The 57,671-nt window shown below is 50.5% G+C and carries 52 protein-coding genes (2 of these 52 cut by a window edge); 28 read left to right on the top strand and 24 right to left on the bottom strand.

Annotation, left to right across the window (positions count from 1 at the left end; translation table 11 throughout):
- Window positions 1-890, top strand: partial view of a PLP-dependent aminotransferase family protein gene (locus RFN81_RS07420; RefSeq protein ID WP_264498470.1) — the 3' portion only. Its footprint begins 556 nt before the window's first position; the window shows 890 of its 1,446 coding nt (coding positions 557-1,446); its start codon lies beyond the left edge, outside the window; the stop codon is at window positions 888-890.
- Here the strand turns inward: RFN81_RS07420 and RFN81_RS07415 are convergent, their stop codons facing one another.
- From RFN81_RS07415 to clpS, 3 genes are all read right to left on the bottom strand, one after another.
- Window positions 891-1,370 (bottom strand): carboxymuconolactone decarboxylase family protein, encoded by a 480-nt coding sequence (locus RFN81_RS07415; protein WP_264498469.1) that lies wholly within the window; start codon window positions 1,368-1,370, stop codon window positions 891-893.
- Between the two features lie 235 nt (window positions 1,371-1,605).
- Complete coding sequence (clpA, locus tag RFN81_RS07410) at window positions 1,606-3,879, bottom strand: ATP-dependent Clp protease ATP-binding subunit ClpA (protein WP_264498468.1); 2,274 nt, start codon at window positions 3,877-3,879, stop codon at window positions 1,606-1,608.
- A 28-nt stretch (window positions 3,880-3,907) separates the two neighbouring features.
- Window positions 3,908-4,228: an ATP-dependent Clp protease adapter ClpS gene (gene clpS, locus RFN81_RS07405; protein ID WP_264498467.1), complete on the bottom strand. Its 321-nt coding sequence runs from the start codon at window positions 4,226-4,228 to the stop codon at window positions 3,908-3,910.
- A gap of 520 nt (window positions 4,229-4,748) precedes the next feature.
- Between clpS and cspD the strand changes: the two genes are divergently transcribed.
- Window positions 4,749-4,970, top strand: a complete 222-nt coding sequence (cspD, locus tag RFN81_RS07400; protein ID WP_264498466.1) for a cold shock-like protein CspD — start codon at window positions 4,749-4,751, stop codon at window positions 4,968-4,970.
- A 165-nt stretch (window positions 4,971-5,135) separates the two neighbouring features.
- Here cspD and RFN81_RS07395 read toward each other — a convergent pair whose 3' ends face one another.
- Window positions 5,136-6,797 (bottom strand): ATP-dependent endonuclease, encoded by a 1,662-nt coding sequence (locus RFN81_RS07395; RefSeq protein WP_264498465.1) that lies wholly within the window; start codon window positions 6,795-6,797, stop codon window positions 5,136-5,138.
- Between the two features lie 430 nt (window positions 6,798-7,227).
- Between RFN81_RS07395 and hcp the strand changes: the two genes are divergently transcribed.
- The 3 genes from hcp to RFN81_RS07380 all read left to right on the top strand — a co-directional run bounded on the left by hcp (window position 7,228) and on the right by RFN81_RS07380 (window position 11,766).
- On the top strand, window positions 7,228-8,880 hold the full coding sequence (hcp, locus tag RFN81_RS07390) for a hydroxylamine reductase (RefSeq protein WP_264498464.1): 1,653 nt from the start codon (window positions 7,228-7,230) through the stop codon (window positions 8,878-8,880).
- 139 nt (window positions 8,881-9,019) lie between these two features.
- Window positions 9,020-10,027: an NADH oxidoreductase gene (gene hcr, locus RFN81_RS07385; RefSeq protein WP_264498463.1), complete on the top strand. Its 1,008-nt coding sequence runs from the start codon at window positions 9,020-9,022 to the stop codon at window positions 10,025-10,027.
- Window positions 10,028-10,329: 302 nt separating this feature from the next.
- Window positions 10,330-11,766, top strand: coding sequence for an SDR family oxidoreductase (locus RFN81_RS07380; RefSeq protein WP_264498462.1), 1,437 nt, complete (start codon window positions 10,330-10,332; stop codon window positions 11,764-11,766).
- Here the strand turns inward: RFN81_RS07380 and RFN81_RS07375 are convergent.
- Window positions 11,763-12,590, bottom strand: a complete 828-nt coding sequence (locus RFN81_RS07375) for an N-acetylmuramoyl-L-alanine amidase (protein ID WP_319800203.1) — start codon at window positions 12,588-12,590, stop codon at window positions 11,763-11,765. The genes RFN81_RS07380 and RFN81_RS07375 overlap by 4 nt on opposite strands.
- Before the next feature lie 327 nt (window positions 12,591-12,917).
- On the opposite strand from RFN81_RS07375, the gene artP reads away from it, so the two are divergent.
- The 5 genes from artP (at window position 12,918) to artJ (RFN81_RS07350) (ending at window position 16,592) form a co-directional block, all read left to right on the top strand.
- A complete protein-coding gene (gene artP / locus RFN81_RS07370) occupies window positions 12,918-13,646 on the top strand; it encodes an arginine ABC transporter ATP-binding protein ArtP (RefSeq protein WP_319800194.1) in 729 nt (242 codons plus the stop codon).
- A gap of 20 nt (window positions 13,647-13,666) precedes the next feature.
- Window positions 13,667-14,398, top strand: coding sequence for an arginine ABC transporter substrate-binding protein (artJ, locus tag RFN81_RS07365; RefSeq protein ID WP_264498460.1), 732 nt, complete (start codon window positions 13,667-13,669; stop codon window positions 14,396-14,398).
- A gap of 11 nt (window positions 14,399-14,409) precedes the next feature.
- Window positions 14,410-15,126: an arginine ABC transporter permease ArtQ gene (artQ, locus tag RFN81_RS07360; protein ID WP_264498459.1), complete on the top strand. Its 717-nt coding sequence runs from the start codon at window positions 14,410-14,412 to the stop codon at window positions 15,124-15,126.
- A complete protein-coding gene (gene artM, locus RFN81_RS07355; RefSeq protein ID WP_264498458.1) occupies window positions 15,126-15,794 on the top strand; it encodes an arginine ABC transporter permease ArtM in 669 nt (222 codons plus the stop codon). The genes artQ and artM overlap by 1 nt, the downstream gene beginning before the upstream one ends.
- Window positions 15,795-15,860: 66 nt before the next feature.
- Complete coding sequence (gene artJ / locus RFN81_RS07350) at window positions 15,861-16,592, top strand: arginine ABC transporter substrate-binding protein (RefSeq protein WP_264498457.1); 732 nt, start codon at window positions 15,861-15,863, stop codon at window positions 16,590-16,592.
- Between the two features lie 250 nt (window positions 16,593-16,842).
- On the opposite strand, the gene rlmC is transcribed toward artJ (RFN81_RS07350), so the two are convergent.
- The 7 genes from rlmC to RFN81_RS07315 form a co-directional block, all read right to left on the bottom strand.
- Complete coding sequence (gene rlmC, locus RFN81_RS07345) at window positions 16,843-17,973, bottom strand: 23S rRNA (uracil(747)-C(5))-methyltransferase RlmC (protein ID WP_264498456.1); 1,131 nt, start codon at window positions 17,971-17,973, stop codon at window positions 16,843-16,845.
- A 97-nt stretch (window positions 17,974-18,070) separates the two neighbouring features.
- Entirely contained in the window at window positions 18,071-18,532 is a 462-nt protein-coding gene (locus tag RFN81_RS07340) for a YbjO family protein (protein ID WP_264498455.1), read from the bottom strand.
- A 157-nt stretch (window positions 18,533-18,689) separates the two neighbouring features.
- Complete coding sequence (gene potI, locus RFN81_RS07335) at window positions 18,690-19,535, bottom strand: putrescine ABC transporter permease PotI (RefSeq protein ID WP_264498454.1); 846 nt, start codon at window positions 19,533-19,535, stop codon at window positions 18,690-18,692.
- The gene (potH, locus tag RFN81_RS07330) at window positions 19,532-20,497 is read right to left on the bottom strand and encodes a putrescine ABC transporter permease PotH (RefSeq protein WP_264498453.1); all 966 of its coding nucleotides are present in this window, start codon (window positions 20,495-20,497) and stop codon (window positions 19,532-19,534) included. The genes potI and potH overlap by 4 nt, the downstream gene beginning before the upstream one ends.
- Window positions 20,498-20,511: 14 nt before the next feature.
- Window positions 20,512-21,645: a putrescine ABC transporter ATP-binding subunit PotG gene (gene potG, locus RFN81_RS07325; protein WP_264498902.1), complete on the bottom strand. Its 1,134-nt coding sequence runs from the start codon at window positions 21,643-21,645 to the stop codon at window positions 20,512-20,514.
- 206 nt (window positions 21,646-21,851) lie between these two features.
- Window positions 21,852-22,961: a spermidine/putrescine ABC transporter substrate-binding protein PotF gene (gene potF, locus RFN81_RS07320; protein WP_264498452.1), complete on the bottom strand. Its 1,110-nt coding sequence runs from the start codon at window positions 22,959-22,961 to the stop codon at window positions 21,852-21,854.
- Window positions 22,962-23,453: 492 nt separating this feature from the next.
- The gene (locus RFN81_RS07315; RefSeq protein WP_264498901.1) at window positions 23,454-23,933 is read right to left on the bottom strand and encodes a YbjN domain-containing protein; all 480 of its coding nucleotides are present in this window, start codon (window positions 23,931-23,933) and stop codon (window positions 23,454-23,456) included.
- Window positions 23,934-24,557: 624 nt separating this feature from the next.
- On the opposite strand from RFN81_RS07315, the gene RFN81_RS07310 reads away from it, so the two are divergent.
- Complete coding sequence (locus RFN81_RS07310; RefSeq protein ID WP_264498451.1) at window positions 24,558-24,824, top strand: GrxA family glutaredoxin; 267 nt, start codon at window positions 24,558-24,560, stop codon at window positions 24,822-24,824.
- A gap of 58 nt (window positions 24,825-24,882) precedes the next feature.
- On the opposite strand, the gene RFN81_RS07305 is transcribed toward RFN81_RS07310, so the two are convergent.
- The gene (locus RFN81_RS07305; protein WP_264498450.1) at window positions 24,883-25,254 is read right to left on the bottom strand and encodes an inner membrane protein YbjM; all 372 of its coding nucleotides are present in this window, start codon (window positions 25,252-25,254) and stop codon (window positions 24,883-24,885) included.
- Window positions 25,255-25,621: 367 nt separating this feature from the next.
- Between RFN81_RS07305 and RFN81_RS07300 the strand changes: the two genes are divergently transcribed.
- The 3 genes from RFN81_RS07300 to deoR all read left to right on the top strand — a co-directional run bounded on the left by RFN81_RS07300 (window position 25,622) and on the right by deoR (window position 29,122).
- Entirely contained in the window at window positions 25,622-27,310 is a 1,689-nt protein-coding gene (locus RFN81_RS07300) for an aspartate:alanine antiporter (RefSeq protein WP_264498449.1), read from the top strand.
- Window positions 27,311-27,649: 339 nt separating this feature from the next.
- Window positions 27,650-28,333, top strand: a complete 684-nt coding sequence (gene deoC / locus RFN81_RS07295) for a deoxyribose-phosphate aldolase (protein ID WP_264498448.1) — start codon at window positions 27,650-27,652, stop codon at window positions 28,331-28,333.
- Window positions 28,334-28,348: 15 nt separating this feature from the next.
- Window positions 28,349-29,122: a DNA-binding transcriptional repressor DeoR gene (gene deoR / locus RFN81_RS07290; protein ID WP_264498447.1), complete on the top strand. Its 774-nt coding sequence runs from the start codon at window positions 28,349-28,351 to the stop codon at window positions 29,120-29,122.
- Here deoR and RFN81_RS07285 read toward each other — a convergent pair.
- Both RFN81_RS07285 and RFN81_RS07280 read right to left on the bottom strand, forming a co-directional pair.
- Window positions 29,119-30,327 carry a serine hydrolase gene (locus tag RFN81_RS07285; RefSeq protein WP_264498446.1) on the bottom strand — a complete coding sequence of 403 codons (1,209 nt, stop codon included), beginning with the start codon at window positions 30,325-30,327 and terminating at the stop codon, window positions 29,119-29,121. The genes deoR and RFN81_RS07285 overlap by 4 nt on opposite strands.
- Window positions 30,328-30,647: 320 nt before the next feature.
- Window positions 30,648-31,493 (bottom strand): MetQ/NlpA family ABC transporter substrate-binding protein, encoded by an 846-nt coding sequence (locus RFN81_RS07280; protein WP_264498445.1) that lies wholly within the window; start codon window positions 31,491-31,493, stop codon window positions 30,648-30,650.
- Window positions 31,494-31,639: 146 nt separating this feature from the next.
- Between RFN81_RS07280 and RFN81_RS07275 the strand changes: the two genes are divergently transcribed.
- Window positions 31,640-32,257, top strand: coding sequence for a glutathione S-transferase family protein (locus RFN81_RS07275; RefSeq protein WP_264498444.1), 618 nt, complete (start codon window positions 31,640-31,642; stop codon window positions 32,255-32,257).
- A gap of 31 nt (window positions 32,258-32,288) precedes the next feature.
- Here the strand turns inward: RFN81_RS07275 and RFN81_RS07270 are convergent, their stop codons facing one another.
- Window positions 32,289-33,455, bottom strand: a complete 1,167-nt coding sequence (locus RFN81_RS07270; RefSeq protein WP_319800193.1) for a PQQ-dependent sugar dehydrogenase — start codon at window positions 33,453-33,455, stop codon at window positions 32,289-32,291.
- A 220-nt stretch (window positions 33,456-33,675) separates the two neighbouring features.
- Between RFN81_RS07270 and rimO the strand changes: the two genes are divergently transcribed.
- Window positions 33,676-34,989 (top strand): 30S ribosomal protein S12 methylthiotransferase RimO, encoded by a 1,314-nt coding sequence (rimO, locus tag RFN81_RS07265; RefSeq protein ID WP_264498442.1) that lies wholly within the window; start codon window positions 33,676-33,678, stop codon window positions 34,987-34,989.
- A 179-nt stretch (window positions 34,990-35,168) separates the two neighbouring features.
- Window positions 35,169-35,948 carry an outer membrane permeability protein SanA gene (gene sanA, locus RFN81_RS07260; RefSeq protein ID WP_264498441.1) on the top strand — a complete coding sequence of 260 codons (780 nt, stop codon included), beginning with the start codon at window positions 35,169-35,171 and terminating at the stop codon, window positions 35,946-35,948.
- A gap of 7 nt (window positions 35,949-35,955) precedes the next feature.
- On the opposite strand, the gene yeiB is transcribed toward sanA, so the two are convergent.
- Window positions 35,956-37,131, bottom strand: a complete 1,176-nt coding sequence (yeiB, locus tag RFN81_RS07255; RefSeq protein WP_264498440.1) for a DUF418 domain-containing protein YeiB — start codon at window positions 37,129-37,131, stop codon at window positions 35,956-35,958.
- 38 nt (window positions 37,132-37,169) lie between these two features.
- Window positions 37,170-37,832, bottom strand: a complete 663-nt coding sequence (gene folE, locus RFN81_RS07250; RefSeq protein ID WP_264498439.1) for a GTP cyclohydrolase I FolE — start codon at window positions 37,830-37,832, stop codon at window positions 37,170-37,172.
- 222 nt (window positions 37,833-38,054) lie between these two features.
- Here folE and ptrR point away from each other — a divergent pair, with 222 nt between their 5' ends.
- From ptrR to RFN81_RS07235, 3 genes are all read left to right on the top strand, one after another.
- Window positions 38,055-38,921 carry a putrescine utilization regulator PtrR gene (ptrR, locus tag RFN81_RS07245; RefSeq protein WP_264498438.1) on the top strand — a complete coding sequence of 289 codons (867 nt, stop codon included), beginning with the start codon at window positions 38,055-38,057 and terminating at the stop codon, window positions 38,919-38,921.
- A gap of 171 nt (window positions 38,922-39,092) precedes the next feature.
- Window positions 39,093-39,935, top strand: coding sequence for an S-formylglutathione hydrolase (gene fghA / locus RFN81_RS07240; RefSeq protein WP_264498437.1), 843 nt, complete (start codon window positions 39,093-39,095; stop codon window positions 39,933-39,935).
- Between the two features lie 231 nt (window positions 39,936-40,166).
- Window positions 40,167-40,379: a KTSC domain-containing protein gene (locus tag RFN81_RS07235; protein WP_264498436.1), complete on the top strand. Its 213-nt coding sequence runs from the start codon at window positions 40,167-40,169 to the stop codon at window positions 40,377-40,379.
- A 450-nt stretch (window positions 40,380-40,829) separates the two neighbouring features.
- On the opposite strand, the gene RFN81_RS07230 is transcribed toward RFN81_RS07235, so the two are convergent.
- The 3 genes from RFN81_RS07230 to yieE form a co-directional block, all read right to left on the bottom strand.
- Window positions 40,830-41,819, bottom strand: a complete 990-nt coding sequence (locus RFN81_RS07230) for a 2-hydroxyacid dehydrogenase (protein ID WP_264498435.1) — start codon at window positions 41,817-41,819, stop codon at window positions 40,830-40,832.
- A gap of 577 nt (window positions 41,820-42,396) precedes the next feature.
- Window positions 42,397-43,872, bottom strand: a complete 1,476-nt coding sequence (locus RFN81_RS07225) for an amino acid permease (RefSeq protein WP_264498434.1) — start codon at window positions 43,870-43,872, stop codon at window positions 42,397-42,399.
- Window positions 43,873-44,007: 135 nt separating this feature from the next.
- Window positions 44,008-44,880 carry a DNA-binding transcriptional regulator YeiE gene (gene yieE / locus RFN81_RS07220; RefSeq protein WP_264498433.1) on the bottom strand — a complete coding sequence of 291 codons (873 nt, stop codon included), beginning with the start codon at window positions 44,878-44,880 and terminating at the stop codon, window positions 44,008-44,010.
- A 115-nt stretch (window positions 44,881-44,995) separates the two neighbouring features.
- Here yieE and RFN81_RS07215 point away from each other — a divergent pair, with 115 nt between their 5' ends.
- Together RFN81_RS07215 and nfo are read left to right on the top strand one after the other, a co-directional pair.
- Entirely contained in the window at window positions 44,996-46,072 is a 1,077-nt protein-coding gene (locus RFN81_RS07215; protein ID WP_264498432.1) for a YeiH family protein, read from the top strand.
- A 75-nt stretch (window positions 46,073-46,147) separates the two neighbouring features.
- A complete protein-coding gene (gene nfo / locus RFN81_RS07210) occupies window positions 46,148-46,993 on the top strand; it encodes a deoxyribonuclease IV (RefSeq protein ID WP_264498431.1) in 846 nt (281 codons plus the stop codon).
- 82 nt (window positions 46,994-47,075) lie between these two features.
- On the opposite strand, the gene fruA is transcribed toward nfo, so the two are convergent.
- Genes fruA through fruB form a run of 3 tightly spaced genes read right to left on the bottom strand, consistent with a single transcriptional unit; the run spans window position 47,076 to window position 50,851 of the window.
- The gene (gene fruA, locus RFN81_RS07205; RefSeq protein ID WP_264498430.1) at window positions 47,076-48,764 is read right to left on the bottom strand and encodes a PTS fructose transporter subunit IIBC; all 1,689 of its coding nucleotides are present in this window, start codon (window positions 48,762-48,764) and stop codon (window positions 47,076-47,078) included.
- Between the two features lie 18 nt (window positions 48,765-48,782).
- On the bottom strand, window positions 48,783-49,721 hold the full coding sequence (gene fruK, locus RFN81_RS07200) for a 1-phosphofructokinase (protein WP_264498429.1): 939 nt from the start codon (window positions 49,719-49,721) through the stop codon (window positions 48,783-48,785).
- Window positions 49,718-50,851 carry a fused PTS fructose transporter subunit IIA/HPr protein gene (fruB, locus tag RFN81_RS07195; protein WP_264498428.1) on the bottom strand — a complete coding sequence of 378 codons (1,134 nt, stop codon included), beginning with the start codon at window positions 50,849-50,851 and terminating at the stop codon, window positions 49,718-49,720. The genes fruK and fruB overlap by 4 nt, the downstream gene beginning before the upstream one ends.
- Before the next feature lie 334 nt (window positions 50,852-51,185).
- Between fruB and setB the strand changes: the two genes are divergently transcribed.
- The 6 genes from setB to RFN81_RS07165 form a co-directional block, all read left to right on the top strand.
- On the top strand, window positions 51,186-52,364 hold the full coding sequence (setB, locus tag RFN81_RS07190; RefSeq protein ID WP_264498427.1) for a sugar efflux transporter SetB: 1,179 nt from the start codon (window positions 51,186-51,188) through the stop codon (window positions 52,362-52,364).
- A gap of 346 nt (window positions 52,365-52,710) precedes the next feature.
- Window positions 52,711-53,283 (top strand): elongation factor P-like protein YeiP, encoded by a 573-nt coding sequence (gene yeiP, locus RFN81_RS07185; protein ID WP_264498426.1) that lies wholly within the window; start codon window positions 52,711-52,713, stop codon window positions 53,281-53,283.
- 80 nt (window positions 53,284-53,363) lie between these two features.
- Entirely contained in the window at window positions 53,364-54,350 is a 987-nt protein-coding gene (locus RFN81_RS07180; RefSeq protein ID WP_264498425.1) for a CobW family GTP-binding protein, read from the top strand.
- Window positions 54,351-54,383: 33 nt separating this feature from the next.
- Complete coding sequence (locus RFN81_RS07175) at window positions 54,384-55,085, top strand: phosphatase PAP2 family protein (protein WP_264498424.1); 702 nt, start codon at window positions 54,384-54,386, stop codon at window positions 55,083-55,085.
- Between the two features lie 321 nt (window positions 55,086-55,406).
- Entirely contained in the window at window positions 55,407-55,988 is a 582-nt protein-coding gene (mepS, locus tag RFN81_RS07170) for a bifunctional murein DD-endopeptidase/murein LD-carboxypeptidase (RefSeq protein WP_264498423.1), read from the top strand.
- Between the two features lie 388 nt (window positions 55,989-56,376).
- A protein-coding gene (locus RFN81_RS07165) for an extracellular solute-binding protein (protein ID WP_264498422.1) crosses the window boundary here: on the top strand, window positions 56,377-57,671 show its 5' portion. The gene runs 514 nt beyond the window's last position; the window shows 1,295 of its 1,809 coding nt (coding positions 1-1,295); the start codon lies at window positions 56,377-56,379; its stop codon lies off the right edge, out of view.

Here is a 57,671-nt window from a genome sequence, read left to right as displayed (position 1 = left end):
CAGGTTGGCGCACCAATTTACAACTCGCCGTTCTGGCCTTGCTGAAGTCCGGGCAGCGCGTCTGGGTTGAAGATCCCGGCTATCCCCCTACTCGCCAGTTGCTATCACAGTCTGGGTTATGTCCGGTTCCGGTCACCGTCGATCGTGAAGGGCTCAACGTGGAGCGCGGTATCGCGCTGGCGAATGATGCCAGTATGGCCGTTGTCACGCCCGCGCATCAAAGCCCCTTGTCGATGTCGTTGCCGCTTCCTCGGCGACAGGCATTATTGCAGTGGGCAACCGAGCAGAATGCCTGGATAGTAGAGGATGATTATGATGGGGAATATCGCTACGTCAGCCGCCCACTTCCCGCGCTGGCCAGTCTGGATCGTCATGGGCGAGTTCTGTATGCGGGCACCTTCAGCAAGGTGTTATTTCCGGGGATTCGGTTGGCTTATTTGGTTGTACCACAGGCGCAGATTGCCACCTTTGAACATATCAGCCGAATTTTCTTCGCTTCCGCATCGCCAACCATGACGCAGTCTATCGTTGCCAGCTTCATCGCTGAAGGCCATTTTGCCCGGCACATTCAGCGCACACGACGCCTTTATGCAGAACGTCGCTCCGCCACCATCGCTGCGCTACAAGGTATTTTGGGGAACCACATACACATCGACACGCAGCCGGGCGGCATGCATTTAGTGTTACGCCTGCCGGATAACATAAGCGATCGACGACTTGCCGACCGCTTGCTGGCTCAAGGGATTGCGGTTCAGCCGCTATCACGTTGGGCTGTCTCAGGAAACGGTGACAACGCACTACTCGCCAGTTTCACCAACTGCGCCACGGTGGCAGAACCAGAGCGGCTGGCTACATTGATTCTGACCGAGCTTGAACAGCACGGGCGTTAGTTAGCGCAGATTGGCTTTTTCCAGACCGTACAACTTATCTGCGGAGCCGGGAACGACCTGAAACGCGACGCCCAAACGATTCCAGCCATTAATCGCGATAATCATGAAAGATAAGTCAGCCAGATCTTCTTCTGACAGCTGTTCGCGAACGCGCGTAAACACCTCGTCCGGTACGCCGTGCGGCGGAAGATGGGTCAATACTTCTGTCCACTCAAGCGCGGCACGCTCGCGCGGGGAGAAAAGCGGTGATTCACGCCAGACAGCCACATGATGCTGACGTAGTTCGCGCTCCCCATGAATCTTGGCTTCTTTAACGTGCATATCAACGCAAAATGCACAGCCGTTAAGCTGAGAGGCACGCAGCGTAACCAGATGGCCTATTTCAGCCAGAAAGGGTCTCTTGTGCAGAATGTTATTGAACTCCATATATTTCTTGGCAGCCTCGGGAGACTTGCTGTAGTAATCAAGACGTTGGCTCATCGTTCACTCCAAAATGGGATAGGGTTAAGGCGAAGAGAGACAGCCATATATCGAGTAACGCGTAACAGGGCTGGCAGCTCGGTAGCCAAGATTGTGCAAAATCTTGGCCTATCCGAAAAGATCCAAGAATCGTGTTTTTAACTGGGCCATAATGCAAAATAGCGCACCAAGGTCAGTCTACGACCCAATAAAAAAGGGATGCCTTAGCATCCCTCCTAAATAACACACGTATTGATTAATTAACGCTTTCCGCTTTGCGTTTCTGGGCGCTTTGAAAGCCATATGTGAGTTGCTGCGTCTTCTTGTCCAAATCTACGGTGACCGCGCCGCCATCAACCAGCGAACCGAATAGCAGCTCGTTAGCGAGCGGTTTCTTGAGGCTCTCCTGCATCACACGCGCCATCGGACGCGCGCCCATCGCTTTGTCGTAGCCTTTTTCTGCCAGCCAATTACGCGCCTCTTCACTGACCTCCAGCGACACGCCTTTCGCATCCAACTGCGCCTGAAGTTCTACGATAAACTTATCGACGACTTGTTGAATGACATCGGTCGACAAGTGATTGAACCAGATGACGCCATCCAGACGGTTACGGAACTCGGGCGTAAATACCTTTTTGATCTCTTCCATCGCATCACTACTGTTGTCCTGATGGATAATCCCGATACTTTTACGCTGTGTTTCCTGTACGCCCGCATTGGTCGTCATAACGACAATGACATTACGGAAATCGGCTTTACGGCCGTTATTATCCGTCAACGTTCCGTTATCCATCACCTGCAATAACAGATTAAAGACGTCAGGATGTGCCTTTTCAATCTCATCAAGTAACAACACGGCATGAGGATGCTTAATGACGGCATCCGTTAACAGGCCACCTTGATCGTAGCCGACATAGCCCGGAGGGGCGCCAATTAAACGGCTAACCGTATGGCGTTCCATGTATTCGGACATATCAAAGCGTAATAGTTCAATATCCAGTGCTTTTGCTAACTGTAATGTCACTTCGGTCTTTCCCACACCTGTTGGACCGGCAAACAGGAAAGATCCCACAGGTTTACGCTCTTGCCCCAGCCCAGCACGGCTCATTTTGATAGACTCGGACAGCGCCTCAATGGCTTTATCCTGCCCAAATACCAGCATTTTCAGACGATTGCTGAGGTTCTTCAGCACATCACGATCGCTGGCAGAAACCGTTTTTTCTGGAATACGGGCAATACGGGCAACCACCGATTCGATATCGCTCACATTAACCGTTTTCTTGCGTTTACTTGCCGGCATCAGGCGGCTACGCGCGCCCGCTTCGTCGATCACATCAATCGCTTTGTCCGGCAGATGACGGTCGTTAATATACTTCACCGCCAATTCTACCGCCGCACGCACTGCTTTCGACGTATAGCGAACATCATGGTGAGCTTCGTATTTCGGCTTGAGCCCATTAATGATTTGTATGGTTTCTTCCAGACTCGGTTCCGTGATGTCGATCTTCTGGAAACGGCGCGCCAGCGCCCTATCCTTCTCAAAAATATTGCTGAATTCCTGATAGGTAGTCGAGCCAATGACGCGAATCTTGCCGCTGGAAAGCAACGGTTTAATCAGATTAGCCGCGTCGACCTGACCACCGGACGCCGCGCCAGCACCAATAATCGTATGAATTTCATCAATAAACAGGATACTGTTTTTATCCTGCTCAAGCTGTTTCAGTAACGCCTTAAAACGCTTCTCAAAGTCGCCACGATACTTCGTGCCCGCCAGCAACGCACCAATGTCCAACGAGTACAGCGTACATTCCGCCATCACCTCCGGTACATCGCCCTGCACAATACGCCAGGCCAGCCCTTCAGCAATCGCGGTTTTACCGACGCCAGACTCGCCGACCAGCAAGGGATTATTTTTACGGCGACGGCACAATACCTGAATGGTACGTTCCAGTTCTTTATCTCGCCCAATGAGAGGGTCGATACCGCCGACGCGCGCCAATTGATTCAGATTGGTGGTGAAGTTCTCCATTCGCTCTTCCCCTCCGGCCTGCTCTTCATTGGCGGTATTGTCGGGGTTTGCGGCCCGATCGGTTTCTTCTTTACGTGTCCCGTGCGAAATAAAGTTCACAATATCTAAACGACTAACGTCATGTTTGCGCAACAGATAGGCGGCTTGAGATTCCTGCTCGCTAAAAATCGCGACCAAGACATTAGCGCCGGATACCTCGCTGCGACCAGAAGACTGCACATGGAAGACAGCACGCTGTAGTACACGTTGGAAACTCAGCGTTGGCTGGGTTTCTCTCTCGCTGTCACTTTGCGGCAACGTTGGAGTGGTCTGCTCAATAAACGTTTCCAGTTCCTGACGCAGCGCGGTTAAATCGACAGCACATGCTTCCAATGCTTCGCGGGCGGCAGGATTACTAAGCAGAGCCAACAGCAGGTGCTCCACGGTCATAAACTCGTGTCGGTGCTCACGCGCTTTAGCGAAAGCCATATTGAGACTGAGTTCCAGTTCTTGATTGAGCATTGGCACCTCTCCTCATAATCGCCTGACTTCAGGCTCTTTCCAGCGTACAGAGCAGCGGATGCTCGTTTTCTCTGGCATAACGATTAACCTGTACAACCTTAGTTTCAGCCACTTCAGCGCTGAATACGCCACAAATCGCTTTACCCTGATAATGCACAGTTAACATAAGCTGTGTGGCACGTTCAATATCATAAGAAAAGAACTTTTGCAGTACGTCAATAACAAATTCCATCGGGGTGTAATCATCGTTATTCAACACGACGTTATACATCGATGGCGGCTGCAATTTTTCTTTCTGTTTATCAGCGGTCTGGTTCTCGGATTGTGACCACGTACTGTTGTTTCCCATTATCTATCCACATCATGTAACAAACATCGCGGCCATCGCAGCTACGACATAAGTCTGTTGATTGCTAAACACATCAAGCGGCAGGCAGTACATGCTCGCGACTTGAAATATGACAGATATCCCTGCATTAACAGTAACACGTCTGCTTTTTATTTTACCACCTGAGGAATGAAATGGTTCCTGATACACAAAATTCAAGCTCAATGACCAATAACGTATCGACGCAACACGTTCGTGCGTTCATCAATACCGTGGTTCATCAATAATGTTATCGGCATCAAATTTTAACAAACTCCTCCTCAAACCTTGCGGCGTGACGCTTGACGCTGGGATCGATTTCTCTAAAGTGTAACTGTGGATTGATGGAGTTTTAATCAGTTCATATTCATCGTAACCCAATAACTATGCCTTAATAACTATGCCTTAATAAATAACTATGCCTTAACAACTATGTCTTAATAACGACGCCTTAATAACCACATCTTAACGAAAAGAAGATTCTTGCGAAGGATGCTGATGCATGGAGACAGGTACTGTTAAATGGTTCAATAACGCCAAAGGGTTTGGTTTTATCTGTCCAGCGGGAGGGGGAGACGATATCTTCGCGCACTACTCGACCATTCAGATGGAGGGTTACCGCACGTTGAAAGCGGGACAAACTGTCAAGTTCGATGTTCATCAAGGGCCGAAAGGCAATCATGCTTGCCTGATTATACCCTACGATGCTGAAGCGACAGCCTAACCGCCTAACCTTTTATATCTTCGTGTAAAACACTAACCGCGCGAAATCAATACCATGCAAAAATACCGTTCAGTATATCGAGCGGTATTTTTTATGCCGCGCCATCACTTATAGCCTATCCCAGTAGGCATCATTGGCAAGTAAATGGCCCAATGGGACAGGGTCTTAATCCGCGCGCCCGCGAGCCAGCCACAGAACACGTGAAAACATGTTACGAATGAGCAGCGGAATGGCCTCTCGGCCCCTGACGGCGGCGTCCATCGCCACATCAATCGCCAGGTCGGGCTTGGAAGAACGCTGAATCGCCTTAATAATGATTTTGTGCATGGAAAGCGGTACCTTTTCCGGCAACTGCGCTGTGCGATGATAAACGTGGCTAAACCCTTCGCGATACATATAGTGCTCCATATCTGCCGCGGGCAAAACGGTCAAATGATCGCGTTCACTCTCTCCTTGTTCTGCCAATAGGCTTTTCGCCGTCGCGGCATATTTTTTCCCCGCGTCGTCACCATCGACCAGCACATGCCATTCAATCCCCATCCGATGCGCAAATCTCAGCAATGGTCGTAGCCCGGATTGGGCAAATTCAATCACTTTTACGCCTTCTGCCGCAAAGTGATGCCCGCATTGACGCGCGAATTCATTCAGCATCCACACCTCGGTTTCCCCTTCTACCAATAGCCAACAGCGGGCGAACAAAGCAGAAGGACGGTTCATCCGAATGTGAAATGCAATACGTCGGCTGTCTTCCGCACTCATGCCCTGGCGACCAATGCGGTATGTCGCCACCCGAGAAGATTCTCGCACCAGTCGGCATACCTGCTCGATAGGCACCAGCGATAAGAGTTCTCCCGAATTGGTTGTCGTCACCTTCTGGAGCGGTAACTGCGCCAGCAGCCCCCACGCCACAGATAGCATAATCGGGTGCAACCGGGTTTCCGGATCTTCCACCAATAAGAGCGGGCGAGCATGTGGATCTAAGGTTACCGCCCCTTTTGCCTGTAACAATGTAGAAAAAAGCGCTAATAGAATAATCCGGCGACTACGACTCTTGGGGTCGGCAATCAATCGGTTGATATTGTCCAGCGCGCGCCACGCTTTCCCATTATGCGCCCGTGCGCGGCGATGGTGTAGGTCGGAGCCTGCGGCATTTTGTTCAGAAAAATAGTGCTCCAGGAGTTGGCGCATCGCCACCAGCCCCTGACGCAACGCGTTATCCGTCAAGTTTTGCGGATTACGCGCTAACTCACGCACCAGTTGCTCGAATTGTCTGGCAAGCTTTTCATTGTTGTCACCTAACGTCGCCGCTAGCTCCCCGGAACGCATGTGGCGCATAAAACGCGCATCGCGTAAGCGTAACACGGGATGCAGGCGGATAATTTCTCGCGCCAATGCATCGATATCTTTTAATGGCAACGGGTGCCCATCCGCATCCAAAAAACTACGCCAGGTGAAGACGGACTGGCTGTCATCCACCTCGCCTTCCAGTCGATAAAAAATGCGATAACACGACGCCTCCCCTTTCACCCATACGGGGCTGAGTGAACGATAGCGGGGGGATAAATGGTGTCCCGGCGCAATCTCACAAAACGTAAAAATGACTTGAAGGTGATTTTCCCGACGCGCCTCATCGCCTGGGGTAAAATGAAAATCATGGCTAGTAAAGTGATACAACGGCAACATTGGCGACAAGAGCAGAGAAAGCGCATCCAACAGGCTGGATTTCCCCCAGGCATTCTCACCAAGCAGTACGTTATTCTCATCCAGTGTCAGCGATAGACGATTAATTCCCCGAAACCCCAGGATTTCAATATTTTCCAAATACATCTTTCTCTCCTGTAGCCGTGACCTGCGTGTTTCTTATGTCAGCATACCTGACATTCAGACAGACAATCCGTTACCCGCTTTGGCATGTGTTTCATTTTAATCAATTATTACTTCCTTGCCGTCACTATCTCGCAACCTGGTTAGCCTGCGTTTAGTCCATCCTCACATAACGTCGGCTAGCGCCATCGCATATGACCCATCATCAAGGCCAGCTCACCATACCGTTGTCCGCCTTTCCTCGCTGTAGCCACCGGACCTGAGATTTTCCCGTTTAACGCACCGTGATTGAGAGTGATTTTCATTGCGTACCAGCAAAATTGCGCTAAATCAAACTTACCTAATGTTGCCATAAAAAAGCCTTCTTACCTGCCTCGGACAACATTATGCTTTAAACAAGCATTTTAAATGCAACTTAAAAAAGGAAGGCATTATGTTTTGTGTGCAATGTGAACAAACGATTCGTACCCCGGTTGGAAACGGCTGCTCTTACGCACAGGGCATGTGCGGTAAAACCGCAGAAACATCCGATCTGCAAGACCTCCTGGTCGCTGTATTACAAGGGCTTTCTGCCTGGGCATTAAAGGCACGCGAGTTGGGGATCATCGATCACGATGTCGACAGTTTTGCGCCTCGCGCTTTCTTCTCGACCCTGACCAATGTGAATTTCGATTCCCAGCGCATTATCGGCTACGCGCAGGAAGCGGTCGCACTGCGAGACGCATTGGCAGTGCGTTGTCGCCAACAGGATCCCGCCGTGACCGTCGATCATCCAATGGCCGCGCTGCAACTGGCAGGCAATGATATTCCAACTTTACTGCAACAGGCGGCAGACTTCGCACTGGACAGCGATAAAGCCAGCGTAGGCGACGACGTGCATGGGTTACGTATGCTCAACCTCTATGGCCTGAAAGGCGCGGCGGCTTATATGGAGCACGCCCATGTGCTCGGCCAATATGACGAGGCTATCTACGCTGAATATCATGCTTTTATGGCATGGCTGGGCACCTACCCTACGGACGTTGAGACGTTGCTAAACAACGCCATGGGCATCGGTAAAATGAACTTTACCGTGATGGCAATTCTCGATCGCGGAGAAACCAGCGCTTACGGTAACCCACAACCCACCGCCGTAAACGTGCGACCGGTCGCAGGTAAAGCAATTCTGATTTCCGGCCACGACCTGAAAGATTTGCGTATGCTGTTGGAGCAAACCGACGGCACCGGCGTTAATGTCTATACCCACGGCGAGATGCTGCCGGCGCACGGTTATCCTGAACTGAAAAAATTCAAGCACCTGGTGGGCAACTACGGCAGCGGCTGGCAAAACCAGCAAACCGAGTTTGCTAAATTTCCCGGCCCAATTGTGATGACGTCTAACTGCATCATCGATCCTAACGTGGGTAACTACGGCGATCGTATCTGGACACGCAGCATCGTGGGCTGGCCGGGTGTGAACCATCTTGCCGGTGATGATTTCAGTCCGGTTATCGAACAGGCCCAGCGTCTCGCCGGCTTCCCGTACAGCGAAATTGAACACCTGATCACCGTCGGTTTTGGGCGGGAAACGCTGCTGAGCGCCGCCGATACCGTGATCGATCTGGTTGCACAGAAAAAATTGCGCCATGTTTTCCTGGTGGGCGGGTGCGACGGTAGCCGCGCGGAACGCAGCTATTTCACCGACTTCACACTCCATGTCCCGAAAGATTGCCTGATCATGACGTTGGCATGCGGGAAATACCGTTTCAACAAGTTGGACTTCGGGACGCTAGAAGGCCTGCCACGGCTGCTGGATGTCGGTCAATGCAATGACGCCTATTCTGCGATCATTCTAGCCGTGAAACTGGCGGAAAAATTGGGCTGCGGCGTAAACGATTTACCGTTGAGTCTGGTGTTATCCTGGTTTGAACAAAAAGCGATTGTCATTTTGCTCACTCTGCTCTCTCTCGGCGTGAAGAACATTTACACCGGTCCAACGGCGCCTGGGTTCCTAACGGATAATCTGCTGGCCATTCTGAATGAGAAATTTGGATTGCGGACGATTACCACCGTAGAACAAGACATGGGGACGATTCTGGCCGCTTAAGGCTTATCTGGTCGCCTGATGTCTGCCTGACCGTTTGATGCATTAAAACGGGCGAGGTCATCCATCACCCCTATGAAGAGGAATGACCTCTCAAAGGCGCTCTTGGACGCCGCCTGCCCGTGTCTTTTGGAGAGAAACAATGACGATGCCGACACCGCTTTGCCCTAACCGCATGCAGGTGCATTCGATTACTCAAGAAACGCCGGATGTCTGGACGATTTCACTGGTTAACCATGATTTTTACCCGTATCAGCCGGGCCAACACGCGTTAATCAGCATTGCTAATAGCGCAGAGACACTTCGAGCGTATACGATCTCTTCCTCACCGGGTCTTAGCCGCTTTATTACCTTTACGGTCAGAAGGCTGGACGATGGGGTCGGTTCACGCTGGCTGACGCAAACACTAAAAGTCGGCGATTATCTCTGGGTGTCCGACGCGCAGGGTGAATTCACCTGCACACACGTTGTCAGCGAGCGCTATCTAATGGCGGCGGCCGGCTGCGGCGTTACACCTATTATGTCGATGTGCCGCTGGTTACTGGCAAACCAACCGCAAACCGATATCCAGGTTATTTTCAACGTGCGCAATCCACAACAGGTTATTTTTGCCAATGAATGGCAAGATCTGGTAGAGCGCTATCCACAGCGGCTACACCTGACGTTGATAGCGGAATTTGACGCGGCGCCCGGTTTCTTATCTGGGAGAATCAGCGGCGATCTGCTCGCCAAGCGCGTACCCGATATTGCCGAGCGCACGGTCATGACCTGTGGCCCAGCGCCGTACATGGCCCAGATCGAAACCCTGAGTCAGCAGCTTGGCGTCGCCCCAAACCGTATCTTTAAAGAGCAGTTCCGACCAACCGGTAACACGGTGGATGACGATGCCGATCGGCTGACATTGACTATACGTCGCCCGCTGAAAAATCTGCGTGTTCCCGTAGGCATCAGCCTGCTGGCTGCGCTGGAGGACAATAAAATACCGGTGCTCGCCGCCTGTCGCGCCGGTGTCTGCGGCAGTTGTAAAACCCGCGTGCTATCCGGCGATTACACCACGACCAGTACCATGACGCTGACGCCGGAAGAGATCGAACAAGGCTACGTTCTGGCCTGTAGCTGCCAGCTGCATGGCGATACCGTTTTAGCCTGACAATGCTCCGATTCATCCACTCCCGATCGTTAGCCCCCGTTATCGGGCTAACGTTAATGCTCCAGTGTGTGAATGATGGATATTTAAGTATGGATTGAGGCAAAACACGGTGATGCGGTTCCCACCAGGATGCCGCACACCGTGGTCTCCCCGGTTTCGCTATCCTTAAACGATCGGCATTCCTGATTATTATTCGCTTTGCACTATCCCCCGACCCCAACATTATTTGCAGTCGATTTATTTAGGATGGATTTACTTAGGCTATAGTAAGCCATCGTTTTTTTGCTGTGGAACCCTGACACATGGCACCTCCCTCAGCCCCAATCCTCATTCTGGGCGCAACTGGTTATATTGGTCGGCATCTCACTGAACGGTTAAGTCAGCAGGGCAAACAGGTTATTGCGGCTGGCCGTAATATTGAGTATCTGGCTTCGCGGCATTGGCCTGGGGTCGAGTGCCAACGGGTTGACCTCACTCACCCCAATAGCCTCCCCGAGGGTCTGTGGGGCGCGGAAACCGTCTATTATTTAGTACATAGCATGGGGGACGGCGCAGATTTTGTTGCCAAAGAGCGGATGGCGGCAACAAACCTATTACTGGCGCTGGCAGGCAGTCGCGTGAAACAGATTATCTATCTGGGGGCGCTTCAGGCAAAACAGGATACCTCGCCGCACATGCAAGCCCGCCAGATAACCGGTGATATCCTGCGCCATAGCCATATTCCCGTTACGGAATTACGCGCGGGCATTATTATCGGCGCAGGTTCGGCGGCGTTCGAAATCATGCGTGATATGGTTTATAACCTGCCCGTACTCACACCACCGCGTTGGGTGCGTTCTAAATCATCGCCCATCGCGCTGGAAAACTTACTCGTTTATCTGATCGAAATCGCGCGGCATCCCGCTACGGTACACCGCATCATGGATGCCGCTGGCCCTGAATATATCAGCTATCAGACCATGTTCGAGCGTTTCATCCAGATCAGTGGCAAACGTAGATTGCTGGTTCCGATTCCGATGCCGACGCATCTGGTATCAGTATGGTTTTTACATTGGATCACTTCAGTTCCGCCATCCACGGCCCATGCTCTCATCCAGGGGCTTAAACATGATTTACAGGCTGATGGGAGTGAACTGCAGGCATTAATACCGCAAAAACTGATGCGCTTTGATGACGCCGTGCGCCTCACGCTGCAAAGTGAAATGGACAGCGTTCAGCAGGCCGACTGGGGCGACGACAGCGAGGTTCGCGCACGTTGGAAACCGAATTATGGCTTTTACCCCAAACAGGCCGGACATTCGATAGAAACCCCAGCCTCCAGTCAGGCGCTCTGGCGCGTAATCCAACAGATCGGGGGCAAAGAAGGATATTTCTACGCCAATACGCTGTGGGCTATTCGTGCACGCCTCGACGATCTTTGTGGTAACGGCGTCACCTATGGACGCCCCGCGCGCCCGACGCTGGAAGTGGGTGACAAGATTGACGGCTGGAAGGTTATCTCGCTCAAACCACAACGTCAGTTGGTGCTGCTATTCGGCATGAAAGCGCCGGGGCTGGGGAAACTCAACTTTACTATCACGGACAAAGGCACGCACCGAACCGTGGACGTCCGCGCCCGCTGGCACCCTTCCGGGTTCAATGGGCTGGTCTACTGGTTCCTAATGATGCCCGCTCATCTGTTTATCTTCCGTGGCATGGCCGCGCGCATCGCGAAATTGGCAGAGAGGGAAGCGGTTTAGCGGCTACCGTATTTCTCCAGCAGCGCGTCGACAATCGCTTCACTCTGCGCATCTGGCTGCCCTTGATAGTTCTCCGGGCGGAAATGCATCTGGAAAGCGACGATCACCTGCCGCTTCTCACGCGCGGTCATCGCGTCCTGCACGGAATAGCCATAGCGCCCCAATTTTTCCAGCAGAACCGCTTCATCCACCGGCTGCAACGGTAAACGCCCGTTCAAATAGAACGCTACCCGCTGCGCATCCGGCCAGGCTCCCACTCCCGCTTGCGCAAGCGCTTTCCAAGGAAAGAGCGGCCCAGGGTCCTGTTTACGCTGTGGAGCGATATCGCTGTGCGCCACCACGTTCTGCGGCGCAATCTGATAGCGATCGACGATATCACGCGCGATCTCGGTCACAAGATGGATTTGCGACACGGTAAACGGCGCCCAGGTATAGCCTGTTAGCGTGCGCCGATAACCCGCGTTTTCCAGTTCGATCCCAATCGAAGAAAGATTTAACCGACTAAATCCGCGCCAGCTGCTCGCACCTGCATGCCAGGCAGCTTGAGATTCCGGCACCAGTTGCCAGGCAAGCGGTTTCCCCTGCCGCATCGGCGGATGTGCGGGAATAAGATAATGGGCACTAACATGCTCGTCCGTCAAAATATTCAATGAGGTGGCAAAATCTTCTGCCGTGTAGTGAATCACCAAAAAGCGGATACGAGGTTCCTGCGCACGTGATGGCAATGAGGTGTCGAGTGCATAATGACGCTCCGCTTTCAACATCGACAGCGACTGGCACCCCGTCAACAGCGCCAGCGTGATGCATAACAGCCATTTCATCATCGCTACTCTATTGATAACGCTATTATTTCGATTACGTTTGCTCATGATTCTGCTTTCATTATCGCCATCTTAGCAAGATGTCACGCACGATTATTGCGCGCCCATTAACGGCAGTGACTAGCCCGCGGTCACCTTTCCTACGTGCGCCAAGTTCAGTGAAGGCTCGGCTTGCAGCCGTTCACCCAGAGGATACGCAGGTCTACACACTATTTTGTGCTATTATTTAAGCAATAAATCGCCTATTGGCAAATTTTAACCCACGGTGATTGCATAACTATTCTGCCGACGTTAACATTCGCCGCATCAATGTCTATTCAATTCTTTCGCATGAGTATTCAACTAAACGGCATTAACTGTTTCTATGGCACCTTCCAGGCGCTCTCTGATATCACCCTCGATTGTCCCGCAGGGGAAACGCTGGTGCTTCTGGGCCCCAGCGGGGCAGGAAAGAGTTCCCTGATACGCGTGCTGAATTTATTAGAAATGCCGCGTTCCGGCACGCTTTCTATCGTCGATAACCAGTTTGATTTTCAGCATACGCCATCTGATAGTGCAATCCGCGAATTGCGTCAGAACGTAGGGATGGTGTTCCAGCAATACCATTTATGGCCACATCTGACCGTGGTGCAGAATTTGATTGAGGCGCCTTGCCGAGTATTAGGTCTGAGCAAAGAGGACGCCAGAGCACGGGCCGATAAACTGCTGCTACGCCTACGTCTCAACGATTTTGCTAATCGCTACCCCCTTCATCTGTCCGGTGGGCAACAACAGCGTGTTGCCATTGCACGAGCGCTAATGATGGAACCTCAAGTTCTGCTTTTTGATGAGCCAACCGCGGCGTTGGATCCCGAAATTACCGCACAGGTTGTTAATATTATTCGTGAATTGGCGCAAACCGGCATTACGCAGGTTATCGTGACTCACGAAGTTGAATTTGCTCGAAAAACAGCCAGCCGAATCGTCTACATGGAAAACGGTCGCATCGTTGAGCAAGGGGATGCGACGCACTTCACCCAGCCGCAGACGCCTGAATTCGCGAGTTATTTGTCACATTAATTACTATCAGGATCACGATAATGAAAAAATTAATTGTTGCCGCCTTATTCGCCGTTGGCGCCGCTTCGGCCCACGCCGCCGATACTATCCGTTTCGCGACCGAAGCCTCCTATCCTCCGTTTGAGTTTGTCGATGCCAACAACCAGATTCAGGGGTTTGATATCGATCTGGCCAACGCGTTGTGCAAAGAAATGCAGGCAACCTGCACCTTCAGCAATCAGGCTTTCGACAGCCTGATCCCCGGCCTGAAATTCCGTCGTTTTGAAGCGGTTATTGCCGGTATGGATATCACTCCGGAACGCCAGCAGCAGGTTTCCTTTACACAACCCTATTACGATAACTCCGCGCTGTTTATTGCTCAGAAAGGAAAAATAGCGGATATCGCCGCGCTGAAAGGCAAGCGTGTCGGCGTACAGAACGGGACAACGCATCAGAAATACCTGATGGAACAACAAAGCGATATTAAAACAGTGCCTTACGATAGCTACCAGAATGCCGTGTTGGATTTGAAAAATGGCCGTTTGGATGCCGTCTTTGGTGACACTGCCGTAGTGAATGAATGGCTGAAGCAGAACGAAACGCTGGCTTCCGTTGGTCAAAATATCACGGATAAAAACTACTTTGGTGTCGGCTTGGGCATTGCCGTCCGTCAGAATAACGATGCGTTGCTGAAGAAATTCAACGATGCGCTTAACAAGATTAAGCAAGATGGCACCTACGCAACCCTCTATAAAAAATGGTTTCAGCAGTAATCTGACAATAAATGATTGAATTTCAACCTCTCGCAAGCGCCGCTGGTATGACCGTCGGCCTTGCCATTTGTGCGCTGGTACTCGGGCTCGCTCTGGCGATGCTGTTTGCCGTTTGGGAAACCGTTCGCTGGAAAGCGGTGCGTTGGGCTGGCACCGCTGTTGTCACTCTGTTACGCGGCTTGCCAGAGATTCTGGTCGTACTATTTATCTACTTCGGCTCCTCCCAACTGCTGATGATGCTGGCGGATGGCTTCACGCTGAACCTTTTCATCGTGCAGATTCCAGTAAAACTGGAAATTGGCATGTTTGAAATCAGCCCCTTTCTCTGTGGCGTGATTGCCCTGGCGCTACTGTATGCCGCCTACGCATCACAAACGTTACGCGGCGCACTGAAAGCCGTGCCGCAAGGGCAATGGGAATCCGGTCAGGCGTTGGGACTGGGTAAATCCGCGATCTTCTTCCGCTTGATTATGCCGCAGATGTGGCGTCACGCCCTGCCGGGGTTAGGTAATCAGTGGTTGGCATTGCTGAAAGATACCGCGTTGGTTTCACTGATTAGCGTTAATGATTTGATGCTGCAGACCAAAAGTATTGCCACGCGGACGCAAGAACCCTTTACCTGGTACGTTATCGCAGCGGCAATCTACCTCGTTATTACGCTGTTAAGTCAGTATGTGCTGAAACGCATTGAACTGCGCACCACGCGTTTTGAGCGGAGGCCTTCCTGATGCTCGCTTATATACCTGAGCTGTTAAAAGGCCTGCAAACCAGCCTGACCTTGACTGCCGTGTCGATCGTCGTGGCACTGGCGTTGTCACTGCTGTTGACCATTGTACTGACGCTAAAAACGCCGGTTATCTCCCTGTTGGCGAAGGGCTACATTACGCTGTTCACCGGTACGCCGCTGCTGGTGCAAATTTTCCTGATCTACTACGGCCCCGGACAGTTCACCGCTATTCAACAGATCCCCTGGCTGTGGCACCTGCTTTCACAACCGTGGCTATGCGCGATGGTGGCGCTGGCGCTCAATAGCGCAGCTTACACGACGCAACTTTTCTATGGCGCGGTAAAAGCGATTCCCGCCGGACAATGGCAATCCTGCGCGGCTTTGGGCATGAACCAGAGGCAGACGTTACGCATTTTGCTCCCCTTCGCCTTTAAGCGCGCGCTTTCTTCTTATTCCAATGAAGTGGTGTTGGTGTTTAAGAGTACGTCGTTGGCTTACACCATCACGCTGATGGAAGTCATGGGCTACAGCCAATTGATGTATGGCCGCACCTATGACGTGATGGTGTTTGGCGCCGCGGGGATTATCTATCTCTGTGTCAACGGGCTACTGACGCTATTAATGCGTTGGGTCGAGCGTCGAGCACTGGTTTTTGAGCGCCGTAACTGATCCTTACCGTTTCGATAGCGCTCCGCGCCGCCATATCACACAAAAAAATAAGACAGGAGTTGGTCAATGAAAAAATTAATGCTTGCTACGTTATTAGCCGGGATCGCTTTCAGCGCCACGGCTGCAGACACCATTCGTTTTGCGTCTTCAGCCACTTATCCACCATTCGAATCGCTAAATGCCAGTAATGAAATCGTTGGTTTCGATATGGATCTGGCAAAAGCACTGTGTAAACAAATGCAGGCGACCTGCACGTTCACCAATCAGGCATTTGACAGCTTGATTCCAGCGTTAAAATTCCGCCGTTATGACGCGGTGATTTCCGGTATGGACATCACGCCAGAACGCAGTAAACAAGTCGCGTTCACGCAGCCCTACTATGCCAACTCAGCCATCGTCATCGCGCAAAAAGGTAAGTTTAACGATTTCGCCGCGATGAAGGGTAAACGTATTGGTATGGAAAATGGCACAACGCACCAGAAATATATGCACGACAAACACCCAGAAGTACAAACCGTCTCTTACGATAGCTATCAGAATGCGGTATTGGATCTGAAAAATGGTCGTATCGATGGCGTGTTCGGTGATACCGCGGTTGTCAACGAATGGATTAAGACCAACCCTGAACTGGCAACGGTGGGGGAACATATCACAGACGCAGAATACTTCGGCACAGGGTTGGGCATCGCGGTGCGCCCTGATAACACAGCGCTGCTGGAGAAACTCAATAAAGCGCTGGACGCCATCAAAGCGGACGGCACATACAAGGCCATCAACGACAAGTGGTTCCCGCAATAAAGTTCGTCTACGCGGTGTGAATGCACCGCGTTAAGTTGTTGATAACGCGCGTAGAGCGGTGATAATGGTTAGCTCTAAATACGTCGCTGTACGCTCGGATTGCGCCATCCATGGCGCAAACGGTTTACTCTTCTATTCCATTATCACCGTTCTCGTTCCGCAGATGGTTTTATCAATACGGTTCTACGCTTCCACTTTTTACGCCTACGGTAGCAACCCTCACAAAAAACGTAGATATCCTGATGCTTTCCTATATTTCCCGCTTCAATAACGTCAGCACTTCGTAATGTGCTGTGTGTGGGAACATGTCGAATAGCTGAACGCGCAGTACACGGTAATTCGCCAGTTCCGCCATATCTTTTGTCATGCTTTCCGCATTACAGCTGGAGTAGAGAATATAGTCCGGTGCCATACGGCTCAAGTAAGCGCACAGTTCGCTGCCGATACCGCGGCGCGGGGGGTTGACTAGCACCAGCTCGGGAATGTCCGTCTTACCTATCGCGAACTGCGTTGAATCCAACGCCTGAAACGCTACCTGTTTTAGCCCCAACTGTTCCGCCGAGCGACGAGCACAGACTATCGCTTCAGCGCTGATTTCAATCCCGGTTAAACGCATGTTAGGTGATGCGCAGTGCAGGCCAAACCCTCCCACACCACAAAATAGATCCCACATATGGCTAATGTTCAATTCGGCGACCCAGTCGCGCGCTGTTGCATACAGCGCTGCCGCCACCTGTGGATTCGTCTGGAAAAAACTTTGCGGGCGGATATACAACGGCACCTGGTTGAACTGTTCGGCCAGCGCAGTAATATCGCTCAGGATAATCTCCGTTTTCCCCTCCATTATCGCCTGATGAACGGGTTGGATGTTGGCGGAAATCACTTCAAGCTGAGGCAATTGCTGCTGTAACCAAGGTAATTCGGCGCGCAGTTGGGGTAACTTGGCTTCCGATCGCAAGACAAAGCGCAACATAAACGTACCGCATTGTGTACTTTCGGTCAGCAGTAGGTATTTCAATTCGCCACGACGGCGCGCCACGTGATATGGCGTCAGCCCTGCCCTGGCGATAAAAACCTTAAGGACAGCGAAAACCGGCGAAAAGCTGGGCGGATAAAGCGGGCAATCACAGAGATCCGCCGCGGTGCCATCACGGTGTAATATTCCTAGTAATGGGCGTTCTACGCTGCCGCTCACCACCATTTTGGCTTTATTGCGACATGCCGATGGTGCAGAAGGTTGCGCGGGCAACCAGCACTGCACAGCATGCGGTTTCAGCAGACCTTCAAGATGCTGCTGCTTGTCAGATAACTGTTGCGGATAGGCTTTTTCCAGCCATTGGCAGGAACGGCAGGTTCCCATACGATAGTGAGCACAATGCATAATAATCTAACAGGTAAAAAATTTGGCAGATTATATCACCCTGCAAACTTGGCCCCGCGATCTTTCGATTCACCGTTCCGTTATCCCTCCGGGACAGTTAAGAAACCTGTTTCCGAGGCTGAAAAAAGCGTTTGCTGCGCCGCGGTAGAAATAGCAAAACCATGACCAAAAGATCAGGAACCTTTTGTAATAAAATCTGATGCAGTATGGCCAAGCTACTCTCGCCTGAAATATGGAATATCGCAGGAAGCGCTGCGCCTCGCGACGTTAGCAGTAGGTAAGATACCGCGACGATCTGACAGCCCACATAGCCCCAACGCCCCCAGTTCAGGCCAGTTAACACGGCAAAACCACAGCGAACCTCAACGCCGATGATCACAAGTGACAGCAGCACGATTAACGTCGAATCCCAAGCGTACGTATTACTGTTAATCCAAGCGCTTAAACCGTTGAACCCCAGTTCCCACGTGAGCAGCGCGAGCCCTAAAAAACGGGTCGCAATAATTGCAATACCTGCCACCATGACTGGCACCGGGGCATAAACATGGCGTGGCTTCACGACCTTCTTCTCGCCCCCAATCTGCACCCTCCCCATCGCACGATATTTACCCTTCTCGCCGCCGCGCTAAAACACAATATCAAAATAAAATATTGCCCATACCCAGGCGGCGCGGCCAACATCATCGCGTGACAGCGCGTTACCTCGAGAAGCTGTATCAGCCGCGCCGCGCTTTTTGCATATCACGATAGCGTTGCTTCTCTGCTCTCGCCATAAACCACCAGGCAATAAATCCAATAATACCGACAATCAACAGTATCAAAGACGCCAAGGCGTTAATCTGTGGATTAACGCCCATTCGCACACTGGAAAAGACCAGCATGGGCAACGTCGTCGAGCCAGGCCCAGCCACAAAACTGGCGATAACCAGATCGTCCAGAGAGAGCGTAAACGCCAGCAACCAGCCGGAAAACAGCGCGGGCGCAATCATAGGCACCGTAATAATGAAGAAAACTTTCAGTGGATTTGCCCCCAGATCCATCGCGGCTTCCTCAATTGAGCGATCGAGTTCACGTAGGCGGGCGCCGATCACCACGGTGACATACGCCGTACAGAACGTGACATGCGCCAGCCAAATAGTGAACATTCCTCTCTCCGCAGGCCACCCAATGGCATGCCCTAAAGAGACAAAGAGCAGTAGAAGGGACAAACCGGTAATCACATCGGGCATCACCAGTGGGGCCGTTAGCATAAAAGCGAACCCATTCGAGCCCCGAAAACGACCAAATCGCACCATGACCACGGCGGCGATTGTCCCCAGGATGACCGCCATCGTAGCCGAGGCGGCGGCAATCGTCAGGCTAAGAAGCACCGCACCGATCATGGCCGAATTATGGAACAGCTCGACATACCAACGAGCCGACCAACCGGCCCAGACGGTAACCAGTTTGGAACTGTTAAACGAGTAGATCACCAGCATGAGCATGGGTGCATAGAGAAACGTAAAACACAGCACTAGAATTGCTATCCGCCACGGCGATCGCACCACAGGTAGATTATTCACGCCTCTCCCTCCACCGTTTTATTCTGGTGTTTGTGGAACCAAATTATCGGCATAATCAATAACAGAAGCATGATAACTGCCACGGCAGACGCCACCGGCCAGTCACGGTTATTAAAGAATTCCTGCCACAAAATGCGGCCAATCATGATGCTGTCCGGCCCGCCGAGCAGTTCTGGAATGACATATTCCCCCACCGCAGGAATGAAAACCAACATCGAACCGGCAATAATTCCGCCCTTCGTTAAAGGAACTATTATGCTGAAGAAGGTTTTCAACGGGCGAGCGCCCAAATCCAGCGAAGCTTCAACCAACGAATAATCCAGCCGCATGAGCGCGGTGTAAATCGGCAGCACCATAAAGGGGAGATAGGAATACACGACACCAATATATACCGCCAAATTGGTGTGCAAGATAATGAGTGGTTCATCAATCACCCCTAACCACAGCAGGAAGTTATTCAGAATACCGTTGTTTTTCAGAATGCCCATCCAGGCATAAACACGAATCAGGAAAGAGGTCCATGATGGAAGGATAACCAGTAATAACAATATATTACGTGTTGACGGTTTACTGTGGGCCACCGCCCACGCCAGCGGGTAGCCGATAAGCAGACAACACAGCGTCGACACGCCAGCCACCTGAAGCGATTGCAGATAGGCATCGAAATAAAGTGGGTCGTCTAACAAATGTAGGTAGTTGCCAAGATTTAGAGTAATACCAAGCCTGTCATCCATCCAGGAAACCAGATCGGTATAAGGCGGGATTGCCCGCGCCATTTCTGCCAGGCTGATTTTGAACACGATCAGGAATGGCAGCATAAACAGCAGGAGCAGCCACAAATACGGCAGCGCGATGACCAGCTTACGTCCGTGTTTCTGACGCCAGTGCGCCATCAGCACACGTAGCCAGAGTCTGGCTCTGCCCGATGGTTCTGCCGCGTTATGTTCGGGAAATAAAGTCATGACATTCTTCCTCGCTACACCGTCAGAACCACACAACTATCCGCATCCCAACACAGTCGGACCTCATCTCCCCAGGTCGGCGTGCCCTTACGATAGCGGTAAGCGTTTTGTAATTGCGCGCTAATGATCTGCCCGCTATTGAGTCTGACATGGTAAATCGACAGGTCACCCAAATAAGCAATATGCACAACTTCGCCCACCGCAAAATTGCAGCCGTCATCCGGCACGACTTCGCTCAACATGATTTTCTCGGGCCGCAACGCGATGAAGACGGGAACGCCATCCACAACCGAGACATCAGTATCTACCTTCAATGGGTGTACTAACCCAGGGCTGTTAATGATCAGCGCGTCGTCCCGGCGCTCTTGCAATACCCCTTCAAACATATTAACCGACCCGATGAACTCCGCGCTGAATCGGGTGTTCGGATGCTCATAAATCTCTTCCGGCTCACCAATCTGTACAAATTTACCGCGGTTCATAATGGCAATGCGTCCGGCCATGGTCATCGCTTCTTCCTGATCGTGCGTGACCATCACGCAAGTGACGCCCACGCGCTCCAGAATATCGACAACTTCGAGCTGCATACGGTCGCGCAACTTCTTGTCCAGCGCGCCCATCGGTTCATCCAACAGCAGCAGCTTAGGGCGCTTTGCTAAACTGCGCGCCAGCGCGACACGTTGACGCTGACCGCCGGAAAGCTGATGTGGTTTACGATTGGCGAATTCCTGCATATGGACCAGCGACAGCATTTCTTCCACACGATCTTTGATTTCCGCACGCGGAAGTTTGTCCTGCTTTAAGCCAAATGCGATATTTTTTTCCACCGTCATGTGCGGAAATAATGCATACGACTGGAACATCATATTGATAGGGCGCTGATAAGGCGGCACCAATGATAAATCCTGACCGTCCAGCACAATCTGCCCCTGAGTAGGGAGTTCGAACCCCGCTAGCATACGCAGCAGCGTGGATTTTCCACAACCTGAAGCACCTAGCAGGGCAAAAATTTCACCTTTATAAATCGTCAGGCTGACGTCATCGACGGCGGCCTGACCGTCAAACGACTTTGTCAGGTTACGCACTTCCAATAGCGGCGTGACCGCTTTTTGCGGTTTTAATTGAGGGCGGGGGATCGCGATATTCACGTTGCATTGCTCTCCGGCAACAACAGAAGAAATCACACCGCTGGCAGCGCCCTTAAGCACTATTCGTCTTCAGCGATGAGACATAACATAGGTGCGCGAACAGGCAGCATCGCCGCCTGTTCCGCATCACATTTACGCCCGTCCACTCTCCAGTTACCCAAACCAGCAACTTTCAAGCGATAGAGCAGTCATTCAGATCCCAGAGCCTATATACCGCTCTTGACCTTCGTCCACGCACGGGTGCGTGTTCGGTCAATCTGAGGTGATTGCACCTTAAGCGTAAATAATTTAGCGCGGACATCCGCCGGAGGATAGACGCCGGGATTATTACGAATATCTTCATTGACCAACGGCAGGGAGGCCAAATTACCACTCGCGTAATAGACATGGTTGCTGATGTCAGCCATCACTTCCGGTTTCATCAGATAATCGAGAAATGCATAGGCTTCATCCAGATTTTTGGCATCTTTCGGAATGGCGAGGACATCAAAAAACGCCAGCGCCCCTTCTTTTGGAATACTGTACTGGATATTTACACCGTTTTTCGCTTCTTTCGCACGATTGCCCGCCTGCAAAATATCACCGGCCCACCCTACTGCGACGCAAATATCACCGTTGGCCAGATCGTTGATATACTGTGATGAATGGAAATAACGAATATTCGGACGCAGTTTTAGCAGTAGATCGGTGGCTGACGTCGTGTAATCACCCGGTTTAGTACTGTTCGGATCTTTCCCCTGATAGTTCAGCACGGTGGCAAAGATCTCTTCTGGAGCGTCCAGAAATGATACGCCGCAACTTTTTAGTTTTTCCAGATTTTCCGGCTTCAATACCAGATCCCAACTGTCAACGGGCGCATCGGCACCCAGCGCGGCTTTCACTTTATCCACGTTATAACCGATGCCGGTTGTCGCCCACAGGTAAGGTAACGCGTATTTATTCCCCGGATCGTGCTGCGCGATCAACTTCATCAGTTCGGGATCCAGATTTTTGTAGTTCGGTAGTTTACTCCGGTCTAGCGGCTGGAAAACGCCCGCGGTGAGTTGCCGTTCCAGAAAACTGGCCGAGGGCACAACCAGATCGAACCCTGTACTGCCCGCCATGAGCTTGCCTTCCAACACTTCGTTGGAGTCAAACACGTCATAGACAACCTTAATGCCAGTTTCTTTTTGGAAATTGGCTAACGTGTTCGGTGCAATATAATCGGACCAGTTATAAATATGCAGCGTTTTCTCTTCCGCAGATGCGGTGACGGACGCGGCCATCAACAAGCCGGCAACAACACCCGATAGCCATTTTTTACGTTGGGTGAACATCCGTTCCTTCCTCCATTCAAGGGGGTGATTCGTGAGAGTGAACATTCCCGTCATCTTTAGTTGCCTGCAGTTGCCTGCGCGTTGGCTTCGTCTACCCACTTGACTCGCTTACCGGGATAAGCGCATCTTGGTATCCTCGCCAGCAACTCAAATGACGTAAAGTCTGTGTATCGTCCGATACGCAATATATCCTGCCGCGTACGCCAATCGATGAATGAGTATGCACCGATTATTATTCGCTCCGACACGGAAATCGCTCTGGTTCAGCGGTCCGTGTCTTACAGAAATAAAGCATAACCCCACAACATCGCGGGCACCATACTCGAACGTAAAAAGAGGTTTTAACGATTATTTATTCACTTTTTTTCGCTGTGATTAAGGTGTTTAGCATTAAACAAAGTGAAATATATGGCAATAATGCGAAACAACCAGAATAAATGGCGGTAAAGGGGAAATAAGTAAAACCAATTGCTGCCGTTGGCAGCAACCGTATCAATGCAGATGTGAAGTAGTAACGCTGATAGCAGAGCCCTCTTCTTCCTCGCCAATAAACAGCAGATTGTTGGCGCCAGCCTCAAGGATCACCATCGAAACCTGTTCCTCTGACTGCTGCATAAAATGTCTAAACTGTTCTAACGTCATACCGGCGGCCACGCTGAAGGACTGACAGACAATCAGTTTCGGTAGGTTATCGTCCTGAATATCGATAAACGCTTTGACGGTTAACGAACTGGCATTAATCTGACTGAGTTCTCCGACGAGCGGAATTAACGCACTGGGCTTCACTTCGGCCAGAGCGGAAAACAGAATGACGTTATCTACCAAATCAACTTTCGCATCAAACACGCCGTCAAAATTCTGCATATGAGGAAGATGGAGCGCCTGACAGGAATCGCATTCAAAATAAAGAATATTCAGTTGATCCAGCCACCGCCGTAGCATAGCCAAATCCGGGACGATGAGTGAATCCATCATGTGTGCCTCATACCTATTGCTGTAAAACTGCATTGTTGAAAGGAATCACCGCCCACGGTGGGCGATGTTAAAATGTAAACACCGTTAAAAACGCCCCATAGCTTACGGAATAAGGCGTATTGATGCCATGATAAAAAGCGCTTTCGTCGTTCGCTTTCCCGCTGTCACATAGCACCATTGCATAATATCCTACACCGATGAGAATGCTGTATTTTACGGCAACGCCTCAGATCCTGAAAGTCCACACACGATGATCCCTCAATACTATGATCATGGCTGATACATCATCCTCATGAAGTGAAGCAGGTGTGTTTTTTTCAGTGATTAGGGCTGCACATCTGTGATTTAGTGGGCGGCTGCCCGCACGCAAAGCGCAACGACAAGTTCGTCACCAAATGGGCTCGGTGACAGTGACTCACGTCGGTTTCCCTCGTAATGTCATCAGCCAATCGCTGCAACAGGCAATGACTACTTTTTTTCATCACTGAATACGGGCATAGTAGAACGATGTACAGATAACCTTATTAACCATAGCGTTTTCAGCGGTGGTTATGTCGGTGACAAATCTCATGCTACGCGTTTCAAGAACGAAAGCATTTTCTAATTTACAAAGGAGTTTACATGTTTGCTGTCATTTTCGGGCGCCCTGGTTGCCCTTATTGTGTTCGCGCGAAAGAATTAGCGGAAAAGCTGACTGAGCAGCGTGATGACTTTCGTTTTCGCTATGTCGACATCTATGCGGAAGGGATCTCGAAAGAGGACTTATCTAAGACAGTAGGTAAACCTGTTGAAACCGTACCGCAAATTTTCCTTGATGAAAAACACATCGGCGGTTGCACCGATTTTGAAGCCTATGCTAAAGAGCACCTGGCGCTGTTTCAGTCATAATAATATATCCCAAACAATGGCGCGGCATCAGTCCGCGCTTTTTCATGACCGCAGCTCCTCAGCGTAGATAGCGCCGATATAGACGCCGTAAACACAGTACGCCCAGCGCACCAAGCACACACCAAAAGACCGCGCTCATCACATAGGCTAACTCTTGCCAGAAAGACCGCATCGGTGACGTCCAGAAATGAAGCATTAATAAACAGACGGGCATCGCGGTCAGTGCGCCAAACAGCGGGTAGATCAGACGGCCTCGCGCGGAAAGGCAGCATGCCACTACGCCGGGCAACAAAAAAAGCAGCATCTCTGGGCTACCGCGCAGCTCAATATTCGTCTCAACATCCGATACCGCAATCTTTTGACTCAGAAACACTGCGATAAACAAGAGGAAGCAGCAGGCTGCACCGACCCACTTTCTCATTCTTGTCATCCCTCCTCTCCTCTGACTATGTTTGCGTGTATTGATCCGTTGCCGAAAAAATGCGGTAAGGTGAAAATGATGAGTGCCTCTATTCCCTGAAGTCGATAACATCAAACCTCGTGACGTTTTATTCAACGCACAGGTTCTCCGTAGGAGAAGGTAAATGGCGGTATTTCCTCAACGAGGGCACCATAATTAATAAACAAGACAATAATTACGCTGAACAATTTTTATCGAATAAATTATACTGAATCAGGCTGAGTCCTTCTGTCGGTGTGCTTTTACACCATTACGGAAACGCCTGCCTGCAAGGTTAAATTTAGCCTTTATAGTGAATAACATCAAGCACTTACTAGTAAACAACAAGTTGCATTCTATGAATATAAACGTCGCTGATTTGTTAAACGGGAATTACATTCTACTGTTATTCGTCGTGCTTTCATTAGGACTCTGTTTAGGGAAATTACGTCTTGGGCCTGTACAACTCGGTAATTCTATTGGCGTTTTAGTCGTTTCTTTATTTCTGGGTCAACAACATTTTTCGATCAATACAGAGGCTCTAAGTCTCGGTTTTATGTTATTTATTTTTTGTGTGGGGATAGAAGCCGGCCCAAATTTCTTTTCTATTTTTTTCCGCGATGGGAAAAACTATTTCATGCTGGCGCTGGTGATGGTCGGCAGCGCGATGTTACTGGCCTTAGGTTTAGGTAAGGTATTTGGCTGGGGAATTGGCCTGACAGCAGGCATGCTGGCTGGCTCGATGACATCGACGCCAGTGTTGGTCGGCGCGGGCGACACACTGCGCAATACCGCCAGTTTAGGTGGGCAGCTTGGTATCGAACAAGATCATCTGAGTCTGGGTTATGCGCTAACGTATCTGGTTGGCTTGGTCAGCCTCATTTTTGGCGCGCGTTATCTCCCCAAATTCCAGCATCAAGATTTGCCCACTAGCGCGCAGCAGATCGCTCGCGAACGCGGGCTTGATACAGATAGCCAAAGGAAAGTGTATCTACCGGTCATTCGTGCTTATCGTGTCGGGCCGGAGCTGGTCGCCTGGGCGGACGGCAAGAATTTGCGTGAGCTCGGCATTTATCGTCAGACTGGCTGTTACATTGAGCGTATTCGACGCAATGGTATCCTCGCCATTCCCGATGGCGACGCCGTTTTACAAATCGGCGACGAAATTGCGCTCGTCGGCTACCCCGATTCACACTCTCGCCTGAACTCCAATTTTCGTGATGGCAAGGAAGTCTTCGATCGCGACCTGCTGGATATGCGTATCGTAACGGAAGAAATCGTCGTCAAGAATCATAACGCCGTCGGTAAGCGTCTAAGTCAACTAAAGCTAACCGATCACGGCTGTTTTCTTAACCGTATTGTTCGCAGCCAAATTGAAATGCCGATTGATGATAGCGTGGTATTGAATAAAGGGGATGTCTTGCAGGTTAGTGGCGATGCCCGTCGGGTAAAAAGTATTGCAGATAAAATCGGATTTATTTCCATTCATAGTCAGGTTACCGATCTGCTAGCCTTCTGCGCTTTTTTTGTTATCGGCGTCGTTATCGGATTGATCACAATCCAATTTAGCAACTTCACCTTTGGTATTGGTAACGCGGCAGGATTACTGTTCGCCGGTATTATGCTGGGATTCCTGCGCGCTAACCACCCGACATTCGGATATATTCCTCAGGGTGCGCTAAATATGGTCAAGGAATTCGGACTGATGGTCTTTATGGCAGGTGTTGGACTCAGTGCGGGTAGCACAATCAATAGCAGTTTGGGAGACGTGGGCATCCAAATGTTAATCGCTGGGCTCATCGTAAGCCTTCTGCCGGTAGTAATTTGTTTTTTGTTTGGTGCCTATGTGCTGAAAATGAATCGAGCGCTTCTCTTTGGCGCTATTATGGGCGCACGCACCTGTGCGCCCGCCATGGAGATCATCAGCGACACCGCTCGCAGCAATATTCCCGCTCTCGGATACGCGGGCACCTATGCCATTGCTAATGTGTTGCTCACCTTAGCGGGGTCACTCATTGTCATTATCTGGCCCGAATTGCCTTGGTAAATAAGAATGTAAAAAATCGTCAAGTTTTTGCCAATCACTGAGAACTTTCTTTCTGCCATAGAGTCTGATGAATTGCCACTGCTTTTCTTTGACTCTCCGTTATTGAGGAACCCGTCGTTCTCGCCATTTTAAAGAACGATGGGTATTTTCTTGCCCGCCGCGCCATCTAAGGTTATACGTTTTACGACCTTTCAGTTATCTGCACGCAAATTCCATCGAATCTATTATTTGTTGCATCGTTAACATTAAATGTCTTTTTTGTTATTTAAATGACTGTAAAGGTACGCGATGTCATAATCACGACAGCAAATTATTTGCCAATATGACTGAGGGTTTATCATGGTTGACTACGCACGCTATATCGATCACACACTACTAACTGCGGATGCGACGGAACAGCAAATCATAAAACTCTGTGATGAGGCGCTAGCGCACCATTTTTATGCCGTTTGTGTCAATTCAGGCTACATTCCCTTAGTTGTTGAAAAACTAAAAGGTTCAGGCGTACAGGCATGTTCCGTCATCGGTTTCCCTCTCGGGGCCGGCCTAACTGCCAGCAAGGCTTTTGAAGCCAAAGCAGCTATTGATGCCGGCGCTCAGGAAATCGACATGGTAATTAATGTTGGCTGGCTGAAAAGTGGCAATATCGCGGCGGTTAAAGCCGATATTCAGGCGGTGCAGGCGGTTTGCGCCGCAATTCCGTTGAAAGTAATATTGGAAACGAGTTTGCTAAATGCTGCGCAAATCGTGCAAGTGTGTGAACTGTGCCGCCAGTTAGACGTCTCCTTTGTCAAAACGTCGACAGGTTTCAGCACGGGTGGCGCTCGCGAGGAGGACGTTAGGCTGATGCGTAACATCGTCGGCGATAGAATAGGCGTAAAAGCCTCTGGTGCTATTCGCGATCGCCAGACGGCACAACGCATGATCGACGCGGGAGCGACACGCATCGGAACCCGTTCCGGCGTGGCTATCGTGTCAGGTGAATTGCCGCTGCAAAAAAGCACCAACAACAACGATCGCTGACCGACTGAGAATGTGATGGAAACACGGCGTAATAAACGAATTAGCAGGTTAATTCAGGCGTTAAAGAAAACCGACAAGCTCCATCTGAAAGACGCCGCAAAGCTGCTCGGCGTGTCCGAGATGACCGTGCGTCGCGATCTCAATGCCGATACCACCGATGTAATGTTGCTCGGTGGCTATGTGGTAAGCGATCTGAAAAACAAGGGGACGACAAACTATTTTGTCTCCGACCAGCAAACCAAACACGTTAAGGAAAAGCAGACAATCGGCACCGCCGCCGCCTTTCTAGTTGACGCTAACGATACCGTTTTTTTTGACTGTGGCACCACAATTCCTTTTATCATTGATGCCATTCCTGATGATTTACCTTTTACCGCGATTTGCTATTCCCTGAATACTTTTTTGACGCTGCAGGAAAAAACCGCATGTACCGTCATTTTGTGCGGCGGGCAATATCATCCCGATAACGCGATTTTTACCCCGCTCAACCGACATGGCGAGTTGGAAAACATCTGTCCGAATAAAGCATTTATCTCTGCGGCGGGCATCGACCTTGCCGTTGGCGCAACCTGCTTTAACTTTGCCGAACTCGCTATGAAGCAACGTGCAATAGCCACGGCACAGAGAAACGTCATCGTTGTAGACCATAGCAAATTTGGCCAGATTCAGCGCGCCTGCATCGGTCCACTAACACAGTTTGATACAGTGATTTCCGACTGCGATCCCGACAAAGCGTATCTACGCTACTTTGCCAGTAATCATATTCAGTTTATCCATGCAGGAAATTAACTAAATAACCCGCCGAACCATTGCTGTACCTTCATCACCACCGTATCCCAGAGGCGGCTAAAGAAACCAGCCTGTGGAATATCATCCATTGCGACCAACTGCCGCTGCGCTATGCTTTTTCCATTGAGTTGAAAGTCGATGATACCCACAACCTGATTCTTGGTGAGCGGCGCGGAAAGGTACGGCTGATTCAGCGTAAAACTCGCTTTCAAATTCTTCATTTGCCCCTTCGGGATGGTCAACGCCGCATCCTGTGCGACGCCAAGCCGAACCTCTTTTTCGCTACCAAACCAGATGCGCTGAGTAGTAAGCGGCGTGTCTGACTTGATGGGCGTTACCGTTTCAAAAAAGCGGAAGCCCCATGTCAGCAATTTCTCACTTTCACGAAAGCGGATGGCGTCCGTTTTGGCCCCCAACACCACAGAAATCAGCCGCATATCACCTTCCGTTGCCGAAGCGACCAGATTATGCCCCGCGCCACTGGTATGGCCCGTTTTTACACCATCCACGTTCAGGTTGGTGCTCCATAACAGACGATTGCGGTTAGGCTGACGGATATTGTTGAAAGTGAATTCTTTTTCTTTGTGCAGTGCATATTCATCCGGCACATCGCGAATGAGCGCCTGCGCAAGTCGTGCCATATCGCGGGCAGTACTGTACTGACCAGGCGCATCAAGACCATGTACCGTAAGAAAGTGTGTATTGGTTAAATTTAACGCTTTAGCGTAATTATTCATCAGACTAATAAACGCATCCTGACTGCCCGCGATATAATCAGCCAAAGCGATACTGGCATCATTACCAGACTGAATAACAATGCCTTTATTTAACTCGGAGACAGGAATACGATCGCCCGGTTTGAGAAACATCAGTGATGAGCCACGCAGCGTAGGATTACCTGTAGCCCAGGCATCTTTTCCTACCGTCACGACATCCGTTGGGCTAATTTTGCCCGATTTTATCGCCTGACCAATGACATAACTCGCCATAATTTTAGTCAGGCTGGCAGGGTCAAGGCGATCATCAGCATGACTCTCCGCCAACACCTTGCCGCTGTTATAATCCATCAGGATAAACGCGTTAGCATCTATTTGTGGTGCTACAGGCAATAAGGGTTCTGCATAAGTGAAGGGCACCAACCCTGCAAGTAATATCGCGCCTACAGAGCAATACGTGAATTTGATCAGGAAGGAAGTCTTTTTCATCGGGCCGCCACAATATCCATCAATCATTAAAATTTATTGATTTTCAATATGTTTTGAAAAATTTAGTTATATAAAGGTAACGCGTCATCTGAGAGATGAAAACCGTTTCTTCTGTAAAGATAGTCAAAGATTTGGCTGCTCCCCGCCCTGAAGGACGGGGATTCCCGGAGGTATTCTGATGAAAAATACTAAAAACGCTGATAAAAAAGTGTCTTAGCAAAAATGAACTACATTGGAAAATTCAGATATTATGCTTGATGACAAAGAACAAGCCGGTAATTGACCGGCTGATAGTAGATAACTGGAAGATAATAAAAAGTCTATTGTGCTGTCGCTGGCATTTTTGCCCTCATCCATTCTGGTTTTTGGAACTGACTATACATTAGTGACGGATCGTCAATCACAGCCGCATACGCCGGTGATTGCACAATTGCTTTTATCTCTTGCACAAAAGGTTTATCGAGATCGTCGGTACGGACGGCAATAACATTCTTCAAGTTCTCGTCTAATGTTTCCAACTTAATCGCCGATGACAGTTTCATACCGGATGCCAGGGCGAAATTCCCATTCACCAGCGCGGCTGTCACGCTATCCAGCGTACGTGGCAATTGCGCGGCTTCTAAGGGTTTGAACACTAACCCGCGGGGGTTAGTAAGAATATCTTTCTCCGACGCCTTGGTTGGATCGATATCGGGTTTAATCGTCACTAGCCCTAATGATTGTAGGAAACGCAAACCTCGCGCCAGGTTAGTGGCATCATTAGAGAGTGTGACAATGTCTCCTTTTTTCAGTTCGTCCAGCGATTTGATTTTCTTCGAATAGAAGCCCATGCTGGCCGTCGGCACAGTAATCAGCGGTGAAATGCTTAACCCTTTATCTTCGGCAAATTTTTCCAGATATAACGTATGCTGGAAAAGGTTAGCATCAATACTACCGTTAGCCAGCGCCAGGTTAGGCTGAACGTAATCACTGAATTCGCGTACGACAACTTTATAGCCTTTTTTCACTAGCTCGGGCTTAATGGCTAAATTGACCATGTCACCATAAGGCCCAGGCGCTACGCCAAAGGTGATCGTTTGCGGACCGCTACTGGCTACCGCCAATTGCATGCCAGCGGTAAATAATGTGATGCCCAGTAAGGCACCAACAGAACGTATCAGTTTCATTTTGTCACATTCCCGTAAAATATAGCTTGCTGTTAATATTTAATATTAAGAATGGCGCGGTAAATCATAAAGACGAAAAAGGCATATCATTATTTCCATAAACTGTCGCAGAATACCGGACAAGTTTCACAGAGAGAGAGGCAAGCATGATAACGATTTGGGGCCGTAGTAGCTCGACTAACGTAAAGAAAGTTTTGTGGTGTGCGGAGGAACTGGCGCTGCCCTATCAACAAATTCCCGCTGGAGGGCAATTTGGTCTTAATCATGAGGCCGAGTACCTGGCGATGAACCCGAATGGCCTGATCCCCTGTTTACGCGACGACAATGTGGTGTTGTGGGAATCCAACACTATTGTGCGTTACCTCGCCGCACAGTATGGACAAAATTCACTGTATATCCCCGATGCCGCTAAACGTGCAAACGCCGAAAAGTGGATGGATTGGGCCATCACTCTCGCCGCCGCTTTCGGCCCTGTGTTCATTAATATGGTGCGCATCGCCCCGGAAAAACGCGACATGGCGCTGGTCCACAAGAACCGTATCGAATGTGAACGGTTATTAGACATTGTCGATACCGTTCTGGCCGATCAGCCATGGTTATCCGGTGAACAATTCGGTATTGGCGATATTCCACTAGGCTGCATTGCTTATGGCTGGCTGAATATGCCGATTGAACAGCATTCTCATCCTAATTTGGAACGCTGGTATCAGCAGCTCACCGAGCGGCCTGCCTATCAGAAACACGTGATGATTCCACTGTCATAAGTCAATCAGGCACCTTTCGGTGCCTGTCTTTTCACTCCAGCCCGACTTTCAGCAACTTGCCATTATCATGATCGGTCAGCAAGTAGAGGTAGCCGTCAGGCCCCAGCCTTACTTCACGGATTCGTTCTCCGCGATCGTCCAGCAAGCGCTCTTGTGACACAACGTTGTCACCTTCCAGCGTCAGACGAATCAGGTTTTTCTCAGCCAACGCACCGATGAAGAGCGAATTTTTCCACTGCGGAAAGCGATCGCTGTTATAAAAGGCCATGCCGCTGATGCCCGGTGATTTCTCCCAATAGAAATCGGGATTTACCATGCCAGCGACCTCTTTACCCTGTGATTCAGGGATCTTTAACCCGGAATAGTTAATGCCATGCGTTGCCAACGGCCAGCCATAATTTTCACCCGCTTGTGGGATGTTGATTTCATCGCCGCCTTTTGGTCCATGCTCATGTTCCCACAGCGCGCCAGACCAGGGGTTAATCACCAATCCCTGCGGATTACGATGACCGTAGGACCAGATTTCCGGCCGTGCGCCGGGGGTATTTATGAAGGGATTATCGGGCGGCACCTGGCCCTCGGCGGTCAGGCGCACAATTTTGCCCTGTAATTTATCCAGATCCTGTGCGCTCGGGCGCACATTATTTTCACCCAGCGCGATAAACAGGAATCCTTGACGATCAAAAGCCAACTTACCGCCGAAGTGGTTACCCGTCGACAATTTCGGTTCCTGACGGAAGAAAACCGTGAAATTCTCTAAACGCTGGTTGTCTTCGGAGAGTTTTCCGTAGCCGACAGCGGTTCCCGCTTTTCCATCGCTACCCTCTTCGGCGAAACTCAGGTAGATACGCCGATTCTGTGCAAAATCGGGCGATAACGCGACCTCCAGCAATCCCCCCTGAGATTTAGCGAAGACCTTCGGTACTCCGGCAATCGGCGCAGATAGCGCGCTGCCCGCTTTCCATAGACGCAAATTCCCGACGCGTTCTGTAATCAGAATGCCCTGATTATCCGGTAAAAACGCTAATGACCACGGGTGATCCAGTTTATCTTGTAATTCTGTCACCTTCGGTTCAGCAGCGAATAATGAGCAGGAAAACAGCAGCGTCATACTAAGCAGTAACCCATAAAGAACAGTAGAAAATCGTCGAAATAAGGCATATGAAACTGCATTGCGAGGCATCGGGGAATAGAACATAACGTTGTCTCCATCCAACAAAAGTCCTATAAATTTAGGCGGCAGGCGGTGTTTGTACAAAAAAACGCAACGAGGTTTACATTTATTGAAGAAACCCGCTGTAGAACCGCATCGCCACGGCGCTAAAATGCGACGTTTCACGCCACTGACTATAAGGATAATCACCAATGGTGTAGAATCCTCCGGTTTTTATTTTCTGTTTATCTTGTGAGCAAATAATATGCAACACTCCCGTATTGGCTTTGTTTCCCTCGGCTGCCCGAAAAATCTCGTCGACTCCGAGAGAATCTTGACCGAACTGCGTACTGAAGGCTATCAGGTTGTCCCTCGTTATGATGATGCTGAACTGGTGATCGTCAATACCTGCGGTTTTATTGACAGCGCGGTTCAAGAGTCGCTGGAAGCCATCGGCGAAGCGCTGAATGAGAACGGAAAAGTTATCGTAACGGGCTGTTTGGGCGCCAAAGAAAACCAAATCCGCGAAGTTCACCCCAAGGTTCTGGAAATTACCGGGCCGCACAGCTACGAGCAAGTGCTAGCGCACGTACATCGGTATGTCCCAAAGCCGGTACATAATCCCTTTACGAGTTTAGTTCCCGCACAAGGCGTGAAACTGACACCGCGGCATTACGCCTATCTGAAAATTTCAGAAGGCTGTAACCATCGCTGTACGTTTTGCATCATCCCTTCCATGCGCGGCGATCTTGATAGTCGGCCAATCGGCTCGGTGCTGGATGAAGCGAAACGTTTGGTTGATGCTGGCGTTAAAGAGCTGCTGGTAATCTCACAAGATACATCCGCATATGGCGCCGATGTGAAGCAGCGTATCGGTTTCTGGAATGGTCAACCGGTCAAGACCAGCATGGTAAGCCTGTGTGAACAATTAGCGTCGCTGGGGGTGTGGGTTCGCCTGCACTATGTCTACCCTTACCCGCATGTTGACGACGTGATTCCGCTCATGGCGGAAGGCAAAATCCTGCCTTATCTGGACATTCCTCTCCAGCACGCCAGCCCAAAAATTCTTAAACTGATGAAGCGCCCAGGCGCGGTAGACAAAACGCTGGAACGCATTAAACGCTGGCGTGAAATTTGCCCAGAATTGACGCTACGCTCGACCTTTATTGTCGGCTTTCCCGGCGAGACAGAAGACGATTTTCAGATGCTGCTCGACTTCCTGAAGGAGGCTAAACTTGACCGCGTTGGCTGTTTCAAATTCAGTCCGGTTGAGGGCGCAGCGGCTAACGCATTACCCGATCAGGTGCCGGAAGACGTTAAAGAAACGCGTTTTCACCGCTTTATGCAACTTCAGCAAGCCATCTCTGCCCAACGATTACAGGATAAAATTGGCCGTAACCTGCTTGTGCTGATCGATGAAGTTGATGGAGAAGGAGCCATTGGCCGCAGTATGGCGGATGCGCCAGAGATAGACGGCACGGTTTATCTGAACGGTGAGACGGGGGTGAGCGTCGGTGATATCGTCAACGTAAAAATTGAATACGCAGACGAGTATGATCTTTGGGGGAGCCGGATTTAACCCTCTCATACGCCAGTTTTTTGCCCAAAAGACTGGCGCTTCGTTTCAGGTTTCTTTGGCCCAACCGCAGAAAAATCAAGCAATACCCCCACCGCGCTTCGCCTGTGCCTTGCGTCCCCTTCTCAGGTAAAGTAGCCTTGAGGCACGGTAACTTAACTCGCCATATTCGAGACATAAGCATGTGGAAACGCCTGACATTTGGTTTGTTAGCCCTTATTAGCGTGCCGCTATTCACTGCTTTTGCCTTTGATCGTTGGATCAGTTGGGAGACCGCGCCGTTTATTTATGATGACATCCAGACCTTACCGAAACGCCAGGTCGGCGTCGTATTAGGCACCGCGAAATACTACCGAACCGGCGTCATCAATCAATATTATCGCTTCCGTATGCAGGGGGCGCTCAACGCCTATAACAGCGGTAAAGTGAGTTATTTGTTGCTCAGTGGTGACAACGCACTACAAAGTTACAACGAACCGATGACCATGCGGCGCGATTTAATCGCTGCGGGCGTTTCCCCTTCCGATATCGTGCTTGACTATGCCGGGTTTCGCACGCTGGATTCGATTGTCAGAACACGTAAAGTGTTTGATACCAACGATTTCACCATCATCACCCAACGCTTTCATTGTGAACGTGCTCTATTCATTGCATTGCATCTTGGCATTCAGGCGCAATGTTATGCCGTACCTTCGCCCAAAGACATGATGACCGTGCGAATACGTGAATTTGGCGCACGTCTGGGTGCCCTGTTCGATCTCTATATCCTTAAACGAGAGCCGCGCTTTTTAGGGCCGTTGGTGCCGATCCCTGCGGAGCACACCATCCCAGAGGGAACTCCCGATTATCCGGCTGTCCTGCCAAAGCAGGCACTGTCCCTGCCAGTCCATCAGGCAAAACCCAATCGGGCAGCAAAAGCTGAGACGCCATCCGAAGCACACGATATACACGCCACGCCGTAGCGTATTTCTACGCCGATTTCCCTAGCGCGTCGGTCAGCCTGCGCCATAGCCATTCTAACGGCCCCTGGTGGAAAGCACGCAGCCAATAATGGGACACGATCAGATTGACGATCCATATGGCAGGAACCAGCGCCAGCAGTTGCAGGCGATCGAACACCATAAATAGGCCAAGTTGGTTAAACAGGAACACGCAAATCAGCGTTTGCAGTAAATAGTTGCTTAGCGCCATACGGCCAACATCTGTAATCCAGCTCGCGATGCGCCAGCGGCTCAACGTTGGCCAAAAGCCATAGCACAGCGCCAGATAACCTATCGCCTGTAGCGGTGAACTCAGCTCGCGAGGGATCTGTAATAACAGCCCACTCCAGCGATATTCCCACCCCACTAGCCACTGCCCTGCCACACCAATGCTGTTAATCGCCATACCGAGGGGAATTAGCCATAACGCCACCTTACGGTAGTGTGCCGTGCTGCATTCGCCTTTCAACCAGCCGCTACGCATCAAACCGGCGCCGAAGAGCATTGACCCCGCCAGCAACCAACCATACTGCACACCCAGCGACAATAAACTGTCCGTCAACAAATCGAGTCGATTCTCCCAGGCTGCTGGCCCTCCTAGCGCCCGCCAATTCGCTTCATCAGCTATATCCGCGATATCAGGCAACCAAAATCGCCCCGGTTGTAGGCTAAGGATCTGGCTTAATACGAACAACACGCCAATTCCAACCAGATACAGAAGTCCGCCCATCCGCATAAGCACATGGCTACTGTCCGCCTGGCGAATCATACCCGCGCACACTAGACCAATTACTGCATAATCGAGCAAGATGTCGCCATCCCATAGGAAAATAGCGTGAATGAACCCGATGATCATCAACCAGAACAGCCGCGCTCGTAACCAACGCGTCCCTCGCGGCAGCAAAAGCTGCAACCCTGCGCCGAAAAGAAGCGCAAACAGCGTCAAAAATTTTGCCTGTGCCAGCAGATCCATCACTGCCCAGGTTACGGCATCCGAGAGTGTGGGCGCACCTTGCCATGCAGGGTTCAAGTATGCCGCATGGGGCAAACCAAATGCCGTAATATTCAGCAGTAGAATGCCTAAAATAGCGGCGCCACGCGCAAAATCCAGCGTGGCGATCCGCGCAGATGGAGGCGGTGATGAGAGCGAATGAGGAGAAGACATATCGGTTACATTGTCAAATCATCGCTGGTTAGCGAGGTTCAATGGGGGTGGCGTACGGCACGTAAGAATTCCTGACGCGTATTCTGGCTGGATTTAAACAAGCCGCCGAGCGATGTCGTCGTTGTGGCGCTGGTTGCATCCCGAATACCGCGAGCCTTCACGCAATAATGCACCGCATCAATCGACACGGCGACGTTGTTCGTCCCTAACAGCGTTTGCAGCGCGACCAGAATTTGCTGCGTTAAGCGTTCCTGTACCTGAGGACGCTGTGAGAAAAATTGGACGATTCTGTTGATTTTCGACAATCCGATGACGCCATCTTTTGGAATATAGGCCACGGTCGCTTTACCATCGATCGTCACGAAATGGTGCTCACAGGTGCTGGTTAGCGTGATATCGCGCACGGTAACCATTTCATCCACCTTCATTTTGTTCTCAATGATGGTGATTTTGGGAAAATTGGCATAGTCCAGGCCGGAGAATATCTCATCTACGTACATTTTAGCGATACGCACGGGCGTTTCGGCCAGACTGTCATCACCCAGATCGAGGCTTAACAGATTCATAATTTCCGTCATATGCTCGGCGATCCGCTGCTTACGCGTATCCCGATCCAATAACGCGCCGCGCAACGGCGTTTCCAAGCCGCGTGCCAACAGTGCTTCATGCACCATAACGGCTTCTTTACTTAGTGATGACATTATTTTTCTCCTGCAGGTGTAACTCTACTATTGCACGGTCATGCTCTGGCCAAACCCTAGCGCCGCCAACACTCTAGTTGAGACGGTCACGATTATCCAGCGATTGTATATTGCTATCTGCACCTCTGGGCAAGGTTGGCCACTTGCGAAAGATCGGACACGCGGCTACAATTCACGAAAAATGAATAAGAACACAATAGTTATTCACAAAAAGAGCAATTTATGGATTTGACTCAACTGCGCATGTTTTGTCTCGTTGCCGAAACCGGTTCAGTGGCACGCGCCGCAGAGCAACTTCATCGTGTGCCGTCAAATCTCACCACGCGGTTACGCCAGTTAGAACAGGAGCTAGGGTCAGACCTGTTTATCCGCGAGAAACAACGTCTGCGTTTATCGCCGATTGGCCACAATTTTCTATGCTATGCCCAACGTATTCTGGCACTCAGCGAGGAAGCCATCGGCATGATGCACACCGGCGAACCTGCGGGCAATTTCGCGTTAGGCGCAATAGAAAGTACGGCCGCAACCCGGTTGCCTGCGCTATTAGGGGATTATCATCAACGCTACCCGACTGTCTCGCTGTCTCTCACGACTGGGACATCCTTAGACATTATCGAGCGCGTGCGCGCAGGCACGCTCGCAGCCGCATTCGTTAACGGTCCTGCTGTCTACGATGAACTGAATGGCTGTGCCTGTTTTACGGAGCGACTGGTGCTGATATCCGATCCCAGATTTGCGCCGATTCGCTACGCACAAGATGCCAGCCACCAGACCTTATTTGCCTTTGGCCCTGGAAGTGCTTATCGAAAGCGCATTGAAAACTGGTTTCACCAAAGTGGCGTAGTACCAGACAACGTTGTTGAAATACCGTCGTATCATGCCATGCTTGCCAGTGTCGCCTGCGGTGCCGGCATTGCGGTGTTGCCCTATGCCGTCCTTGCATCATTGCCTGCGGGCGCACGCGTTCAGGTTCACGAATTACCCGCCGATATCGCGGACGTCACCACATGGCTCGTCTGGCGGCGTGGCGCTTTCGGCCCTAATGTTGAGGCGCTTAAGAAATTGATTATTGAACAAACGTCCCTGTAAGTTTGAAGTAGGTATTTTTGACAAGTAATGACTTGCCATCGGCAATGACTCTGCACCGATGGCAAAACAAGATCAACACGACATGCAAATTAAGGTACGGGGGCAACCTCTTATCCTGAATACTTTTCGGCTAATGCCCATTCTCATGAATTAACAGGAGCCTGTAACGCGATGAACTCACCATTGGAACTATTGGAAGAACACCGTATGTTTGGCGGCTGGCAACAACGCTACCGTCATCGATCTGAAACGCTAAACAGCACCATGACATTTAGCATTTATCTGCCGCCGACACAGAATGATACGCCGCCGCCCGTACTTTACTGGCTGTCAGGGTTAACCTGTAACGACGAGAATTTTACCACTAAGGCCGGCGCCCAACGCGTGGCTGCCGAACTGGGTCTGGTACTGGTGATGCCGGACACCAGTCCTCGCGGCGAGGGCGTTGCCGACGATGATGCGTATGATTTGGGACAGGGTGCCGGGTTTTATGTCAATGCCACGCAAGCCCCTTGGGCAGCACACTACCAGATGTATGACTATATCAACACCGAATTACCCAATCTGATCAAGCAGCATTTCAAGGTGAACCATCGTCAATCCATCAGTGGTCATTCAATGGGCGGGCATGGTGCGCTGATGTTGGCATTGCGTAATCCTGAGCACTACCTGTCTGCATCGGCGTTTGCTCCCATTGTTAACCCGAGCCAGGTGCCGTGGGGACGTAAGGCATTTACCGCCTATCTTGGCGAAGATGAAACACAGTGGTTGCAATACGACAGTTGCCACTTACTGACCACGAGCCAGAAGACATTGCCTATACTGATCGATCAGGGTGATGGCGATCAGTTCCTGCCCGACCAGTTGCAACCGGCAAAATTAGAAGCGCTGGCTAAACAGCATGCGTGGCCACTTACGCTACGGATACAATCTGGCTATGACCATAGCTACTTCTTCATTGCCAGTTTTATCGAAGATCATCTGCGCTTCCACGCCCGGTATTTATTTGAATGATGTCGGTAGCGCGTGCAGTATCGCGCTCTTTACCTGGGGGTGAGACGCTGATATGAGCAACCACTCGGCAAACGGTGACAAGTCAGGCATTCTGTGAGCGTTTACTAATTACTCTCGGCCATATAAGGATATTCTGCTGTTTTATATCAAGACATAACACAATCTGGCGAGCAGGCCGGAAAAGTGGTATATCGTCAGGAAGCGATATTAACGTGTTGGGAGTAATACATTTTGCAGAGAAAACGCGTTTCATCAACAGAGTTGTATGCCGTGGGATATGATGCCGAGAAAAGTCAGTTAGAGGTCGAATTGCTTAATGGAAGCATCTATCTTTATAGCGGCGTTGCGCGCATGATTTATGAAGAGCTGATGGCCAGTGCGACGAAGTACCGCTACTACACCCGCTTTATCAAGAACTCATTCCCTTGCGAGAAAACCCAATAAAGTAGAGGCGGAGACAACGCTCCGCCTCTTCCTTCTGGCAATTGGCGGCAACACCAGAAAAGAGAAACCGTTGGCAGGGCTAACCGGTACGCGAACGGTCATTATGTGCATGCTGGTACACTCTCCGGACGCCATTGGCGCAAGGTATGATGTTTACGACAGCGCTAGGCGCTGAACTATTCCATCTTATTTATTATTTACTTTCGTTATCATTAATAGATGAAGCGTGCCGTTCATAATGACAAGTAAAATAAGAATAATCACAGAAAATAACGTTTTTTCATCGACCTCATTCATGCTTGAAATCACATTCATTTTCCGTAGACGGTGAACAAATAACCGTCAGCGAAAGAATTTCTGCGATAATGCGTTCGATTTTCATCATTAATTAAAAAATTGATGAATAGCCTATTTTCTCTGCCGGGCTACCCGCCCAAATCAATTTACCTTCTATTTATAGCCATTTCTCTGAGCGTACTCATCAATATTTTCAATCGTTTTTTCCATCAGTAATTGCAGTGATGAGGCGGAAGTCCAGGCGATATGCGGCGTAATCAGAAGATTCGGCAGGGTTTTCGCGGCGATCATTAAGGGGTTATCTTTTTGGGGAGGTTCTTCGGTTAGGCAGTCTAGCGCGGCACCGGCAATAACACGCTGGCGTAGAGCCGTCGCCAACGCACTTTCATCGATCAGCCCGCCTCTGGCGGTGTTGATAATAAACGCGGTGGGCTTACACAACGCAAGCGTTTCTGCATTAATCAAATGCCGCGTGCTCGCATTGAGAGGGCAATTGAGGGAGATAACATCAGCTAAACGTAACACTTCCTCAAAGGGCAGATAGCCTGTTCGACACTGCACAATGCCGCGGTGCTCGGCGAAAATTACCTTCATACCCAGCGCCTGAGCCAAACGTGCGACTTCCTGCCCAATGGTTCCTGCACCAATGACACCCAGTGTTGAACCTGCAATATCTTTTACAGGGTGATCAAAATAGCTAAATTGTGACTGACTAGCCCAGCGGTCGCCCAATTGATCGCGATACCACGCCATTAAACTATGCTTTAGCGCGAAAATCATGGCTATCACATGCTCTGATACGGCCTGCGTTGAATAACCCGGTACATTCTTGACCGTGATGCCTCGCTCCTGCGCCGCGTCAAGATCGATATTATCAGTCCCTGTTGCTGCAACAGCGATCAACTTGAGTGCAGGCAATGCCGCCAGAGTGTCTCGTGTTAAAAGCGCCTTATTAGTGATGATAACATCGGTATCTTGCGCTCGGGAGATCACTTGTTCAGGAGCGGTATAGCTGTACTCGATCCATTCATGGCGGCACTGTGGGCGCCTAAAGCTGGTTTTTTTCATAAAAATGGTTTCTGGCAATGAGCCTTTGTCCAAAAAAGTAATCTTTAACATCATCGTGCCCTGGTTGCTATTCATACACTGATTTCCGATTATAGACATTACGGTTCCGCAGTCGGAAATCACGACAGGTATTCTCATACAAAAATAATGAATAAATTCTCTGTATGACACAAGACAACGAACGTATTAATAACGTTACACTTCCTGCCTCATCGGAAATCCATCACTCCGTAACGTGAAGCGTAGTCAGCATTAAGGCAATTAACAATACCTAATATAATTAATATCGACGATCGGTATTACCAACGTTGATATTAAGAAATATCACAAAAAAAATAAGTTTATCTAGCTTCTATATTGGCTAATGAAAAGTACCGAATATGTCAGGGCCGTCGTTAGCCCCTATCCACTTGAGCGACTTTACTTGCCATTTTGGTCTTGAGCAGTGCTCGAAATCCTCACCAACTCCGTTAGGCTCCGGTTTCTGCGCGGTCCGCGACCAAACTGACTGCGCCAAGTAGAGCGACCAGGATAGGCTCGACCTCCATCGGCGGAAGGGTACGCCCGATCGTTAAGCGGCGTTTATCACCAAATCCACATAAAAAAAGGGCGACACCCGCCAGGGAGTCGCCCGTTAACCTTGCGTTTGCGGTTAGTCTTGGTGATCTGGGAATGTCATCTCTTGATACTTGATGAAGCGCGTTCCACGATACAGCTTATAGCCGAACCAAATCAGCAGGAATAACGGAATGCCGATGTACGTCGCCGTCACGCCGTACCAGTCGATTTTATCTTCCAGAAACGCTTGATAATTCTGCCCCAGCGTGATGATAAGGCAAAGTACAAACGCGAAGATTGGCCCCAGCGGGAAGAAACTCGATTGATAAGGCAGGCGGCTCAGGTCATGGCCTTGCATGACATAACCACGACGGAAACGGTAATGGCTGATGGCGATCCCCAACCAGGCGATAAAACCTGTCATACCAGAGGTATTCAGTAGCCACAGGTAAACCGTTTGGTTGCCATATAAAGAAGAAAGAAAACACAGTGCCGCCACCACGGTAGTGGCATACAACGCATTACGTGGCACGCCGCCTTTTGACAGCTTGGCGAAAATACGCGGCGCTTTGCCTTCTGCTGCCAGCGTAAACAGCATGCGCGTAGAAGCATACATTCCCGAATTGCCCGCCGACAGCACTGCCGTCAGAATGACGGCATTCATGACCGCCGCGGCAGACAGTAGGCCCGCGTTTTCAAACACCAGCGTGAATGGGCTTACCGTAATATCTTTAACATCGTTACGCAGCAGGTTGGGATCGGTATAAGGAATGATTAAACTAATAATCAGAATCGCGAAGATATAAAACAGCAAAATACGCCAGAAAATCTGACGAATAGCGCGGGGAATGTTTTTCCCTGGATCTTGGGATTCACCCGCCGCGACACCAATCAGTTCGGTTCCTTGAAAAGAGAAACCGACGATCATGGCGACCCCAATCATCGCAGAAAAGCCCCCGGCAAACGGCGCATCGCCAATTTCCCAATTATGAAAACCCGCATTATCCGCGCCGCTCATGATACCCGTGATCATCATCACGCCAACGACAATAAAAATAATCACCGTCGTCACTTTAATCAGTGAGAACCAGTATTCAGCTTCGCCAAAACCTTTCACTGAAATATAGTTAAGCAGGAACATTAGCGCTAAAAACAGCGCGCTCCAAACCCAACCGGAAACGTCAGGGAACCAATATCCCATCACCAATTGCGCGGCGACAAGATCTACTGCAATAGTCACTGCCCAGTTGTACCAATAGTTCCAACCCAACGCGAAGCCGAAACCTTCATCCACATAGCGGGAGCCGTAGGTTGAAAATGACCCAGACACCGGCATAAACGCCGCCAGTTCGCCCAGGCTTGTCATGAGAAAATAGACCATCAGCCCAATCAAGGCATAAGACAGAAGCGCCCCTCCGGGGCCAGCCTGTGAGACTGTCGCACCGGACGCGACAAATAAGCCGGTGCCAATCGATCCGCCAATGGCGATCATGGTTAAATGCCGTGCTTTGAGTTCACGGCGTAGGGTCGGTGTGCCCTGATGGGTTGGTTGAATATCGTGCTGAGCCATGGTTATCCTGCGTGCTCGTGCTAAAAATCGAGGCCGGATTGTAGCAAATCGCATGGTAGCGAATAATTAAGATCGTCGAATTATAAGAGAGCTTAATAACTCACGCCCTATCATTAGCAGCAGGAAATCTTTTCGCTATGGCATTTCACAGCAATAACTCAGGAAACGCCTTAACACATTGGAAAGATGCTTCTGTCGATGGTGTACCAGATACAGCGTCCTTGTAAGTTTAGGCAATGGCACCTTCAGTTCTACCAGCGAACCTGACGATAGTTGTTCCGCAATCACATGCCGTGACAGACAACTGATACCAATTCCGTGGCGCACGGCATGCTTAATCGCTTCCGAGTTACCCAGTTCCATAATCAGATGAAAATGTGATAAATGCGTCAATAGCAGATGATCCAGCACTTCGCGCGTCCCTGAACCTGGTTCACGCAGGATCCAATGCGCATCCGCCAACGCCGCTAATGATACAGTACCTCGGCTAAGGGGATGTTCGGGAGAACAGAAAACGACGAGTTCATCTTCCAACCACGGTTGCGTAACCAAATCAGGGTGGTGACAAGGCCCTTCAATCAAGCCCACGTCAACACTGAATTCAGACACTCGAGCGATCACATTTCTCGTATTACCGACATGTAACTCTAGAGGAATATCGGGATAATCATAGCGAAAACGGGCAATCATCGCAGGCAATAGGTAGTTACCTATCGTACTACTGGCATAAATTCGCAGTGCGCCGTTATCTTTCTGAAAGAGTCGCTCAATTTCTGCCGACTGTTCAAGCAGCGCCAAAGCTTTGGGATATAACAGGCGGCCATGTTCATTCACCACCAAACGTTTGCCCACACGATCAAAGAGTTGAACACCTAACTGCCCTTCTAGATCCGCCAGTGCGGCACTGACAGCTGACTGAGACAGGGAAAGCACTACGGAGGCCTGTGTCGTTGAACCACTTTTAAGAACTTCGGCAAAGACTTCCAATTGACGTAATGTGATATGCATAGTGCGCTCTTTATCTGAAATACCTATAGGTTATAAATATATAATCAATTTCTCTTTTAATCCCGCGGATTATAAGCTTGCGCCTTATTCGGTACTCACAGAATAGGTGCCCACTATGGCTCTTCTTACCGCATTACGTGTGCTGGTCGTGCCCGATAAAACGAAAGCACGTTTACCTGGTCTGTTACTCGTAAGTTTAATCACTTTCTCACTTCTCTGGCTGGCAAAGATTCCTAAAATCACCCAATGGGGACTCGGCTCACTGACATTAGCGATCCTGGTAGGAATCGTATTGGGAAATAGCGTTTATGCGCGTATTCATCCTTTATGCGATCCCGGTGTGCAGTGGGCCAAACAATATTTACTGCGTTGGGGAATCATACTTTATGGATTTCGACTTAGCTTTCAGCAGGTTGCTTCCATCGGCTTTCTCGGTATCGCCGTCGATCTTACCCTTCTCGTATTGACGTTTTTACTCGCCTGTTGGGTCGGTAAGCGCTGGCTACAACTCGGCACCGACACGGTGATCCTTATCGGGGCAGGCAATAGCATCTGCGGTGCGGCAGCCATAATGGCAACCGCTCCGGTTGCCAAAGCCTCTGGGGACGCTATTGCCGTCGCCGTTTCAACCGTGGTGATCTTTGGCACGGCATCGATGTTTCTCTCGCCATGGCTCTATTATCTCAATATCCAACATCATTGGATTGAGGTAACACCGCAGATCATTGGCCTGTATTTGGGCTCAACAATCCATGAAGTTGCGCAGGTCGTTGCGGCGGGACATGCAATTAATGAGGTGACAGAAAATATCGCCGTGGTCAGCAAACTGCTGCGCGTCATGATGCTGGCCCCTTTTCTCCTCATTCTCGGGTTCTTTCTAAGAAGGACGGCACACCGACATGATGCAGCCCCTGCCGTTCCACTGATATTCCCGTGGTTTGCATTGGGATTTATTGTCGTCGCGGCCTTTAATTCTTTATCGCTGCTTCCTCCAACGCTGGTCGCACACTTCGTTCAACTTGATAACATGCTATTAATGATAGCGATGCTTGCTCTGGGTCTGACTACCCGATTTAACGCCATCCGCCAGGCAGGAACCAAGCCGCTGGTGTTGGCGCTGATTCTATTCATCTGGTTGGCGATCGGGGGAGCCGGTATTAACCTGTTCTTCGCACACTTATTCGGCTATTGATGAATGATTTACCGCTAATGCCTCATTCATCTATACGACGATGGCATAATGCCGGCGTTATTGGAGGAGAAAAACATGAAATATATTGGGGCACATGTGAGCGCCGCAGGTGGTGTGGATCAGGCTGTGATACGCGCGCACGAGCTACAGGCAACGGCCTTCGCTTTATTTACCAAAAATCAGCGCCAATGGCAGGCCGCGCCCCTGAGCGCCGACGTTATCGACCGTTTTAAAGCCGCCTGTGAACAGTATGCCTATACGCCGGCACAGATTTTGCCTCATGATAGTTACCTGATTAACCTCGGCCACCCGGACAACACGGCCTTGGAAAAATCCCGCCGTGCATTTATTGATGAACTGTTCCGCTGCCAGCAACTCGGCCTGAGTTTGCTCAATTTCCATCCTGGTAGCCACCTAAAACAGATAGCGGAAACGGACTGCCTGGCGCGTATCGCTGAATCTATCAATATCGCGCTGGCGGAGACGGAAGGCGTCACCGCGGTGATTGAAAATACGGCAGGGCAAGGCAGTAATCTGGGTTTCCGTTTTGAACATCTGGCCGCCATCATTGAAGGCGTGCATGATAAAAGCCGCGTCGGTGTCTGTATCGACACCTGTCATGCCTTCGCTGGCGGCTACGATCTGCGCACAGAAGCGGCTTGCGAAGCGACCTTCGCTGAGTTCGATCGTATTGTTGGGTTTCGCTATCTACGCGGAATGCATTTGAATGATGCAAAAAGCCTGTTTGCCAGTCGTGTTGATCGACACCACAGTTTGGGGGAAGGAAATATCGGCAAAACCGCGTTTAGCTACATTATGAAAGACGCCCGTTTTGACGGTATCCCAATGATTCTTGAAACCATCAATCCCGCTATCTGGGCCAACGAAATCGCCTGGCTCAAGTCCGAAGCAGCGTGTTGATTAGCCGCGCTAGATATCAAAGGGCCAGTCGATATTAACCGCCTGGCCCTTCCTCTACAGATTTAAATCCATGCAATAACGCTTATGCGATGGTCACCTGTTGGTCATCAGGGCGCTTTAGCAACGCGTAAAGCACGCCAGCCACTGCGGTTCCCGCCACGATCGCTAGCAAATATCCGATAACCGGTGTAATCGCGCCGGGGATCAATAGCACAAACAAACCGCCGTGCGGCGCCATTAATTTAGCCCCTATCGCCATAGACAGCGCACCGGTCAGTGCCCCACCGATAATGCAGCATGGCAAAACGCGCATAGGGTCGCGTGCGGCGTAAGGGATCGCGCCTTCGGAAATAAAGCACAGCCCCAAAATAAGTGCAGCCTTACCGCCTTCACGCTCTGTCGGATTGAATTTCTTGCTTGCTAGCAGGGTTGCCAGTCCCATCGCCAACGGAGGCACCATGCCGGCCGCCATGACCGCCGCCATCGGCGCGTAAATCTGGCTGCTGAGTAAGGTCGTGCCAAAGACATAAGCCACCTTGTTGAGCGGCCCGCCCATGTCAGTACACATCATACCGCCCAGTACCGCCCCCAGGATCACCGCATTTGCCGTGCCCATGGATTGCAACCAATCAGTCAGACCAGCCAAAATCTTTGCCACTGGCGCGCCTACGGCATAGATCATGATAAGCCCCATGATCAGCGTCGCCAGCAATGGAATGATCAGAATAGGCTTCAGAGCAGACATACTCTGCGGTAAGTGAATATGATTATTGATCGCCCTGGCGATATAACCCGCAAGGAACCCGGCGATGATCCCCCCAAGGAAACCCGCCCCCATCCCGACAGCTAACACACCTCCCACTAACCCTGGCGCCAGTCCAGGACGGTCAGCTATGGAGAAAGCGATATAGCCCGCCAGAAGCGGTACGATCAACGTAAATGCGGCATCCCCGACCATCTTAAGCGCCGCCGCCAAGGTTCCCGGTTCTTTAAAGGCTTCAATGCCAAACATGAATGACAGTGCGATGCACAGACCACCGGCGACCACGGCCGGCAACATGTAAGAAACCCCCGTCAACAGGTGACGATAAGGGCCCGCTCCACTTCTTTGCCCCGACTCATCAGCCCCTGACGCACTGGATTGCGCGGCGGGTTGATACACTTTCGCTTCTGCAACCGCTTTATCGAGTTCCTGCGCTGTCTTCTTCAACGCTAATCCCGTCGAGGTACGATACATCTTCTTGCCAGCAAACTTCGCCAGATCGACTTCGATGTCCGCAGCGACTATGACCAAATCGGCCTGCTCGACTTCTTCAGGCGTAATCGGATTGCCCGCCCCAACGGAACCGCGCGTTTCTACCTTTACCCACCAGCCGCGTTTTTTTGCCTCGCTTTCGATCGCTTCTGCCGCCATAAATGTGTGTGCGACGCCGGTCGGACATGCCGTTACAGCGACAACTCGTTTGCCCGTAGCCGCTGGCTGAACGGAAGCTGACGCGATAGACTGATACGTCGTTGCTTCAGCCTGTGCTTTAGCTAAAAAGGCTTCCGGCTGAGAAGCAGCCAGCGCTACATCGCCCACGTAAACCCGTTTGCCATTGAGTGCAGCATCCGCTCCGGCGGATGCGCCGAGCACAATCGCCAATTCGGCTTCGTCAGCGTGTTCGGTAAATGTCACCCCTGCTTTGGCAGCGGCGGCACTGAGTAACGTCTTCACCAGGTGGCTTCTCGCCAGCCCCAGTGATTTATCCACAATCAGCAGCGTTTTCATTGTTTATCTCCTGCTGTATCAGTTAAAGGGTTTCAGATCGACACGCGCCATCATGGCGGCCAACTGAGGACGATCGGTAATACCGACATTACTTTGGCTAACGGCCAGCGCGGAAACTGCCGTAGCTAAACGCAGCGTGTGTTCACTGGACTCACGCATTAATAAGCCATAAATTAATCCCCCGACCATCGAATCGCCCGCTCCGACGGTACTGACCACATCGCAGGCGGGTGGCAAGGCACGCCATGCGCCAGAGGCATTTACCCACAATGCGCCTTCGGCCCCCAGGGAGATCACCACATGCGCAATACCTTGCTCACGCAGTGCGTGGGCGGCATCCACCACATCCGCCAGCGTTGGTAATTTACGCCCTGCCCATATCTCCAGTTCCCGGCGGTTCGGTTTCACCAACCAGGGCGAAGCCTTCAGTCCGGCCACCAGCGCTTCGCGGCTACTGTCAAAAATGATACAGGGGCACTGCGTACGCAGCCGCGACATCCAGTCGGTAAAGGCATCGGGATCGACGCCAGCGGGCAAGCTCCCGCTCACCGCGACCATGTCAAACTGCCCCAGCCAACTCAGAGAATCGTTAACGAAACGTTGCCAATCCTGTGGCGTCACTTCAAAGCCGGAAAAGTTGAAGTCGGTAACATCACCGCCTTTCTCGGTTAATTTTACATTAATACGCGTGCGCCCCGGCACCACCTGAAAACGGTTGGCGATGCCCAGTTCACTGAACAATTGCTGAAATCCATCTTGATTATCTTTGCCCAAAAAGCCACCAACCGTGACATCAATACCAAGATCTTTCAGCACTTTAGCAACATTGATTCCTTTCCCTGCGGCATGCAGCCCTGCGGTCTGCACCAAATTGACTTCACCTTTCTCAATTTCCGGACAATATCCAACCAGATCATAAGCGGGATTCAAGGTGATGGTAGCGACTCTCCTGCTCATGCTGCCCCCTCGCCCAAACCTGACGTAATTGCTTCGCCAATGGCCGCCAGCGCTTGCTCCGCATCACTACCGCTGGCGGTGAAACGCAGTTTGTGCCCCTTTTTCACGCCTAGCGCGACAACCTTCATCAGGCTACGGCCGTTGGCCGGTTTGCCAGTGCCATCCAAATTCGTTACCGTGATTTCACTGTTGAATTGTTTAATGACATTCACCAACATCGTTCCCGGACGGGCGTGCAGGCCGTGTTCGTTGCGAATGATAAATTCGGCCGTCAATACGTTGCTCTCTTCAGGAACGTCGCTGGTCAGTAACGCTAACAGCGTCGGCGCATCAGCCGTCAGCAAACGTTCCGCTTTTTGTGCGATAAGCAATTTGCTCAGGTAATCGACTGGGGCAACGGCTTGATCGTCAGCCGCAGCCACCGTCACTAATAACGCCACTTTTTCACCGTCAACGCTAAAGGGCGTTACCGGACGCGCCACGGCTGCCGCACTGCTAAGGTTCCCCACTGCGCTATCGCTAAACCACACGCCTTGCCCTAAATTCAACGGCTTATTGCTGACAACGGTGCTGACGAAGCTCGCATCTACCGCACCTACCTGCTGAAGGCGACCGGCGTTCAATGCCTGAAGCGTCACCAGATTGTCGGTCGCCACATCCAGAGAAATTAATGAGGTATCAAAACAGAATGCCGCCTGTTGCTGTTCACCCATCAGCAGGCTGCGCAACTCTTCCGCTGAAGTCGTACTGGCCAAACTGGCAGCCACGCGATCATCGCTTAAGACATGCGTTAGTTGACGCAGTAAAGCCAGATGTTCATCGGAGCGGGCGGCAATCCCCAGCACTACATAAGCGGTTTGATCTTCCCCCCAGGCAATCCCCTGAGGAAACTGAAATACTTGAACTCCGGTCTTCACTACCAGATCGCGGGTGTCGGTTGTTCCGTGAGGGATAGCGATACCGCTTCCCAGATAAGTGGATGTTTGCTGTTCGCGCTGTAGCATGCCGTCAACATACCCTGCGTTCACACATCCGGCACTGACGAGTGCTGAAGCAACAAGCTCGATAGCCTCTTGCTTATTGCTGGCCTCTGCGCCCAAATGAATATCTTGCTGTGACAACTGGAACATGGCTCTCCTCTCTTGCTGAAAGTTGAATCGTTTCAGCTTTTGTGAGAAAAAAATGTGTCGATGAGTGGGGCGTTGTAAAAATAACGCCGCTGAAACGTTTCAAAAGTCTCATGCCATTACGTCGTTTATGCAAGCATTCTGCATTATCGGCGTAACAGAATTTTGACATCACGCACATTTTAGCGCGGAGGCCACTCCGCTCACCAATAAAAATCCGCAATTAGCTGAAGGAAAGCTGACGAAAAATAATGAAACAAGATTTCTGTTTCAGAAAGAACACGAGTAGTATGTCGCGCTCGACAGCTTCTGCCTATTTTCCAAGCGCTATCCATTTATGTTTACTCCAGCCAATACTTCGCGACGCCCGCTTGATCTGACATCGTCAGCCTTCTTGATCATTGCTTTCTTGACCGGAACGGCCGGCGCGTTGCAACTGCCAACGCTTAGCCTTTTTCTCTCTACTGAGGTACAGGCTCGCCCTTTTATGGTGGGAATGTTTTATACCGGCAGTGCGGTTATCGGCATTGCCGTCAGCCAAATGTTAGCCACACGTTCTGACCGTCAGGGCGATCGAAAATCACTCATCTTCTGCTGCTGCCTGTTAGGCGCCCTCGCCTGTATGCTGTTTGCCTGGAACCGTAACTACTTTATTTTACTGATTATCGGCGTTCTGCTAAGCAGCTTTGGCTCGACTGCGACACCACAACTTTTTGCGCTGGCACGAGAGCACGCGGATAAAACCGGTCGGGAAGCGGCGATGTTCAGTTCGATACTCCGCGCGCAAATTTCCCTCGCCTGGGTAGTCGGCCCCCCGATTGCTTTCGCGCTGGCGCTGGGGTTTGGTTTTACGGTTATGTATCTGACCGCCGCCGCTGTCTTTATTTTCTGCGGCTTGTTGGTCAAACTTTTCCTCCCCTCCATGCCTAAAACGATGGAGAAGACGACCTCCACATTGGAATCGCCACGGCGTAATCGCCGAGACACACTGCTGCTATTCGTCGCCTGTACCTTGATGTGGACCTGTAACGGCATTTACCTCATTAATATGCCGCTCTATCTGGTGCATGAGCTTCATCTGCCGGAAAAGTTAGCAGGTATTATGATGGGCGTTGCCGCCGGGCTGGAAATCCCCGTGATGTTGATTGCCGGTTATGTGGCTAAGCGCTTCGGAAAACGTTTCCTGATGCGACTTGCCGTTGCCTCTGGGCTACTGTTTTATGGTGGCCTGATCGTTTTCAACGAGGAAACTGCTCTGCTGGCGCTGCAAGTATTAAACGCGACTTTCATCGGTATTCTGGCCGGAATCGGGATGCTCTATTTTCAGGATTTAATGCCGGGGCAGGCGGGAGCGGCAACAACGCTATTTACCAATACCACCCGCGTTGGCTGGATCATTTCCGGTTCGCTGGCCGGGATTGTCGCGGAGATCTGGAACTATCACGCCGTTTTCCTGTTTGCGCTGCTGATGATCGTTGGCACGCTCTATTGTATGTGGCGTATCAAAGACGCCTGATTGCCGCCTAAGGCGTGGTGACAGATTCCGGTTTACGCCGGTACACCTCGCCTTTACCCCCATCCCAGCAGGTGTAATTGGCGCAGTCAGTTTGGCCGCGGACAGCACGCAGGGACCGGAGCGTACACGGAGTACGTGAGGATTTCGAGCACTGCCCGAGGCAAAAATGGCAAGTAAAATAGCCTTAATGGAATAGGGTTCTAGTCCGATGGTTGGAGCATACCTCCACCACACACGTCTTCGAATAAAAACTCATACTCGGCCACCTATCTTATGCTTGCCTGAATTCACCGGCGCGAGTAACGTGTCGCCACAAAAATCACACTCCTTACAACAGGTAATTTTTATGGCAAGAGCGAATGAAATTAAACGCGGTATGGTCGTTAACTATAACGATAAATTATTGCTGGTAAAAGATATCGACATCCAGAGTCCCAGCGCCCGCGGCGCCAGCACGCTGTATAAAATGCGCTTTTCGGATGTCCGCACCGGTTTGAAAGTAGAAGAACGTTTTAAAGGCGACGACATTCTCGATACCATTACGTTAACCCGCCGCACGGTTACCTTCTCCTATGTCGACGGCGATGAATATGTCTTTATGGATGATGAAGACTATACCCCCTATATCTTCAAAAAAGATCAAATCGCCGACGAGTTACTGTTTATTCCTGAAGGCGGTATGCCGGGGATTCAGGTCTTGAGCTGGGACGGACAAATCATTGCGCTAGAACTGCCGCAAACGGTCGAGCTGGAAATTATTGATACCGCACCAGGTATTAAAGGTGCCTCAGCCAGTGCACGTAACAAGCCCGCGACCATGAGTACGGGGTTGATCATTCCCGTGCCAGAATACCTGAGCGCCGGTGAAAAAATCCGTATTCATATCCCAGAGCGCCGCTACATGGGCCGCGCAGAGTAATCTCTTGCCGCGCGCGTCGGACTTGTCGCCGGATGATCTATCCGGCGTACCTGATTTTCCCTACCGTAGAGGGGCCTGTTATGTTAACGAAAGCCAATTTAATTACCGGATTTTTAGGGAGTGGCAAAACCACCACTATCCGTCATCTTTTATCACAAAAACCGGAAAATGAAGTTTGGGCCGTGCTGGTTAATGAATTCGGCGAGGTAGGTATTGACGGCGCGCTACTCGCGGACAGCGGGGCGGTGTTAAAAGAAATACCCGGCGGCTGTATGTGCTGCGTAAACGGCTTGCCGATGCAAGTTGGCCTGAATATGTTGCTGCAACAGAAAAAACCACATCGTCTACTTATTGAGCCCACAGGGCTTGGCCATCCTAAACAAATTCTCGCGTTGTTAACCAGTGATGTTTATCAGCCGTGGCTAACGTTGCAGGCAACCTTGTGCCTGCTGGACGCACGCCAGTTAAGCGATCTTCGCTATACAGAAAATGAGAATTTCCGCGATCAGCTCGCCGCCGCCGACATCATTATCGCGAATAAATACGATACTTATAGCTCTGACGAGCTCGCGGCCTTACAGCATTGGCGACAGACGAACGGCAATGGGCGGCAAATCATTGAAACCAGCCAGGGCAAGATTGATTGGCAACAGCTCGATCAACCACGACATAATATGCGAGAGATCCCTGATGGCGCGCATCACCATACATCAAGACCAACCCACGGTTTAGCCGCGCTGAAACTACCGGATGGGCAATCCTGGCGACGTTCTCTCAGCCAGGGGCAGGGTTACCACGCCTGCGGTTGGGTATTCGCCCCAGAAACACGTTTTGATACTGCGGCTCTATTGGATTGGGTTCGCCTTTCTCCCGTGAGCCGGGTTAAAGGCGTCATGCACATAAAAGAAGGGACACTTGTTGTTAACCGCCAGGGACATGATTTACATATAGAAACCCGCTCGACAATGCCGATAGATAGCCGTATCGAAGTCATAAATGAAGCCCCCGCAGAATGGAATACGTTACAGGCATCGCTGTTAAAGGCTCGTTTAACTAGCATAAGCTAAGCTTAGATTTCTTTGTCTTAGGATGATTGCCTTATGTCATTTGCCCGTTTATCGTCTATCGTCGTGCTCAATATTTTGGGGATTGGCCTGTTTTTATCCTGGTATCTCCCTGAGAACCACGGTTTCTGGCTTACCCTCGATAGCAGCATTTTTTTCTATTTCAACCGGCTACTGGCCGAGAGCCCGGTGTTTTTGCAACTGGTCGCCATTACCAATAACCGCGCCTTTGACGGTTGCTCGCTCATTGCCATGGGCTTGCTATACCTCTCGTTTTATCTTAAGGCAACCTCAATGGAGCGCCGCCGTTTATGGATTATCGGTGTTATCATGCTGCTCACGGCAGTGGTATTAAATCAGGCTGGACACTTATTACCGGTGCAACACGCCAGCCCGACGCTCTATTTTAGCGATATCAACCGTGTTTCGGATTTAACGGGCATTCCCACTAAGGATGCGTCAGCGGACAGCTTCCCCGGCGACCATGGTATGATGCTAATGATCTTTGCCGCCTTCATGTTGCGCTATTTTACTCGTACCGCCTTCGCTGTCGGTCTGGCCATAACCGTGATCTTCTCATTGCCTCGCATCATGATTGGCGCTCACTGGTTTACCGATATCGCCGTTGGATCGTTATCCGTCGTTCTGGTGGGGCTGAGTTGGTGGCTGATAACGCCCGCAAGCGATGCGGCTATCGCACTGTTAGATCGCCTGTTACCTAAAAATAGACGGCACTAATTCCAAAAATTTCGGATTCTTTACCTAGTCATTTTAGGTTTGCGTACATCATTAAATCTTATAAATAAATTAGTTAAAATTCCTCGCAATCCTGCCGCCACTACGGTAGTCTCGTTCAGGTTCGCTTTTTAGTACACACTACGTTAGCGGCGGCAAGAGAAATAATGTGCATTTCGGCACATTTTTGTCGATGAACGTTTGGCTAGGAAGAAACTCTGTTTTAGTCTGGGTTTCGTTTTCGTTTGGCGTTGATGCCCCATTGAAGTGGGGATATTGCATAACGATGCTTATCGTTAAGGACAGCAAGGGAACATCATACTAATGGTCAAATCTCAACCGTTTCTGAGATACATCTGGCGGGCAGTGCCTGCCGTCGCGGTAGCAATGATGCTCTCCGCATGTGGAAGTCAAAGTGTATACCACCCTAAAGCTCAAACTGATATGCATGCAGTTAATGACAAAGACGGTCTTTTACTGCAAGCCTCTCAGGATGAATTCGAAGCGTTGGTGCGTAACGTAGACATCAAGTCCAAATTACTTAGTCAATATGCCAGTTGGAAAGGCGTTCGCTACCGTTTAGGGGGGGATAGCCGTCGTGGCATTGACTGCTCAGCCTTCGTTCAGCGCACGTTTCGCGAACAGTTTGGCATAGATTTACCGCGTTCAACCTATGAACAACAAGAAACAGGTCAAAAAATTCAGCGTAGTAAATTGCGCGTTGGGGATCTTGTGTTGTTCCGCACCGGCTCGACCGGTCGCCACGTCGGTATTTATCTCGGTAACGATCAATTTGTCCATGCCTCGACCAGTAATGGTGTCATGATTTCCAAAATAACGGAAACTTACTGGAGTAAGCGTTATCAAGAAGGGCGCAGAGTGCTGAGCAAAGGAAAAACGAGCTAAACAATCCCCGCCCTTAGCGATGAGGGTTCTATTAGTTATAGCGTTACCCTGCGAACCAACGAAACGAAACAGTATTGACGCCGCTTATAAATTGAGTGGCGTTTTTTATGCGTTTAATTCCGCTTTCCATCCAATCATTTCTTCTTCTGCGGCCTACCGCGCAAAATAGAATTTCCTCAACAATATGAAACATTAACAGGCCGCGATTAAGGTAGGTTTATCACCTGATTTCATGATAAAAAGTAAAGCTGTCGTATTCCCTATGGGAATGCCAATTATTTCAATAGCTTTATGCCGATAAAATCGGCGTTATTGATAATATGGTATGACTAGTCTGCCTCAGACGACACCAACCAGATAACGGCCACTCGCAGGAGATTACCGTCAGATGTTAAAACGCGTTATCGCTGCCGTATTGCTATGCACAACCCATTTTGGTCTGCATGCCGAGACGATTGAAAACAGCACCCGCTTCGCGCTTTTGGGCGAACCTAAATATGGTGAAAATTTCAGTCATTTTGATTATGCCAACCCCGATGCGCCAAAAGGTGGCAGTATCACACTGAGCGCTCTGGGCACCTTTGATAATTTTAATCGGTATGCGCTACGCGGCGTGGCGGCGGCACGTACCGAGCGACTCTACGATCCACTCTTTGTCTCTTCCGATGACGAACCCGGCAGCTACTATCCCCTGGTCGCGTTGACAACGCGCCATCCGCCGGATTTCCGTTGGATCGAGATTGACATTAATCCTAACGCGCGTTTCCATAATGGCTCATCGATCACCGCCGCTGACGTGGTGTTTACCTACGACATGTTCATGACGCAGGGCGTCCCCCAATTTCGTCTTTACTTTAAAGGGGTTACCGCGAAAGCCGTTGCCCCCCGTACCGTACGCTTTGACTTCCCGCAACCCGATAAAAATCGCATGTTTAGCCTATTGACGCTACCCATTATGCCGGAGAAATTTTGGCAAAATCATAAACTCAGCGATCCGCTCGGCTATCCACCGCCTGCTAGCGGCCCTTATCGCATTACCGCCTACAAAACGGGGCAATATGTCACCTATTCACGCGTCAAAGACTATTGGGCCGCCGATCTTCCCGTCAATAGGGGTCAGTATAATTTCGATAAGATCCGCTACGACTACTATCTGGATGACAGCGTCGCGCTGGAAGCGTTTAAAGCCGGGGCTTTCGACCTGCGTGAGGAAGGGTCGCCAAAACACTGGGCAACGCAATATCAGGGAGGGAATTTTGCGCGTGGTTACATCATCAAACAGGATCAACTCAATCAATCGGCACAAAGTACGCGCTGGTTAGCATTTAATATTCAACGCCCGCTTTTTCAAGATCGCCGTGTGCGCCAGGCATTGACGCTGGCCTTTGATTTCAACTGGATGAATAAGGCTTTGTATTATAATGCTTATCAACGTACCGATAGTTATTTTCAAAACACCGAATATGCCGCACAGGGTAAACCCAGTGCCGATGAGCTCGCCTGGCTGACACCGTTGAAGGACAGAGTCCCCCCTGAAGTCTTTGGGCCGAGCTATCAACCTCCCGCCTCAGACGGCAGCGGCTATGACCGGAAAAACTGGCTTAAGGCCCTAAAATTGCTGGAAGACGCAGGGTGGGAATTAAGAGACCAGAAGCTGGTGAATCGTAAAACCGGTCAGCCGTT

The organism is Pectobacterium cacticida (assembly GCF_036885195.1).
GTDB lineage: Bacteria > Pseudomonadota > Gammaproteobacteria > Enterobacterales > Enterobacteriaceae > Pectobacterium > Pectobacterium cacticida.
This window is presented reverse-complemented; position numbering and strand designations above follow the sequence as displayed.

What these genes read in the sequence shown, in the direction of transcription:
- RFN81_RS07415 (WP_264498469.1), bottom strand. Translation starts at nt 1,370, where the DNA reads ATGAGCCAACGTCTTGATTACTACAGCAAGTCTCCCGAGGCTGCCAAG.
- clpA (WP_264498468.1), bottom strand. Translation starts at nt 3,879, where the DNA reads ATGCTCAATCAAGAACTGGAACTCAGTCTCAATATGGCTTTCGCTAAA.
- clpS (WP_264498467.1), bottom strand. Translation starts at nt 4,228, where the DNA reads ATGGGAAACAACAGTACGTGGTCACAATCCGAGAACCAGACCGCTGAT.
- cspD (WP_264498466.1), top strand. Translation starts at nt 4,749, where the DNA reads ATGGAGACAGGTACTGTTAAATGGTTCAATAACGCCAAAGGGTTTGGT.
- RFN81_RS07395 (WP_264498465.1), bottom strand. Translation starts at nt 6,797, where the DNA reads ATGTATTTGGAAAATATTGAAATCCTGGGGTTTCGGGGAATTAATCGT.
- hcp (WP_264498464.1), top strand. Translation starts at nt 7,228, where the DNA reads ATGTTTTGTGTGCAATGTGAACAAACGATTCGTACCCCGGTTGGAAAC.
- hcr (WP_264498463.1), top strand. Translation starts at nt 9,020, where the DNA reads ATGACGATGCCGACACCGCTTTGCCCTAACCGCATGCAGGTGCATTCG.
- RFN81_RS07380 (WP_264498462.1), top strand. Translation starts at nt 10,330, where the DNA reads ATGGCACCTCCCTCAGCCCCAATCCTCATTCTGGGCGCAACTGGTTAT.
- RFN81_RS07375 (WP_319800203.1), bottom strand. Translation starts at nt 12,590, where the DNA reads ATGATGAAATGGCTGTTATGCATCACGCTGGCGCTGTTGACGGGGTGC.
- artP (WP_319800194.1), top strand. Translation starts at nt 12,918, where the DNA reads ATGAGTATTCAACTAAACGGCATTAACTGTTTCTATGGCACCTTCCAG.
- artJ (WP_264498460.1), top strand. Translation starts at nt 13,667, where the DNA reads ATGAAAAAATTAATTGTTGCCGCCTTATTCGCCGTTGGCGCCGCTTCG.
- artQ (WP_264498459.1), top strand. Translation starts at nt 14,410, where the DNA reads ATGATTGAATTTCAACCTCTCGCAAGCGCCGCTGGTATGACCGTCGGC.
- artM (WP_264498458.1), top strand. Translation starts at nt 15,126, where the DNA reads ATGCTCGCTTATATACCTGAGCTGTTAAAAGGCCTGCAAACCAGCCTG.
- artJ (WP_264498457.1), top strand. Translation starts at nt 15,861, where the DNA reads ATGAAAAAATTAATGCTTGCTACGTTATTAGCCGGGATCGCTTTCAGC.
- rlmC (WP_264498456.1), bottom strand. Translation starts at nt 17,973, where the DNA reads ATGCATTGTGCTCACTATCGTATGGGAACCTGCCGTTCCTGCCAATGG.
- potH (WP_264498453.1), bottom strand. Translation starts at nt 20,497, where the DNA reads ATGACTTTATTTCCCGAACATAACGCGGCAGAACCATCGGGCAGAGCC.
- potF (WP_264498452.1), bottom strand. Translation starts at nt 22,961, where the DNA reads ATGTTCACCCAACGTAAAAAATGGCTATCGGGTGTTGTTGCCGGCTTG.
- RFN81_RS07315 (WP_264498901.1), bottom strand. Translation starts at nt 23,933, where the DNA reads ATGGATTCACTCATCGTCCCGGATTTGGCTATGCTACGGCGGTGGCTG.
- RFN81_RS07310 (WP_264498451.1), top strand. Translation starts at nt 24,558, where the DNA reads ATGTTTGCTGTCATTTTCGGGCGCCCTGGTTGCCCTTATTGTGTTCGC.
- RFN81_RS07305 (WP_264498450.1), bottom strand. Translation starts at nt 25,254, where the DNA reads ATGACAAGAATGAGAAAGTGGGTCGGTGCAGCCTGCTGCTTCCTCTTG.
- RFN81_RS07300 (WP_264498449.1), top strand. Translation starts at nt 25,622, where the DNA reads ATGAATATAAACGTCGCTGATTTGTTAAACGGGAATTACATTCTACTG.
- deoC (WP_264498448.1), top strand. Translation starts at nt 27,650, where the DNA reads ATGGTTGACTACGCACGCTATATCGATCACACACTACTAACTGCGGAT.
- deoR (WP_264498447.1), top strand. Translation starts at nt 28,349, where the DNA reads ATGGAAACACGGCGTAATAAACGAATTAGCAGGTTAATTCAGGCGTTA.
- RFN81_RS07285 (WP_264498446.1), bottom strand. Translation starts at nt 30,327, where the DNA reads ATGAAAAAGACTTCCTTCCTGATCAAATTCACGTATTGCTCTGTAGGC.
- RFN81_RS07280 (WP_264498445.1), bottom strand. Translation starts at nt 31,493, where the DNA reads ATGAAACTGATACGTTCTGTTGGTGCCTTACTGGGCATCACATTATTT.
- RFN81_RS07275 (WP_264498444.1), top strand. Translation starts at nt 31,640, where the DNA reads ATGATAACGATTTGGGGCCGTAGTAGCTCGACTAACGTAAAGAAAGTT.
- RFN81_RS07270 (WP_319800193.1), bottom strand. Translation starts at nt 33,455, where the DNA reads ATGTTCTATTCCCCGATGCCTCGCAATGCAGTTTCATATGCCTTATTT.
- rimO (WP_264498442.1), top strand. Translation starts at nt 33,676, where the DNA reads ATGCAACACTCCCGTATTGGCTTTGTTTCCCTCGGCTGCCCGAAAAAT.
- sanA (WP_264498441.1), top strand. Translation starts at nt 35,169, where the DNA reads ATGTGGAAACGCCTGACATTTGGTTTGTTAGCCCTTATTAGCGTGCCG.
- yeiB (WP_264498440.1), bottom strand. Translation starts at nt 37,131, where the DNA reads ATGTCTTCTCCTCATTCGCTCTCATCACCGCCTCCATCTGCGCGGATC.
- folE (WP_264498439.1), bottom strand. Translation starts at nt 37,832, where the DNA reads ATGTCATCACTAAGTAAAGAAGCCGTTATGGTGCATGAAGCACTGTTG.
- ptrR (WP_264498438.1), top strand. Translation starts at nt 38,055, where the DNA reads ATGGATTTGACTCAACTGCGCATGTTTTGTCTCGTTGCCGAAACCGGT.
- fghA (WP_264498437.1), top strand. Translation starts at nt 39,093, where the DNA reads ATGAACTCACCATTGGAACTATTGGAAGAACACCGTATGTTTGGCGGC.
- RFN81_RS07230 (WP_264498435.1), bottom strand. Translation starts at nt 41,819, where the DNA reads ATGAATAGCAACCAGGGCACGATGATGTTAAAGATTACTTTTTTGGAC.
- RFN81_RS07225 (WP_264498434.1), bottom strand. Translation starts at nt 43,872, where the DNA reads ATGGCTCAGCACGATATTCAACCAACCCATCAGGGCACACCGACCCTA.
- yieE (WP_264498433.1), bottom strand. Translation starts at nt 44,880, where the DNA reads ATGCATATCACATTACGTCAATTGGAAGTCTTTGCCGAAGTTCTTAAA.
- RFN81_RS07215 (WP_264498432.1), top strand. Translation starts at nt 44,996, where the DNA reads ATGGCTCTTCTTACCGCATTACGTGTGCTGGTCGTGCCCGATAAAACG.
- nfo (WP_264498431.1), top strand. Translation starts at nt 46,148, where the DNA reads ATGAAATATATTGGGGCACATGTGAGCGCCGCAGGTGGTGTGGATCAG.
- fruA (WP_264498430.1), bottom strand. Translation starts at nt 48,764, where the DNA reads ATGAAAACGCTGCTGATTGTGGATAAATCACTGGGGCTGGCGAGAAGC.
- fruK (WP_264498429.1), bottom strand. Translation starts at nt 49,721, where the DNA reads ATGAGCAGGAGAGTCGCTACCATCACCTTGAATCCCGCTTATGATCTG.
- fruB (WP_264498428.1), bottom strand. Translation starts at nt 50,851, where the DNA reads ATGTTCCAGTTGTCACAGCAAGATATTCATTTGGGCGCAGAGGCCAGC.
- setB (WP_264498427.1), top strand. Translation starts at nt 51,186, where the DNA reads ATGTTTACTCCAGCCAATACTTCGCGACGCCCGCTTGATCTGACATCG.
- yeiP (WP_264498426.1), top strand. Translation starts at nt 52,711, where the DNA reads ATGGCAAGAGCGAATGAAATTAAACGCGGTATGGTCGTTAACTATAAC.
- RFN81_RS07180 (WP_264498425.1), top strand. Translation starts at nt 53,364, where the DNA reads ATGTTAACGAAAGCCAATTTAATTACCGGATTTTTAGGGAGTGGCAAA.
- RFN81_RS07175 (WP_264498424.1), top strand. Translation starts at nt 54,384, where the DNA reads ATGTCATTTGCCCGTTTATCGTCTATCGTCGTGCTCAATATTTTGGGG.
- mepS (WP_264498423.1), top strand. Translation starts at nt 55,407, where the DNA reads ATGGTCAAATCTCAACCGTTTCTGAGATACATCTGGCGGGCAGTGCCT.